The organism is Limnobacter olei (genome assembly GCF_029087225.1).
In the GTDB taxonomy this organism is placed as follows: domain Bacteria; phylum Pseudomonadota; class Gammaproteobacteria; order Burkholderiales; family Burkholderiaceae_B; genus Limnobacter; species Limnobacter olei.
The window spans coordinates 57,672-108,671 of sequence record NZ_JARFJD010000020.1 but is presented as its reverse complement, the minus strand read 5'-3'; the positions used below and the strand labels follow the sequence as shown (position 1 = coordinate 108,671).

At 52.2% G+C, this 51,000-nt stretch carries 48 protein-coding genes (1 of these 48 cut by a window edge); 20 read left to right on the top strand and 28 right to left on the bottom strand.

Annotated features, from left to right (window positions below; all coding sequences use genetic code 11):
* The 3 genes from PY990_RS12945 to PY990_RS12935 all read right to left on the bottom strand — a co-directional run.
* Nucleotides 1–634 (bottom strand): hypothetical protein (locus tag PY990_RS12945; protein WP_275271944.1); only part of this gene is annotated, 634 nt, incomplete at its 3' end.
* 230 nt (nucleotides 635–864) lie between these two features.
* Nucleotides 865–1,206, bottom strand: coding sequence for a type II toxin-antitoxin system RelE/ParE family toxin (locus PY990_RS12940; protein ID WP_275271943.1), 342 nt, complete (start codon nucleotides 1,204–1,206; stop codon nucleotides 865–867).
* Nucleotides 1,206–1,481: a type II toxin-antitoxin system Phd/YefM family antitoxin gene (locus PY990_RS12935; protein WP_275271942.1), complete on the bottom strand. Its 276-nt coding sequence runs from the start codon at nucleotides 1,479–1,481 to the stop codon at nucleotides 1,206–1,208. The genes PY990_RS12940 and PY990_RS12935 overlap by 1 nt, the downstream gene beginning before the upstream one ends.
* 83 nt (nucleotides 1,482–1,564) lie before the next feature.
* Between PY990_RS12935 and PY990_RS12930 the strand changes: the two genes are divergently transcribed.
* A complete protein-coding gene (locus tag PY990_RS12930) occupies nucleotides 1,565–1,717 on the top strand; it encodes a hypothetical protein (protein WP_275271941.1) in 153 nt (50 codons plus the stop codon).
* A 161-nt stretch (nucleotides 1,718–1,878) separates the two neighbouring features.
* On the opposite strand, the gene PY990_RS12925 is transcribed toward PY990_RS12930, so the two are convergent.
* From PY990_RS12925 to PY990_RS12900, 6 genes are all read right to left on the bottom strand, one after another.
* Nucleotides 1,879–2,712, bottom strand: coding sequence for a hypothetical protein (locus PY990_RS12925; protein ID WP_275271940.1), 834 nt, complete (start codon nucleotides 2,710–2,712; stop codon nucleotides 1,879–1,881).
* A gap of 2 nt (nucleotides 2,713–2,714) precedes the next feature.
* The gene (locus tag PY990_RS12920) at nucleotides 2,715–4,352 is read right to left on the bottom strand and encodes an AAA family ATPase (RefSeq protein WP_275271939.1); all 1,638 of its coding nucleotides are present in this window, start codon (nucleotides 4,350–4,352) and stop codon (nucleotides 2,715–2,717) included.
* A 337-nt stretch (nucleotides 4,353–4,689) separates the two neighbouring features.
* Complete coding sequence (locus PY990_RS12915) at nucleotides 4,690–6,828, bottom strand: hypothetical protein (protein ID WP_275271938.1); 2,139 nt, start codon at nucleotides 6,826–6,828, stop codon at nucleotides 4,690–4,692.
* A gap of 360 nt (nucleotides 6,829–7,188) precedes the next feature.
* Entirely contained in the window at nucleotides 7,189–8,949 is a 1,761-nt protein-coding gene (locus PY990_RS12910; protein ID WP_275271937.1) for an ATP-binding protein, read from the bottom strand.
* Nucleotides 8,946–10,262: an SIR2 family protein gene (locus tag PY990_RS12905; RefSeq protein WP_275271936.1), complete on the bottom strand. Its 1,317-nt coding sequence runs from the start codon at nucleotides 10,260–10,262 to the stop codon at nucleotides 8,946–8,948. Before PY990_RS12905 ends, PY990_RS12910 begins: the two co-directional genes overlap by 4 nt.
* Nucleotides 10,263–10,527: 265 nt before the next feature.
* The gene (locus PY990_RS12900) at nucleotides 10,528–12,906 is read right to left on the bottom strand and encodes a DNA/RNA helicase domain-containing protein (protein WP_275271935.1); all 2,379 of its coding nucleotides are present in this window, start codon (nucleotides 12,904–12,906) and stop codon (nucleotides 10,528–10,530) included.
* 204 nt (nucleotides 12,907–13,110) lie between these two features.
* Between PY990_RS12900 and PY990_RS12895 the strand changes: the two genes are divergently transcribed.
* Nucleotides 13,111–13,509 carry a type II toxin-antitoxin system RelE/ParE family toxin gene (locus PY990_RS12895; RefSeq protein WP_275271934.1) on the top strand — a complete coding sequence of 133 codons (399 nt, stop codon included), beginning with the start codon at nucleotides 13,111–13,113 and terminating at the stop codon, nucleotides 13,507–13,509.
* Nucleotides 13,510–13,517: 8 nt separating this feature from the next.
* Complete coding sequence (locus PY990_RS12890) at nucleotides 13,518–13,808, top strand: helix-turn-helix domain-containing protein (protein ID WP_413789536.1); 291 nt, start codon at nucleotides 13,518–13,520, stop codon at nucleotides 13,806–13,808.
* On the opposite strand, the gene PY990_RS12885 is transcribed toward PY990_RS12890, so the two are convergent.
* The 4 genes from PY990_RS12885 to PY990_RS12870 all read right to left on the bottom strand — a co-directional run bounded on the left by PY990_RS12885 (nucleotide 13,805) and on the right by PY990_RS12870 (nucleotide 17,485).
* On the bottom strand, nucleotides 13,805–15,427 hold the full coding sequence (locus PY990_RS12885) for an NAD(P)/FAD-dependent oxidoreductase (protein ID WP_275271933.1): 1,623 nt from the start codon (nucleotides 15,425–15,427) through the stop codon (nucleotides 13,805–13,807). The two genes, PY990_RS12890 and PY990_RS12885, sit on opposite strands and share 4 nt — an antisense overlap.
* A gap of 94 nt (nucleotides 15,428–15,521) precedes the next feature.
* Nucleotides 15,522–16,097 (bottom strand): hypothetical protein, encoded by a 576-nt coding sequence (locus PY990_RS12880; RefSeq protein WP_275271932.1) that lies wholly within the window; start codon nucleotides 16,095–16,097, stop codon nucleotides 15,522–15,524.
* Complete coding sequence (locus PY990_RS12875) at nucleotides 16,048–16,941, bottom strand: PAAR domain-containing protein (RefSeq protein ID WP_275271931.1); 894 nt, start codon at nucleotides 16,939–16,941, stop codon at nucleotides 16,048–16,050. Before PY990_RS12875 ends, PY990_RS12880 begins: the two co-directional genes overlap by 50 nt.
* A gap of 88 nt (nucleotides 16,942–17,029) precedes the next feature.
* The gene (locus PY990_RS12870; RefSeq protein ID WP_275271930.1) at nucleotides 17,030–17,485 is read right to left on the bottom strand and encodes a hypothetical protein; all 456 of its coding nucleotides are present in this window, start codon (nucleotides 17,483–17,485) and stop codon (nucleotides 17,030–17,032) included.
* Nucleotides 17,486–17,608: 123 nt separating this feature from the next.
* Here PY990_RS12870 and PY990_RS12865 point away from each other — a divergent pair, with 123 nt between their 5' ends.
* The gene (locus tag PY990_RS12865) at nucleotides 17,609–18,382 is read left to right on the top strand and encodes a helix-turn-helix domain-containing protein (RefSeq protein WP_275271929.1); all 774 of its coding nucleotides are present in this window, start codon (nucleotides 17,609–17,611) and stop codon (nucleotides 18,380–18,382) included.
* Complete coding sequence (locus PY990_RS12860) at nucleotides 18,382–19,218, top strand: Lnb N-terminal periplasmic domain-containing protein (RefSeq protein ID WP_275271928.1); 837 nt, start codon at nucleotides 18,382–18,384, stop codon at nucleotides 19,216–19,218. Before PY990_RS12865 ends, PY990_RS12860 begins: the two co-directional genes overlap by 1 nt.
* Here PY990_RS12860 and PY990_RS12855 read toward each other — a convergent pair whose 3' ends face one another.
* The gene (locus tag PY990_RS12855; RefSeq protein ID WP_275271927.1) at nucleotides 19,219–20,430 is read right to left on the bottom strand and encodes an MBL fold metallo-hydrolase; all 1,212 of its coding nucleotides are present in this window, start codon (nucleotides 20,428–20,430) and stop codon (nucleotides 19,219–19,221) included.
* A 65-nt stretch (nucleotides 20,431–20,495) separates the two neighbouring features.
* On the bottom strand, nucleotides 20,496–21,395 hold the full coding sequence (locus PY990_RS12850; RefSeq protein ID WP_275271926.1) for an alpha/beta hydrolase: 900 nt from the start codon (nucleotides 21,393–21,395) through the stop codon (nucleotides 20,496–20,498).
* 180 nt (nucleotides 21,396–21,575) lie between these two features.
* Here PY990_RS12850 and PY990_RS12845 point away from each other — a divergent pair, with 180 nt between their 5' ends.
* The gene (locus PY990_RS12845) at nucleotides 21,576–23,084 is read left to right on the top strand and encodes a flavin-containing monooxygenase (RefSeq protein WP_275271925.1); all 1,509 of its coding nucleotides are present in this window, start codon (nucleotides 21,576–21,578) and stop codon (nucleotides 23,082–23,084) included.
* A 2-nt stretch (nucleotides 23,085–23,086) separates the two neighbouring features.
* Here the strand turns inward: PY990_RS12845 and PY990_RS12840 are convergent, their stop codons facing one another.
* Entirely contained in the window at nucleotides 23,087–23,335 is a 249-nt protein-coding gene (locus PY990_RS12840; RefSeq protein WP_105027237.1) for a DUF1653 domain-containing protein, read from the bottom strand.
* A 99-nt stretch (nucleotides 23,336–23,434) separates the two neighbouring features.
* Between PY990_RS12840 and PY990_RS12835 the strand changes: the two genes are divergently transcribed.
* Nucleotides 23,435–23,740 carry a hypothetical protein gene (locus tag PY990_RS12835; protein ID WP_105027236.1) on the top strand — a complete coding sequence of 102 codons (306 nt, stop codon included), beginning with the start codon at nucleotides 23,435–23,437 and terminating at the stop codon, nucleotides 23,738–23,740.
* A gap of 18 nt (nucleotides 23,741–23,758) precedes the next feature.
* Complete coding sequence (locus tag PY990_RS12830) at nucleotides 23,759–24,328, top strand: YggT family protein (protein ID WP_105027235.1); 570 nt, start codon at nucleotides 23,759–23,761, stop codon at nucleotides 24,326–24,328.
* 75 nt (nucleotides 24,329–24,403) lie between these two features.
* Here the strand turns inward: PY990_RS12830 and PY990_RS12825 are convergent, their stop codons facing one another.
* From PY990_RS12825 to PY990_RS12785, 8 genes are all read right to left on the bottom strand, one after another.
* A complete protein-coding gene (locus PY990_RS12825) occupies nucleotides 24,404–24,883 on the bottom strand; it encodes an outer membrane lipoprotein (protein WP_105027234.1) in 480 nt (159 codons plus the stop codon).
* A 20-nt stretch (nucleotides 24,884–24,903) separates the two neighbouring features.
* Nucleotides 24,904–25,860, bottom strand: coding sequence for a carbohydrate kinase family protein (locus PY990_RS12820; protein WP_275271924.1), 957 nt, complete (start codon nucleotides 25,858–25,860; stop codon nucleotides 24,904–24,906).
* A 37-nt stretch (nucleotides 25,861–25,897) separates the two neighbouring features.
* Nucleotides 25,898–26,698: a zinc-ribbon and DUF3426 domain-containing protein gene (locus tag PY990_RS12815; RefSeq protein WP_413789535.1), complete on the bottom strand. Its 801-nt coding sequence runs from the start codon at nucleotides 26,696–26,698 to the stop codon at nucleotides 25,898–25,900.
* Nucleotides 26,699–26,759: 61 nt separating this feature from the next.
* The gene (gene prmA, locus PY990_RS12805; protein WP_275271923.1) at nucleotides 26,760–27,674 is read right to left on the bottom strand and encodes a 50S ribosomal protein L11 methyltransferase; all 915 of its coding nucleotides are present in this window, start codon (nucleotides 27,672–27,674) and stop codon (nucleotides 26,760–26,762) included.
* On the bottom strand, nucleotides 27,675–29,024 hold the full coding sequence (gene accC, locus PY990_RS12800; RefSeq protein ID WP_008250526.1) for an acetyl-CoA carboxylase biotin carboxylase subunit: 1,350 nt from the start codon (nucleotides 29,022–29,024) through the stop codon (nucleotides 27,675–27,677).
* Between the two features lie 16 nt (nucleotides 29,025–29,040).
* Nucleotides 29,041–29,508 (bottom strand): acetyl-CoA carboxylase biotin carboxyl carrier protein, encoded by a 468-nt coding sequence (accB, locus tag PY990_RS12795; protein WP_275271922.1) that lies wholly within the window; start codon nucleotides 29,506–29,508, stop codon nucleotides 29,041–29,043.
* A 179-nt stretch (nucleotides 29,509–29,687) separates the two neighbouring features.
* Nucleotides 29,688–30,185, bottom strand: a complete 498-nt coding sequence (locus tag PY990_RS12790) for a TlpA disulfide reductase family protein (protein WP_275271921.1) — start codon at nucleotides 30,183–30,185, stop codon at nucleotides 29,688–29,690.
* Complete coding sequence (locus PY990_RS12785) at nucleotides 30,182–30,793, bottom strand: UDP-N-acetylmuramate--alanine ligase (protein WP_105027229.1); 612 nt, start codon at nucleotides 30,791–30,793, stop codon at nucleotides 30,182–30,184. Before PY990_RS12785 ends, PY990_RS12790 begins: the two co-directional genes overlap by 4 nt.
* Before the next feature lie 62 nt (nucleotides 30,794–30,855).
* On the opposite strand from PY990_RS12785, the gene mpl reads away from it, so the two are divergent.
* The 7 genes from mpl to mtgA are packed head-to-tail and all read left to right on the top strand — an operon-like array spanning nucleotide 30,856 to nucleotide 37,963.
* On the top strand, nucleotides 30,856–32,247 hold the full coding sequence (gene mpl / locus PY990_RS12780) for a UDP-N-acetylmuramate:L-alanyl-gamma-D-glutamyl-meso-diaminopimelate ligase (RefSeq protein ID WP_275271920.1): 1,392 nt from the start codon (nucleotides 30,856–30,858) through the stop codon (nucleotides 32,245–32,247).
* Entirely contained in the window at nucleotides 32,244–32,888 is a 645-nt protein-coding gene (locus PY990_RS12775) for a YqiA/YcfP family alpha/beta fold hydrolase (protein ID WP_275271919.1), read from the top strand. Before mpl ends, PY990_RS12775 begins: the two co-directional genes overlap by 4 nt.
* The gene (locus PY990_RS12770) at nucleotides 32,885–33,448 is read left to right on the top strand and encodes a chorismate--pyruvate lyase family protein (protein ID WP_275271918.1); all 564 of its coding nucleotides are present in this window, start codon (nucleotides 32,885–32,887) and stop codon (nucleotides 33,446–33,448) included. Before PY990_RS12775 ends, PY990_RS12770 begins: the two co-directional genes overlap by 4 nt.
* Nucleotides 33,449–33,456: 8 nt before the next feature.
* Nucleotides 33,457–35,472 (top strand): ribonuclease catalytic domain-containing protein, encoded by a 2,016-nt coding sequence (locus PY990_RS12765; protein ID WP_275271917.1) that lies wholly within the window; start codon nucleotides 33,457–33,459, stop codon nucleotides 35,470–35,472.
* Entirely contained in the window at nucleotides 35,469–36,302 is an 834-nt protein-coding gene (locus PY990_RS12760; RefSeq protein WP_275271916.1) for an energy transducer TonB, read from the top strand. The genes PY990_RS12765 and PY990_RS12760 overlap by 4 nt, the downstream gene beginning before the upstream one ends.
* Nucleotides 36,303–36,320: 18 nt before the next feature.
* Complete coding sequence (aroE, locus tag PY990_RS12755; protein WP_275271915.1) at nucleotides 36,321–37,217, top strand: shikimate dehydrogenase; 897 nt, start codon at nucleotides 36,321–36,323, stop codon at nucleotides 37,215–37,217.
* Entirely contained in the window at nucleotides 37,214–37,963 is a 750-nt protein-coding gene (mtgA, locus tag PY990_RS12750; protein WP_275271914.1) for a monofunctional biosynthetic peptidoglycan transglycosylase, read from the top strand. Before aroE ends, mtgA begins: the two co-directional genes overlap by 4 nt.
* A 25-nt stretch (nucleotides 37,964–37,988) precedes the next feature.
* Here the strand turns inward: mtgA and glnE are convergent, their stop codons facing one another.
* The gene (gene glnE / locus PY990_RS12745; protein ID WP_275271913.1) at nucleotides 37,989–40,703 is read right to left on the bottom strand and encodes a bifunctional [glutamate--ammonia ligase]-adenylyl-L-tyrosine phosphorylase/[glutamate--ammonia-ligase] adenylyltransferase; all 2,715 of its coding nucleotides are present in this window, start codon (nucleotides 40,701–40,703) and stop codon (nucleotides 37,989–37,991) included.
* Nucleotides 40,704–40,778: 75 nt separating this feature from the next.
* Between glnE and PY990_RS12740 the strand changes: the two genes are divergently transcribed.
* Genes PY990_RS12740 through tldD form a run of 3 tightly spaced genes read left to right on the top strand, consistent with a single transcriptional unit; the run spans nucleotide 40,779 to nucleotide 47,113 of the window.
* Complete coding sequence (locus PY990_RS12740) at nucleotides 40,779–44,825, top strand: YhdP family protein (protein ID WP_275271912.1); 4,047 nt, start codon at nucleotides 40,779–40,781, stop codon at nucleotides 44,823–44,825.
* 1 nt (nucleotide 44,826) lies between these two features.
* The gene (locus PY990_RS12735; RefSeq protein WP_275271911.1) at nucleotides 44,827–45,633 is read left to right on the top strand and encodes a carbon-nitrogen hydrolase family protein; all 807 of its coding nucleotides are present in this window, start codon (nucleotides 44,827–44,829) and stop codon (nucleotides 45,631–45,633) included.
* 10 nt (nucleotides 45,634–45,643) lie between these two features.
* A complete protein-coding gene (gene tldD / locus PY990_RS12730) occupies nucleotides 45,644–47,113 on the top strand; it encodes a metalloprotease TldD (RefSeq protein WP_275271910.1) in 1,470 nt (489 codons plus the stop codon).
* Nucleotide 47,114: 1 nt separating this feature from the next.
* Here the strand turns inward: tldD and PY990_RS12725 are convergent, their stop codons facing one another.
* The gene (locus tag PY990_RS12725; RefSeq protein WP_275271909.1) at nucleotides 47,115–47,702 is read right to left on the bottom strand and encodes a hypothetical protein; all 588 of its coding nucleotides are present in this window, start codon (nucleotides 47,700–47,702) and stop codon (nucleotides 47,115–47,117) included.
* A 56-nt stretch (nucleotides 47,703–47,758) separates the two neighbouring features.
* Nucleotides 47,759–48,034: a hypothetical protein gene (locus tag PY990_RS12720; RefSeq protein ID WP_146106550.1), complete on the bottom strand. Its 276-nt coding sequence runs from the start codon at nucleotides 48,032–48,034 to the stop codon at nucleotides 47,759–47,761.
* Nucleotides 48,035–48,063: 29 nt separating this feature from the next.
* On the opposite strand from PY990_RS12720, the gene aroG reads away from it, so the two are divergent.
* The gene (aroG, locus tag PY990_RS12715) at nucleotides 48,064–49,128 is read left to right on the top strand and encodes a 3-deoxy-7-phosphoheptulonate synthase AroG (RefSeq protein WP_105027215.1); all 1,065 of its coding nucleotides are present in this window, start codon (nucleotides 48,064–48,066) and stop codon (nucleotides 49,126–49,128) included.
* A gap of 174 nt (nucleotides 49,129–49,302) precedes the next feature.
* Nucleotides 49,303–49,854 carry a hypothetical protein gene (locus PY990_RS12710; protein ID WP_105027214.1) on the top strand — a complete coding sequence of 184 codons (552 nt, stop codon included), beginning with the start codon at nucleotides 49,303–49,305 and terminating at the stop codon, nucleotides 49,852–49,854.
* A 170-nt stretch (nucleotides 49,855–50,024) separates the two neighbouring features.
* On the opposite strand, the gene PY990_RS12705 is transcribed toward PY990_RS12710, so the two are convergent.
* Nucleotides 50,025–51,000: the 3' portion of a M48 family metallopeptidase gene (locus tag PY990_RS12705; RefSeq protein ID WP_275271908.1), read on the bottom strand. 38 nt of this gene lie beyond the right edge of the window; only the last 976 of its 1,014 coding nucleotides appear in the window; the start codon falls outside the window, past its right edge; its stop codon occupies nucleotides 50,025–50,027.

Here is a 51,000-nt window from a genome sequence, read left to right as displayed (position 1 = left end):
TGTCATGTTTGAATGCAGCGGGCCCCAAGGATTTGGTGCTCATGTTCTTGCTGATTTGTTGAAATTGATTTTTCTCTAGCAAGGTAATTTGTTTGGCGTTGGTTTGACGAACCCGGATAAGCACGTCGGCGTGTTTGCCAAACTGGTTGGGGCCTTTAAGGCCCAAGGCTTTCAGTTCCATACCGTTGCCAAGTTTCACCGTGCGCGGTTTACCGCTGGCCAGTGTGGCTCGCAATTCAGTTTTCATTTTTGAAGTAAAGCGCGCTTTGGCTGCAGCCTCGATCAAATTGGCGAGGTTGCCTGGCAGGTTGCTGGGTCCAAATATCTGAGTCAGCAAATCGGCACCGAATGTGCCATTTTCAAATGCTGCGATCAAGGCGTTAGTTAGCTGTGTATTCAGTTGAGCAGTCATCAACATGATGCCTGCTATGAGGTCTTGCTGCATCACCTCGGGCACCATGACCAGACTTACTTGAGCGTCGGGCTCGAAGTGACCTAAAAAATCCATTTCCTGATGCAGGTAAAGAGGCGCTGAACCGTCGTGACTATTCAGCGCACGGGTGTAGGCCAGTTGCAGCGACTGCGCTTTGCGCTTTAAGTGATCTTCGTGAAATGTTCGGGCTTGGGTGTTCATGAGGTTACGTGCGGGGTAAACAAGTCAAGCCGCAGTATGGGGGAAAGGCCCTGAGGGGGAGAAATCAAGACGTCTTTCTGCTCGACGAGGGGGATAAGCCGCGTCCGGCTGAATTCAGCGAAACGATGGCCGTGATGTGAGAACTGAACGTCTCTATGGGTGCAAATATCTTCCGGCAGTGTAGTGTGATTAGGAATGTTTGAGGGGCTGGGTTCGCAGCGTGCTTTGAACTAAGTACCCAGTAGGCGACGCGCAAGCACGGATTGCATATCGCGGCGGCCATCTGCAATCAGGTAAATAACAACTTTGCTGCCAATGACACGGTAGATCACGCGGTAAGGTTTGAAAAAAGTTTGACGGTATTCTTTAATCCCGAGGTTGACCAGTTCCCTGGGATAGCTGCCGCGCTCGGGGAATATTGACAGATTGTTCACGATGTCCATCAACCCATCCAGCACATGGTTTGCGTTGGTCATGCAGTCGAATTCAGCGATGTGGTTGTGAATCGCCTCCAAATCTTGTTCGGCACCCTCGGTTAGGAAAACTTCGAATTTGGCAGATTTACCAGCCATTAATTTGATGCCTTCTTGGCGCGCAGACGGGCGACAACATCAGCTACGGGCTTGATCTTTCCTGCAGCGACATCCTGATTGCCCAATGCAAGTATCTTTAGCAAAGCCAGCGTTTCCTGGGTTTCCTCGAAAGAGGCAATGTCTTGCAGAACGGCTTTCGCTTCCCCGTTTTGAGTAATGATCAGGGGTTCACGCTGGTCTGAAAGATGCGAAAGAACCTCCGCAGCGTTGGCTTTAAGATAGCTAATCGGCTTTACTTGTGAAGAGTAACGCATGGCTGTGGCCCTGATCATAAAAGACTGAATATAGTCTTTTAATGGTCTTTTTGCAAGATTCTTGAACTTGTTGGGTATTGAAGATGGAACTGAATTCAAAAGCTGCTGAATTTGAAGCGGAGGCAATAGCCCGACTAGCCCGAATAAGGTCAGGAGTGAAAACATTGAAACCGGGTGTGGTGAAAAAACTGGTGCGTGAAAAAGTGAGATACAAAGAGGCAGCTATTTCTAAATAATTTGTGTGTTTTGTTCAGGTGAGATGAAGGGCGGCTTGTCGGCCAAAACCGTCATTGATTGGCTAACATCGGTTGGTCTGCGTTGCGTCGGTTACCTGTCACAAACGGGTGGAGTCTGAGAGGCTACCAAGAAATTACATCTGCTGGCTGACCACGGCCGTCTAGGACTTCTGACCTAGTGCCTTCTTGAATCCGCCATTGCAGAACCCATCGCAGAGCGCTAGGCCGCGGAACAGTGCAGTACGCCAATCGTTAACTCCAAAGTTCTTTGCATGTGCATTCGCTGTCCCATTTAGGTATGCACGGAGCATAATCTCACCGTTCTGGTAAGCCATCTCCATTCCAAACTGATGCTCACTAAGATGAATATTGACTTGCTTAGCGTATTTTTTATGAAGGTCGAACTCCGTAAGATGATTGGTCAGTCGAAGATAAAGCTCCGCTGACATCCCAACACATTTCTCAACGAGATATACGACTTCAAGTGCCCCAGTACCCGGATGCAAAGTAACAGTTGCGCGAAGAAAGTCATAGTTTGCAACGGACTCAAGATAGGTATGAAGTTGATGCTCTGCTGGCTTGTCGGAAGGAGACCTTCTCTTTCCGGTATTGCAAGGACTACAGCAAGGAATCAAGTTCAAGGCAAATATGCTCAAAAGTTTGAAACGATTATGTTGAAGGTGATGATCAAGATCAGAAATTGGAGCGAATCCACAGTACGGACAATAGTCGGCAAGGAGCTTAAGTTCGGCACGGAGCTTTTTGAGTTTGCGATTATCTTGAACCAGACCATATGCGTCATGAATAAGGTTATATAGCTCAGGACGTTGCCCTTGAGCCTGCATAGAAAACGATGGCCTTCCAAGGGTTGTCTTATATTGCTCATATAAGTTCATCAAAAACTTCTTCTCTATTTCGGTAACTTCTCCGTTTGCAAATGCGATGTCCAGGTGTTCTCTAGCATTTAAATTACTGAGTGGTGTCAAATTCCACATAGTCACTGCGCGTTGCCCTCCGCGAGCCTTGACATGACATAGGCCCTGGCCTGATTGCTCATTACTCCGTCCATGAACAGCTTCTCAATTTCCTCCAGAGACTTATGTTTCTTTATTAATCTTTCAAGCACTTCGTGAAAGTCTGTAGCATTGCTTTCCATACCGAAGACCTGAGCCGTTATCAATCCAATACTTTCTCCAAACGTCTCAGCAGTGACAGGTCGTATCGCAACATTCTCACCCTCACGGCGAACCACATGAACGTGTCTTGCAAGGCACTCTTGAACCACTACGGGTGAATGGGTTGCTACCAATGCGGATGACTCAAACTCTTTCAGCACAAGCCGGAGCGCATGCATCATGGCCGATAGAAGGGGAGGATGAAGGTGCGACTCGGGCTCGTCGATAAGAACGAGCGATCGGTGCTCAAGCTGCGCTACTAACCCGAATATAATAAGGATTGCAATCTTGTAGCCAGTACTGCATTGGCGAAACCAATCCGACGCACGCTCTGCGCTTCCAGAGTTGGGATCATTAAGCCACTCATCTGTCATCAAGCCAACCTTGAGTTTATCTAGTGCTCGCTGAAGAATAAGTTGGCGCGAAGGCACATTATTTATTTTTGAACGATAGCTGTCGAAGTCATCAACCAATTCCGCCATTGTCTTCAACCGCGTCTGGTTAACTCGATCAGCATTTGGTGAGGTTTGACCACGTACGGAATTCGGCAGTTCTGAAATAGAGACAGTTGCCTCAGCCGCGAAGTCGCGAAGTCCGATGAAAACGAATCGCCCAACGCCCCGCTGCATATCTTTTGCAATTTGAGCCATATTTCGCGCATCGGTGCCCGGTAGTTTGAAGTTATCAAATGGGCTAAAGGCGATGGTAATAACTCTCGGGAATCCAACTCCTGCTGGGAGCATTGTTCCAAGATTACTTAATGGCTGAGCCACTCGCTCAGTGGTAGACGCGAAAGCAACGCGAGCTAATCTTGACAGTAACGTACTTTTTCCTGAGCCGTTTCGTCCTACAAGGACGTTCACACGTTCGGGAAGTATCGATTTGCGGAAGAAATCATCTGTCTCAGACTTCGTGTCGATATTTACAGCACTCAACCAGCCTGGCATTTGGAAACTGAACGGTTGCTGATCAATCGGTTCTGCAGAATAATGGCCCTGAACAATTCCATCGGCAAGGTATCGAAAGTTTGAGCCTGCATCTTGTTGATCTCGAAAGAGCGACTTACCCCAACCGGTCTCATCCTTAAAGTCCTGAACCAATTCTGGCGACTGAACGACATCACGAAGCAGTCTTAAAATCTCCTCGCCTAGGGCACCAAGCGCGCTTAGTCTTTCATAGTAGTCCAGCGAATCACCCACGGAACAAAACTCATCTCCAAGACGATCGAAATCGTTATGAATGCTGATACCGTCGCCTTTTTTTTGTCCCCGTTTGAGAATCTTCACGGGACCGATTAGAGTCTCTTCACGCTTACCGTCCTTGCACTCAAAGTAGGATAAGTGGTAGAGCGTCCGGAATGAATAGTCGTTCCAATCGTCTTGAGCCAAGATGAAATCAGGTGCAGTTGTCGCGTCAATCCGAGTGCGCGGCTTCACCACATGAAACATTATAGGTTTCAATTACTCCTCCGATTGCTATTGCTGAAGTTCGGTCTTTATTTCTTCGCTTGCTAAAGAAGCATATGCGCACACTTTCTTTGTACCGATAGTCACCCCTTGCACCTCACTGAATGTCAGGCTAGCCGCTTTGGCGAAACATTTGCAAGTTTAGGCGGCATGAGACTGGATTCTGTCAAAGCTGACCTACCCCTCCAGCTAAAATTGAGCGTCAAAGTGACACTCACCCGTCTTTGGCTGCAAATGATCACAATCTTCACCCCTGTCATCCTGGACGGCCACAGCGTGCTGATAAGTATTGATCTCGGGTGAGATGCTTGCCTGAAATTGACGACAAACTTCATTTAAGATCCAATTTGATTTTATTTTGATAGATGCTGATTCGCCTTTTTGCGCGCCCGATCACGTCATCAAAATAGAGTATCTCGAAATAGGTCTCTCCCAACGTCTGTCGAGTAAATGGATCGACTAGCGGGGTAGACTGAAACCACCCTTCTCCCAATGAAAATTTATTCCAACCGGCCAGGCGTAAAGGGTTAACGGTGTCGCCTATCAGATAGCCGTAGAACTTCCTAAGCTTTCCGCCCGACTTTGCCGCAAGAAGTTGGACATATTCGCTGAGGTCTCCAATGTGTTCGTCTAGTGAAACTCCCGGAGCTTTAAATTCGATGATGACTGCTGAACCCTCCTTGTTGAAGAGAGCAACATCAGGACGCTTTGCCTTGTTATCGTCCACTCGCTTTGAAAGTAGCTTTTGAAACTCGACGTCAATATCGCTTTCGAACACCTTGTCGCCGTTGTCCCAAGCGATGTGGGCTAGTGGCACATCCGAGGCGATATAGTCGTAATAGTGATACTCCTCGCTCAAAAGCCACATGTCATGGTCAGTGACTTCCGTACTATCCTTTCGCATCGGGAAAAAGACGCTGTGGATAATGCGCTCATCTTTGCGGCGTAACCCTTCAGCAACTGCCTGCATAGTAAGCTTCTTATCGCACGCGAGCTCAAGAATTTCGACAATTGCAGCACGTCGGACGATCAACTGCGATAAGTTGGCCATATCAATACTTTTCAGCGACGATGTGTACTTCCAAGCCAGCTCATTAATTTTTGACCGGAATTCCTCCGTATCGGGTTCCATCTGCTTGATTTCTTCCTTGAGATTGAAGATCACGCTCGTCTCGTTTATCACCTGCTCCTGATACTTCTTCAGAACTCGTTCGGCTACGACTTGGGCCGACTCGCCATAGCGAATCCGCGTCGATGTATCCTGAAGCATGGCCTCGCTAATGCCAAATTGATCGACGGCTTCCTGAAGAACGACGACTCTGTTCCAGTCTGAAGGCGCAACCATGTCAACGATTACGGGGTCGATCGCTTCATGGATTGCTGCGTAGGAGATCGTTTCCGTAGAGAAAAAGTCCCCTGTAGGAATTTCCTCGGGAATCCCTTCGAAATCATCGCGCTGTTCGTTGACATGAATATCCAGATAGTCGCTTTCAATCAAAACAAAATGAAAGAAGCCTGCTGCTGGATTGTTCTGCTCTGCTCTCGTCCGAAAATATCGCGACGTAACATCTTTAACAGGAGATGACTTGGCGCAGAACGCCACTGCATTTTTCGGAAGACTGTATTGTTTGGCGTCAAGCCGATAGTGGGAAAGATTGAAATGTTGATGCGTTCCCAATCCATCACCTGTGATGGGATCGCACTCCTCAACAGAGATCTTTTTTTCCGTTGTTACAGTTGGCAGGTCCGAACGTTTTAAAGAGTCGTTTTGTTCTGAGAATTTGACCAGATCTCCGCCCTTCAAGTGGCGCGAAACGAAATTGATCTCGAAGTCACCAACTTGGTCACCAAGTCCGACAAGTCTTTGCAGGAATGTCAGAAGCATCTGGCGCTTGAGCACCGAGGCGGAGTACAAGCTACTTGGTAAAGTTTTTCTGAGAACGCGATCACGAATCGGCGTCCGAAGGTTCTGAAGGATAATGCTCGTTCCAAGATTATCCGCACTGCCCGGGGTAGACGAGAAATCCTGGGAGTCGATTTGCTTTTTGGGTTCGGAATAGCTCATCTGCCGACGGATAAAAGTATTTCCGGTACGGTATGTGCTGTCTATTGCGACCACAGAGAAATGATGAAAAAACTGGATGCGACCTGCGCCCATGCATTTGCCAATTCCGGGGATAGGCAGATCATCTTTGTAAGACGTATCTTTCGTGAGAAACGCATCGAGCTGCTCGTTTCCCAATCCGCAGCCGTTATCCTTGCAGGAGATCGATACATCTTCCATTTCGTCGATCAAATTAGCAGCGAAGAAACCGACTGCAATATCGATTTGCAGATTTCTTGCGGTATCGTCAGCATTTTTTCGTATCAGAAAAGAATCAATAGCGTTGGAAATCAACTCCTCAAATACGACATAAGGATTTCTGCTGAGCTTGGTGCCTTTTAAGCTGCCTCTGATGTCGAGTGTCATATTCTTTCTTCTATTTAATTCAAGCTACAGATGATGGGCGGAAGGTAGCCCTTGGGGAAATTCTACCTTGACTGGAGAAAGGCAGGTGTACTCGGAAAAAGAATCGCAGTCCTTTCGGCAGTAGAACAAATCCATGGTGACACTGATTCATCAACGTCCGGTTGCTAAACGAAAGCGGCCTCATTAGATCCCTCACTGGGACGACCACTCCAGCCGAGATTCGGCCAAAGTGGGCATATGTGTTTAAATTCCGAACGACTCAAAAGCAACCTCAAGCCGACTTTGTGTAAGGTCAAAAATAAACGGTGCTGTGACCGTCCGGCTGATCGCCCTATTGGACGGCGTATTTATTGGGAACCTTCATGACGCAGGAGGCTCAAGCCGCCAACATTTCTGATAATTCGGCCCGTCTGATTTTGGTTGTGCCTCAGGAGGAAAAATCTTAATTGTTAGAGGTATCGGGAAATCTGTTCCAATTATCGCAGCTTCGCCCGGCCTCAGATTTGGAAGGAAGGATGAGGCTGAACGGTCAATTTCCCCGCATGCTCGTTCGACCACTTCACGGTCACGGTCATTGGTCAGGCGGTGAACGACGAGCGCTCCCATCTGACTCAAGACTCCTTCGGTGATGTCGCGTGGTCGCTGTGTGGTTAGGCAAATGTTCAAGCCAAACTTCCGGCCTTCTTTGGCAATCAGCTCGAACGCATCAAGCCGAGCCACCGCATCCTCTCCGCCAATCTGTCTCCCAAGGAAATTGTGGGCCTCATCGACAATAACTACGACTGGCGAGGCTGCGAATCCGCCTGCTCGCGCCATGTTCAGAAGGTGCCTACCGATGACATTTGCAACGATCTCTCGTGCTTTGAACTCGTAAGCGACACCGCTCAGACAGATTCGCAGAAGCCTTTTTTCGTTGGTAACAAAGTCGTCGATTTCGGTCGTGACTGCAGGGTTAGGGGAATTGAAGACGCAACCAAACGACGGGGAAGTCAGAACTGCACTGATTCGGGACATGAGCGACAAACAGTATGAAACTTCGCCAGAATCACCACCCCATTTATTTGGGTCCTTGGAGCCACGAGAGGTTCCAAATCCATCTGGGTAAACGCACTCTTGCTCGATTTGTGCGTTGAGCTTGCTCACGTCGAACTCCTGCCGCGGATCATCAAGTTTCGCCGTGACGCCAAGTTGCTGTTCCGCGGCAATCACCGGAATTTTCGACTGGTCAATTTTTTTGATGACCCCGTTTGTTGCGACTCCGGGTACCAACTTGGCTAAACGCAGACTGCGCATGGCAGCGCGCATTTTGGGCCCCTGAACTTTCCCTGCAGGCTCGAAGAGAGCAATAAAGTCGGACTCAACAAAGCAAGTCGGCGGAAGTGACCGTGCCAGAGACCCAGTAGCCGTGTTCACAGGACTACCGAGGTGAGAGTGGGTTACAAATGGCCCGGAGAAGCCTCGATACTCGCCAGTTGCGTCCAAGAGGATGATCTTGGCTTTGTGTTTTATGCATTCCTCGATGATGCGCGCAGTCGTCCAGCTCTTGCCTCCGCCAGTTGTCCCAAGAATCGCGCAGTGCCGTCCGAACAATTTCTCCGGTCGGATCGAGACGGCACTTTCCAAAGCAACATCAATAGATCCTAGCCGCAACAACACGTTGCTCTCGGGGCCGTCTTCAGGCTCCATCAAGCTCGGCAGGTTTGCGACGAAGTTGTGGGGCGCCGCATAAACGCGGTCGCCTAGTCGAGGGTAAGATTCGACGCCGGCAGTGACGCGCAGTGAATCCATCGCGACTGACCCCAGCAGTTGGATTGTACCGACAGCGTCGAGGCCAATCACTTTTGCATGCGATGCATCGACAGAGCGCCGTTCCGATTCAGGAAGGTGGATTTCAACCACCCTTCCGAGCAATAGATTTATCTGGCCTTCAATCAGCACGAATTCGCCGACCTCGCCCTTACCATAACGCCCCCCAAGGAAATGTGCGCCGCTGGGTGAGCCTGCATCATTCAAATTGAAGCGAACCGCCTGAGCGGACACGGATGACAATACCCCGATAAACAATTCCGGGCGCAGCAGTCCTCTGGGAAACGCTTCCTCGATATTAGATGGCATGCTCATTTCGCTCCCGTCATAAGCTTTATGTCACGAGTGAGTCTCTGGGCAGGAGTCAGCGACTTTAGGTCAGGAATCATTTCAGCAAATTCGCCGAAATTGGCGTTAATCAGGCAAACGTCCTCTCCCTGTTTCGCCAAGGTGAAGAGCGTTTCCCAATACTTGTTCTTTTCTTTCGGACGAGCAGTGAGGTCATCGGCTGATGGATTTACGATTATTAAGCGTAAGTGCGGGTTTGTTCTAACCGCTGCGAGAATCGGTTCAGACAAATGGTCATCGTTGAATCCGAAGCCTGTAACAATGAGACAGGTGTTGGGCTCGCGCAGGGCTGAGAAATACTGTGAAACCAACTCAAGATGCGGCTGAACGTATGACTGCTGATATTTTCCTTTTGCCGGGTAAATCAAACAGGCCGAATCCGGCGTCGGTTTCTGTTCTACCTCTATTTCATGTTCGGCTTTACGGGACCAGTTGACCGAGCCGTGGAGCTTGTAGAGGTGAAAAACACCTTCTAGTGGTGTTCCAACTTCCTCGCCAGTGGTCGGTCTTCGGACAATATCGTACAAAAAGAAGCGAGGGTCGAAATGTCGCGGCTGCGTAAACGAAAACCCGTCGAGCAAGACCAAGCCTTGCCGCCCTGCCGCAGTTTCAAAACAGAGATCATAATTCGTCGTGAAAAGTTTCAGACGGGAGTCACGGACGCGACGACGGGAAAGTCGGTGGAGGAAAGTGCGATGAGCAGCAAGTTGGTTCGCATCTGTCGGGTCGATAAACTCAGAGCACTTTTCCAGAATCACCTTCTTTGACGCCGTAATGAAGGTGGCCACATCCGCACTCGTTTTCACCTGTAGATAAGCTTCGCAACGGGATAATAACGCCTCAATGTTCTCCTTTTCTGCGGCGGTATCGTATCCAATTTCGGCGATGACCGTTGCCGCTGCTGGCGAAACCGTTCGTTTGCTGTTTCCAGTGCCAGGGTTGTCATTCACACAGTAATCCCACAGCGTCCACATGGAAGGCCCTTTAGTGATCGGGCCGAGAGACGTTCCGCTACCAGCGAGAACAACGACGTGTTGCATTTGAAGAGACGAAAGCAGGAAGTTCTTCAGTTCCTCTTTAGCAGCCTTCGCCTCAGCTAGGATTTTTTGCTCTTCGGCTGGGTCGGTGCCTGTCGGAACATCCGGCTCCAAATGCTTCCATTCCGCTGCGTCGGGTCCAAAAAACATCAGCTTACCCGACGTTGAAACCGAAATTGGTGAGCTAGGAAGTGGAGGAGGAGGAGGTGGTGGTGGTGGTGGTGGTGCGATTGGTTTACTCATAGCTTTGTCTCAGTTAGTTCTCGGTTGATCAGTACTTTCGACGGAATTCTAAATAGGTGCGAGTCGCTAAGCATTTCATGAACAACATAAATAATAGACCTTAGTTCTTTACCAACAGGCAATAAGCCCAACAACGGGTCCCAAGTGCCTGAATAATCATAAGACCTCTTTTAAGTTTCGAAGTCTGCTTTCGCCAATAACTCGGATATTTCGGCCGTCAGTCCTAATGTCCGCTCTGGCCGAAAACCAGCCATTCATTTCACCCTCAAACCACCGTTAAAAACTCCGCCACCACAACCATTTCTTCCGCATCCTCGGCACTCAGCACAATCGCTTCATGCTTGTCATTCGTTGATTCTGGTTTCAACACAATCGCGCTATTCACAACGCCATCTTCACCAAAATGCTTTTCGCTTTTATAGCGTTTAATAGTGTATTGCCCACCCAGTTCTGGGTCTGAAATTCGGCGGTGTTGTACCACCACAATTTTTCCGTTGCGTGTGCCTTGTGGGTTGAAGTGAAACAGGCACCATGCGCCGGGTGGTATGCGTTTGTTCATGGAATCGCCCTCAACACGCGCCACAAAGTAGCCTTCGCTGGCTCGCAGGTGGGCGGGCAGTACAACATGGTCAAACGTGTCAGCCTGTTGGTAGTCGCTAAACTGCCCAGCGGCAAACTTCAAATCAAAAATGGGCACGCTGTTGGCGGCCTCTTGGCCAGCTTGCACAATCGGTAGGTCCAGCCCTTCGTATTTGTTCAACATGGGTGCCACCTCCACGTATTCAAAACCATTCACCAGTGTTTGAAAGTGTGTGCGTGTTTCGTCGTCGGTAAAGTAAACGTAACACCCTTTCATGCCGCGAGTCATCAGGGTTTTGTAGGTGTTCTTGATCACCGCATCGGCCATGGCCAGGTTGTTGGCTCGGTCTGTTTTCAGCCCGCCCTTAAACCCTTTAATGCTTTGGTCCATATTGCTGCGCTTGAATGCGTCAGTAAGCACTTCGCCATTTCGCACCACAAAGTCTGGGCCAACAATAACACCCACGTAATCCAGCTCCAACCCTTGGCAGGTGTGAATGCAACCCACTTGCTCCACGCTATTGGGCTTGATAATCCATGTGCTGCCATCGTCATCAAGGTTCCATTGGGCCTTGTAGTCGTGTTCTGGAAACTCGATGTCGAAAGCTTGCGGGTTCTTTTTGCTTTTCCAGTCCCAACAGTAGCCAGCCACCACACGGGCTTTGTTGTTCACTTCGTTCTTCTGGCGAATTGCGTTGTGCAGCGCCGTGGGTGAATCGAACACTTTGAAATCGAAATCCAATCCGTCCAGGTTCAAGTTGGCGGTGGGTTTAATTTGTAGGTGGTGGTTTAGCCAGGCAATGTAGCCGTCGCTGCCGTTGCAGCGAAATTGGGAGCGCAATTCTTGCTCAACCACTTCCGCGCCAAGGGCAAGTGCCCATTTGCTAATTTCCGCTTTGCTGCCAATGTCTTTGAAGGTAACGCGTTGGTCTTCATCCACGAAGAAAATGCACAGCTTGCTGGCGTGGATCAATTCTTTAATTTGGTTTTCGCCCAAGTTGCCGTACAGGCCACTTTTTTCATTCAAGCGGTGGGCTTCGTCCACCAGTAACACATCAAACTGATTGGCCTGGTTGTCCACATATCCGCCAGACCCACGGAATAAATTTGCGATGCGTGTTTTTTTGAATGTACCTGTCAGTTTGGCTTCGAACACCGCGCGGGGCGCTGCATTTTTCGAGACGTATTGGCAAACCATGCCGCGCTGTGTGAATTCGCTGAGCAGGTTGATGGCCACCACCGATTTGCCTGTACCCGGGCCACCTTCCACGATCAGCACACGCTTGCTTGAATCATTGCGCGCATGTGCCAAATCAAGCGCCATTTCATACACCAGCTTTTGGTCGTCGATCATCAAAAACTCGCGATTGCCCAGCAGCATATTGCTCAGGCTGTCGGCAAGGTTTTTGGAGGGGCGAATTTTTCCGTGCTCAATGCGGTACATCAGGTCGCTCTGGTCGCCGTACTTCACATGCTTTTTTAAAAACTCAGAAAGCTTGCGAGCGTCTTTTGAAATGAATACGGGTGCGCGGTCGGTGTGTGCTTTGTAAAAAGGGTCGTTGATAACCTGGGCACTGTCCAAGTTGTGCAAATACGCGCAGGCATTGAGGCGCACCTGTTCGTTTTGCACCACTTCGGAATAATCTTCGATGAGTGCAGCATACGTCCATGCTTGGTAAGAAGGGTGGGGCGTGTTGATATTGCCTTTGCCCAGCCAAGTATTCACCACCGCGTCTTGTTGGGTGGCTTGTACGTCGCTCCATTGCTTCAATTCAATGATGACAGCGCATTCCTCCAGCTGGGCATTGCGCCCTGTCAAAATAAAGTCGATTCGTTTGCCGGTCAGCGGAATGTTGTACTCGATGGATACCAGCGAGTCGCCGGGAATGTCGGGGTCGTTCAACACCTGGCGCATTTCTTTCATTGAGTTGCGCCAAGAATTGACTTCTGAGTCGCCTGCTCTGCGGAATAGCTTGCGCTGAAATTCCCGGTGAATGGCTTCGTGAATTTGATCGTCCAACACGTCGTCGAGGAACTTCGATTTGCAGGCGGTGTAAACGATCATTGCGGGTGTGGTTTGTTCTTGTGCTTTTAATGTATCAGGAAACCTTCGCTTAATGAACTATTTCAGGTGGGGCAATTGGGGGCTACAAATGGGTGGGGAGGTTAAACAAAGCAATAGAACTGAATGCCGGTAATTGTTACAGAAGAAGCTCGGCGTTCTTGAAATGGGTGGTTGTTGGTGGTTCGTAACATACGTGCAGACAGCTTGACGAATGTACCAAAAAAGGTACAATCAGATAAAGGTGATGTTTTCATTAAGCAATTCAAATTGAATTGCGTTTTTTATCGCCAAGCATCTGGTGATGAGCCAGTTAGAGCGTGGTTAAAAGCCTTGAAACCCGAGTCAGATAAAAAAATTGTTGGGGCGGATATTCTTGCTGTTCAATTGGGTTGGCCTCTAGGGTTGCCATTGGTTGATCATTTGGGTGGGGGACTATGGGAGATTCGATCAAAACTAGAGAATCGAATTGCCAGAGTTTTGTTCGCTTTGGAAAAGGGCGAAATGGTTTTACTTCACGGCTTCATTAAGAAGACTCAGAAAACACCGCAGCATGAATTAGAAGTTGCGAAGGATAGATTAAGTAAATTAAGGGGCTCCAAATGAATAAACACGTGGGTTCGAATTTTGAAGATTTCTTGAAAGAAGAGGGCATTCAAGAAGAGGCAGAGGCTTTGGCCATCAAAAAAGTGATTGCCTGCATGATCGAGCAAGAGATGATTTCAAGATCAATACCTAAAACTGAAATGGCACGAAAAATTGGAACCAGTCGAAGTCAGTTGGATCGATTGCTGGATCCCGAAAACACCTCGGTTACTTTGGCAACACTTGTCAAATCGACAGCCGCAATCGGAAAAAAAATGATCATTACCTTTGAAGATTGTCCACAAACAGTTGTTGCTTAAACCCCCACCAAATTCCTCGCCACTGCTTCGGCCACTTCAATGCCATCTACACCGGCTGACAAAATACCACCCGCGTAGCTGGCACCTTCGCCGGCAGGGTAAAGGCCTTTGACATTCAGGCTTTGGAAATCGTCGCCTCGCGTTATTTTCAGGGGCGACGAGGTTCGCGTTTCCACACCGGTCAGTACCGCGTCGTGCATGTCGAAACCTTTGATTTTTTTGCCGAATGCCGGCAAGGCTTCACGCATGGCCGTGATTGCGTACTCTGGCAATGCGTCGGCCAGGTCAGTCATCTTGACGCCGGGTTTGTACGATGGTTCTACGCTGCCAAGTTCAGTCGATGCTTTGCCCGCAATAAAGTCGCCCACCAATTGGCCGGGTGCCTCGTAGTTACTGCCGCCCATCACAAAGGCATTGGATTCAAGCTTGCGTTGAAAGGCGATGCCTGCCAGTGGGCCACCGGGATAATCGGCGGGGCTAATGCCTACCACAATGCCGGCGTTGGCGTTGCGTTCGTTGCGGGAATATTGGCTCATGCCGTTGGTGACCACGCGGTGTTCTTCTGACGTGGCGGCCACCACGGTGCCGCCGGGGCACATGCAAAAGCTGTACACCGATCGGCCATTGGCAGCATGGTGCACCAGCTTGTAGTCGGCTGCGCCCAGTAGGGGGTGGCCGGCGTGTTGCCCCAGGCGGGCACGGTCGATCAGCCCTTGCGGGTGTTCTATGCGAAAGCCCACTGAAAATGGCTTGGCTTCCATGTACACGCCGCGCTCGTGTAGCTTGGCAAAGGTGTCGCGGGAACTGTGGCCCAGCGCCAGCACCACATGGTCTGCGCGCAGTTCGTAAGTGCCACCGTCTTTCAGGTTCTCAATGGTTAGGCCGCGAATGTGGCCGTCTTCAATGTGAAAGTCGCATACGCGCTGTTGGAAGCGAATTTCACCGCCCATGGCGATGATTTGTTCGCGCATGTTTTCTACCACTTTCACCAGGCGGAAGGTGCCAATGTGTGGTTTGCTGACCAGCAAAATTTCTTCGGGTGCACCAGCCTTTACAAACTCGGTCATCACTTTTCGGCCAAGAAAACGCGGGTCTTTGATTTGGCTGTACAGTTTGCCGTCTGAAAATGTACCGGCGCCGCCTTCGCCAAACTGCACGTTCGATTCGGTGTGCAATACGCGTTTGCGCCACAGGCCCCAGGTGTCTTTGGTGCGTTCGCGTACCTGTTTGCCACGCTCAATCACAATGGGTTTGAAGCCCATTTGCGCCAGCATCATCGCTGCAAAAATACCGCAGGGGCCAAAGCCAATTACCACCGGGCGAATGGCTGGGGCTTCGTTCAGTTTCACTGGCAACTGGTAGACCATGTCGGGCGCAGGCCGAATGTGCGAGTTGGTGGTGAATTTCGACAACAACTGCGCTTCAAGCCGAGCGTTGTCCAGTTCCACATCCACGATGTACACCAACAGCAGTTTTTGTTTGCGCGCGTCGTAGCTGCGCTTGTAAATACGGAAGCTTTTGAGCTGGTGGGCTGAAATTTTCAGTGTGCTGCAAATTAATGCGGGCAGGGCGTCTTCAGGATGGTCGAGTGGAAGCTTCAGCTCGGACAAGCGGATCATGGCGGGTGTACCTTGTGGATCTGTTTTTCGGATCAAGGCCGTATTTTATGCTTTTACCCGCCAAAGTGCACTTATTTGATTTCGATTCCAAGCTTTAGCGATTTGGCTCAAACACCAAATATCCAAGGCAGTCAGGTCTCTTTTCTTGAAAACCAAAACTGATTTTTCCCCAAGTGGTTACATCAGTGAAGGTGGTTGCTTCCAGAAGCGAGTCGCCACGTGGCATACCAGTTATGTTCAGGTTGGGAAATACTTTGTTGACCTGTTCAACTGTGATGCATTCTCCGTCTATATCTATCACCAACAACCCAGTGGCATCGTGAGATGGTTGAGGCAATCTAAGGTCAATTTTCCAAATCTTAGAGTGACCAGCAAGCAACACGGGTTGACCAGAATAGAACCTGAAATAATTATTCGATTGCTGGGTTTGTTCCACAAGTGTTTGGTTGAGTATTTCTTCAATACCCGACAATGACAATGGGGCAGTTTGCATGTCCTCGATTAATTGCCAGACTGAGAGGTTGAGTTGAATCATGGTGTTGTCCTTTGATGCATAGGAGGAAGATTGGCATGCAGTTGCGAGCAGCGCCAAGAGCAGGATGAGTGTTTTAAGCACTCGCTCATTTAGTTCCGCAATATTTTTTACACCATGGTACATATTGGTTGTCATACCATTTTCCATGCATGTCTTCATAAGTTTCCTTTGTGGTCGATGTGTATTCTCCCTTGCGGAATGTGTCTCCGATTTTTCTAATTGCTGACTTATAGTCGCCGTCTTTAAGCGATTGATCGTAAGCCCTCTCGTAGATCGGAGTATTCACCGGTTGACCAGCGATGCCGATATCAATTTTGCTAGATTTGAGAATTTCCCGCTGCACTGTGATGTTCTTCATGACGGCGGCGCCTTCGTCGTCCAGGGCATCATTTAAATAAGTCGCTTTGCTACCGTAGTCGGGTTCGAAGGGGTGACGCGCATGCCCCACTTCATGAGATAGAACCTTGACAAGGTTTTTTTTATCACCCTTCAAGGTGGGGTCGAGGGTGATTAATTTTTTATCGCGGTTGGCCGAAGACCCCCCGCCAGTCTCTCCAAATTTAATAATCCATTTTTCTTTGCTGAGTGTTTCCAGGTCTTTGCTCAGCGTTGGCGATTTGCCTATTAATTCATTGAGGTCTTGTCCAAGCTCCTTTTCGAATGGGTTACTTGTTGAACCTGGCGCGGGAGTGTCTGGAGTTTCTGGCTTAATGGCTGACGCTATCAAGGTGGCACCACACGCAATTTTGTGACCGTGCAGGGCCACTGCCATGTAGTTGTCGGTGAATGTGCTGAGTCCCTCGACAATCGGGAACACATGGGGTTTGCACAAAGGGCAGGTGACCATGTCGCCGACCCTGGCGATGGGTCGGCCTTCAACCGATGTGGTGGGGCTGCCTGAGATGACCACACCACCGTGGCTGGTGGTGTCGCCGATCAGGATTTGTGCGCGACCTTGTATAAGAGGCCTTGAGGACATGCGATCAAAAGTAAGTGGTGTAGCTCCTTGAGTAATTAATCCGTGGCGGTGGTTCCCTTGAATTTCATGGCTTGTTGATGAAAATGCCTTACCTGTAATACTTGCGCAAAGCCAGCAAGGGCACCGCATACAACACAGCAAACCCGGAATTCAGAACCGCGTTTTGCCAGAAGCCGCTGTACAGCGAAAATGCGGTGTCGGGTACATACCAAAGCAGCACGGATATCGTAATCATGCGGCAGGTCTGTTTGGCGTCCTCAATGTTCAGCTTGCGCACCAGCATGAAAATAAGCGCGCCCCAGCCCACCATGACGGAACCCATCACTGCGTGCGCAAGCTCGATGTACGCTGCAGCTTGCGAGTCAAATGCAGAAAATTGTGCGGCATCCTGGAAGACCAACAATCCAAATGCCTGCTGGGTCCAGCCCGGTGCAAGCACCATGAACAACCCAAACAGCACGGTGAATTCTGCAGTGTAGGTTAGCCAGTTGATCCAAAGGGTTGGAGTGCTTGCTGGTGTATTTTGTACAGTGTTGGCTTGCATGGCAGGTCTCCTAGCGTGGTTGAAATTGATTCAGCTCAACGCCATTTTGCTAAGGACAGGGTCATTGCCGCAATAACCTGCGAGGTCATAGATTTCAGAAATTTTCCGTGGCAGTATGAGCACATGCATACACAAGCCCCCACCCAACATGCCGGAATTCGCCTGCGCGATTTGCGCACAAGGCAAAAGGTCAGCCAGCTTGATTTGGCCTTGCGCGTTGGCGTGTCACAGCGACATCTGAGTTGCATTGAAACCGGCAAAGCCAGCGCCAGCAAGGAGATGTTGCTGGCGTTATTGGAAGGACTGGATGCTCCGTTAAGCGAGCGCAACGAGGCATTGGTGGCAGGTGGTTATGCACCGGTATTTGGCAGTCGGCCGATTGACCACCGTGAAATGGACACCATCAATGAAGTGATCGATTTGATGTTGACTGCGCAGCATGCGGCCCCGGCCATGGTGTTGGACAGTGAATGGAATTTGCTGAAATTCAACCCCAGCTTTGTGCGTTTGTTGCAATTGCTGGAATTTGACTTGGCCGCATTGCAAGCCACCCCCAATGTTTTGTTGGCGCTGACAGCACCTGGAGGCTTGGCCACACGTTTGCAGAATCCTGCTGAGGTGCTGGGGGACGTGTTGAAAAGGGCGCAGCACGAGGCCTTGCATGTACCCGCATTGCAGGCCATGTTGAAGCAAATTCCGCAATCGATGTTTGATACCAAACAGCCCAAAAATTTCAATAACCCCACCTTGGTAACCCGGTTTAAAAGCACAGTGGGTGAGCTTCGGTTTGTGTCAACTTTCACCAGTTTCGGGGCGCCTTTGGACATCACTGCGGCATCGTTAAGAATTGAACATTTGTTCCCTGCTGACGAAGCCACTCGAAAGGCCTTTGCCTGATGCGTACGCTGTTGTTGTTTTTGCTGATTGCCTTGGGTGCATTTGCCACATGGTGGTTTCTTCAAAAACCCAGCCACAACCGACAATGGGCTGACGATGTGGCCCACATGCTGCATGCCGATGTGATGGGTAATCGAGTGGTGTTGCAGAATGTGCGCAACTTTGAGTGGCGCACAGAAACCGATTACACCCCACGTTGGGAAACACGTGAATACGACTTAAGCCAGTTGCAAACTGCCGACTTGGTGCTCTCGTACTGGATGGGGCCAAAAATTGCACACACGCTGGTTTCATTCGGTTTTGCCGATGGCCAGTACCTTACTTTTTCACTCGAAATTCGAAAAGAGCAAGGGGAAAAGTTTTCTGCATGGAAGGGGTTTTTCAGGCAGTACGAGGCGATTTTGGTGGCGGCCGATGAGGCGGACATTATTCGCACTCGAAGCAATGCACGTGGTGAAGATGTGTACATGTTTCGCTTGGCCATTCCGCCCGAACAATTAAAAACCTTGTTTTTGGCTTATGTGGAGCGAGCGAGCAAACTGGAAAAAACCCCCGAGTTTTACAACACGCTGACCAGCAATTGCACCACCGTGGTGTTTGATATCGCCAAGCAAATTGTGCCCGATTTACCGTTGGATTACCGCTTGCTGCTCAGTGGGTACTTCGCGGAGTACGCGCATGCGCAGGGTGGTTTGGTCGAGGGCTTCAGTTATGCCGAACTTCAAGAAAAAGGCTATATAGTGCCGCGTGCCAAGGCCATGCAGGCCGGCGAAAACTTTTCCGAAGTTATCCGCCGGGGAGTACCTGGCATGCAGCCAGGCAAGCCCGCCAAATAATCAGCAGCCACCCGCCCAGCGTGGGTCATTGATGTTGTAGCTGCGCGGTTTCATGTAGTCCACCGGGTCGCGCAGGTAATCCACTTCGGGTGGGTTGGGCAGCTTGCCAACCGCCTCTAGCCAACTGGTTTCATAGGCTGAAGCGCCGCCACCAATGCCTGGTGTCCATGCATCATGGTGATTGGGCAAGGCCACTTTGGGTTTGGTCAGGGCCACATAGGCCAGGGCGTCGCGGTAGGCACTGGTCACCAAACCAAAACCCACAATTGCATTCAGTTGCACATCCACGCATTCGGGCAAATTGACCAAGGCGTTGGCCACGGCTTCACTTCCTGCATTGCCTGCTTTCATTACCCCGGTGGAATTGTGCCAAAACCAGGCAAAGTCGCCTGCCCGGAAGTGATAGGCCCAGGTGCCTCCTGCGGGTTGGCCTACACCACCGTCGTCGCGAAGTGTGCCCACAAACCGAAGTGCCTCGGCCAGACTGGTGTTCAGGTAAGTAGGGTAGGTCAGCACGTCTGGAATGTACACAAGCGGCATGCCACCGCTAAGCAGGTCGGTGGGTTCAGCGGCGGAGTGAGTGTGCTGTACAACATGCACGGGCTCGACATCTTCCCAAATTTGAATGGCGCGTGTGCTTCCAGCACCCGGGTTGGTTTGGTCTCCCAGGTTCAAGCACGGAAAGCTGTCGGGTATGCCCTCACTGGCGGCGCGTTCGCGGGCGATGTCGCACACATTGCTGCCTGCAACCAGCAGGGCATTGCTCAAGCCGGCCACATAACCGGCATCCGCAGCGTGGTCAAAGTGGCCGTGGCCAATGAAGATTGCCTCGGGTTGAATGGCGGCCAGTTCTTCGCGGCCGATGGGTACATAGTTGGCGTGCGCGCCCACAATTTCCCAAGCGTCCATCAAGAACAAATGGCCCTTCATGCTCACAATGAAGCTGGACACACCCACCCACCAGAATTTTACTTGTTCAGGGTCCATGGCGTTGGGGCCCAAAATGCGTTCACGCGTGGCTTGAAGTTCGGCACTCGCTGTGCCCGCTGCAGGCAGGGGTGCGAAGTTTGCGGGTGCAAACACATTGGGGCGTGTTTCGTTAGAACTGGTTCTTGCCGTGCTGGCGCTGCCTGTGTCGGAATCGCCAGCCAGGCAGGCGGATAACAGGGGTGCGCAAAGGAGGGCACAGGCTGCAAGGCCTGTGCGGGACATGAAAGAAGTCATTGTTGTTGGTGTTGAATGTGTCTCCAACACCTTGTACTGCCACCAATGCGGTTTTAGATGCCCTTCACCAACGGCGAGAAAAAGCGAATGATTTTGACGAGGTCTTCTTTGGCTTCCGGCAAAGCGATGTTCATCGTCGGCCAAATATGCGGCATGCCGGGGCGGGTAAGCAAAGTAATTTGTCCCCCCACTTTCTCCACGGCATCACGTAGCAACACGGAATCGTCCAGCAAGCACTCGTCTTCACTGGCTGTCACCATGAGTGGTGGCAGGCCTTTCAACTTGCCTAGCAAGGGCGATGCACGTTCATCGGCGGGGTCATGGCCGCACATGTACAAGTTGGCGGCATGTTCAATCATGTGGGAGGACAACATGCTGTCGGTTTTGTCATTGCCTTCAATCGAAGGTGACAGGCGGCGCATGTCGGTGGCTGGCGAAATCAGCAGACCGCCGTGCGCGGGCAACTTTTTCTTCAATGCATGTTGCAGCACTGCCAATCCCAAATTGCCGCCAGCGGAATCGCCTGCCACGAAAATTGGCTCGCCAGTGGGTGTGTCGGCCACCAGCGCTTCAAAGGCAGCAATGCAGTCGTCCAATGGCGCTGGAAACGGGTTTTCTGGCGCAAGGCGATAATCAGGCATGAACACTCGAAATCCAAGCGCATTGGCCAAGGCACCGCAAAAAGGGCGGTACATCGGTGGGTGACCCGCCACAAATCCTCCGCCGTGAATGTAAAGCAGAGCACCCTTGGGATTGACGGGAATCAGCCACTCGCCAGGTACGCCGCCCAAAGCGCCTTTGATGTGTTTCAAGCCTTTGGGAACTGGCGCCAGAAGGTTGGATGCGGCTGTCACCATGCGGAACCTGCGCACAAAACCGGCACCGTTGCCCCGGTAGCTTTTCAGGGCGATGCTCGCAATTTTGTTCATCACTTTGGCTTGAATGGACGGCATGGTGTTCCTCTTGGAAAGTGGGATGGGGTATTTATAGCACTGCCAGTGCTGGCCAGTTTACCCTGAGTTTTCAATGCACTTGATAAATTCGGACAAATCTGGAGGGGATTCGCAAACGCTGTTTTCAGGTCTGAAAAAATCGGCACAATAAAAAAAAGAGCACAACCACACGGAGACACCATGGCGATATTCGACGAAGACATTTTGATCATTGGCGCAGGTTTGTCAGGCATTAGTGCTGCATGCCATTTGAAAAAGGAATGCCCCAACCGAAAGTTCACCATCCTCGAGCGCCGCACCACCATAGGTGGCACTTGGGATCTGTTCCGTTATCCCGGCATCCGATCCGATTCCGACATGTTCAGTTTCGGCTTTAAATTCAAACCCTGGAAAAATGCACATTTCTTTTCTCAGGGCAATGACATTCGCAGCTATGTGCACGAGGCAGCCACCGAAAACAAGGTGTTCGACCACATTCGCTTTCAGCGAAAGGTAAGCGATGCCAATTGGGACAGCGAGGCTCAGCGTTGGGTGATCAATGCGGTGAATGAAGCGACTGGCGAACCCGAACAATACCGCGCCAAATTCATGATGGCCTGTGCGGGTTACTACAATTACGACCAAGGCTACCGCCCTGATTTTCCGGGTGAGAAAAACTTCAAAGGCTTGATTGTTCATCCACAGCATTGGCCAGAAAACCTGGACTACACCGGCAAGAAAGTGGTGGTGATTGGTAGCGGTGCAACTGCAGTTACGCTCATCCCCAGCATGGCCGACAAGGTTGAGCACATCACCATGTTGCAGCGTTCGCCATCGTATATTTTTTCATTGCCCTCCGTGGATGCGCTCACCAAAGTGCTTCAGAAAACCCTGCCTTCCAAGCTGGCCTACAAGTTGAACCGCACGCGTACCATTGGTTTGGCGCACTTCATGTTCAAGGCCAGCAAAAGCAAGCCGGAAGTGGTGCGGCGGTTTTTGATTGCCATGATGCGCAGGCAGTTGAAGGGTTCGAATGTGGATATCAAGCACTTCACACCCAACTACATGCCATGGGATCAGCGTTTGTGTTTGGTGCCTGATGGCGATTTTTTCAAAGCCCTGCGCAGTGGTAAAGCCAGCGTGGCCACGGACACCATCAAGCAGTTTGTGGCCAATGGCATTGAGTTGAACTCAGGTGAGGTTCTTGAGGCCGACATTATCGTGACTGCCACTGGTTTGAACGTACAAATGGTGGGCGGCATGAAAATTTCTCTGGATGACAAGGCTGTCAACCTGAGTGAAAAAATGTTCTACAAAAGCGCCATGCTTCAAGACCTGCCGAACGCCGCAGTAGTTCTAGGCTACACGCATGCTTCATGGACTTTGAAATCAGATTTGGTGAGCGGTTTTGTGTGCCGATTGCTGAACTACATGGACAAGAAGGGCCACGCCGTGGCGGTGGCCAAAACGGCCGATGTTCAACCAGTGGAAGGCTTTACAGTATTGGGCGGCTTGAATTCAGGCTACTTGAAACGTGTGGCTGACCAGTTGCCCCGCCAGGGCGAGACCCACCCCTGGCACAACCGGCAAGATTACTACCACGACACCAAAACCTTGCTGGAAGACCCGGTGGATGAGCCCGGTTTGGTGTTTGAGCCAGCAAAGGCTGGTGGGAACAGGGCCAAACCGAAGTTGAAAGCAGTGGCTTGAATTTAACTGTCGCTGTCAACGAGGGTGAAGCGCCGGGTCATGCGTTCACCCACCTGTACCATTTCAAAAAATACATTCATAGGCCGAGTCCAGGCGGTGTGTGTGTCGCCACTCAGGGGGCGGTACACCACCACGGGGCTCAAATCGCTTTCTTGAATGGCCTGGCAGATAATTTCATACAGGCCACCTTTGTAGTGTCGGTAACGTTCGCCTGCTTTTACGCTGTGTAGTTGTTCCGGTACGTGGCTCATGGGTGTCTCCTGTGTTGTTCAAAGTCATATTTCTTGAATATTCAAGGTCATATCGTTAAACTGTACGGCTGTCCTTGAAGAATTGAAAGGAGTTCCTGAATGCCTGCAACCAAGCGAGCAACCGAGGAAACCAGCAAACCAGCAACAAAGCCTTTGACCAAGTCGGCTGTAAAGCCAGCCACAAAGGCGACTGATGCCAAAGCAGAAACGCCTGAAAGCAAGGCGCGCCCGGTGGCTACAACCCGCAAACCTTCCAAAACAGCGCTTTCTCCTTCTGAGGTAACGCCGCTGGCCCTGCTAACGCCCAACAAGCCCGCGCGTCGCCGCAGGTCGGGTGCCGCAAAGCCCAGAAAATTGAAGGGGGCTACAACTACCTGGCCATTTCCAACCGGCTCAAGGCCTTAACCTGCTGAACGCTTCACTATGCTTCTAATCGATATTCTGCGCTTACTGCTGGAAACAGCCGCCAGCCTGCTCGCTTTTTGTCTGTTGCTGCGTGCGTTGATGCAGTGGGTGCGTATACACCCCAGCAACCCCCTGTCACCTTTTATTTTTTCCATGACAGACTGGCTGGTGAAGCCGCTGCGCAAGGGCGTGCCCGGCTATGGGGGCATTGATTGGGCCTCCATTTTTGGTGCTTTTGTGGTGTCTTTTGTGCTTCACATTGTGTTGGTGTTGCTTACGGTAGGGCTTTCCAGCGGCGGGCCCGGTGTGGGCGCGCTGATTACCCTGACCATACCCATTGCCATTTTCTGGGTGCTGCGCAATGTGGCCTATCTGCTCATGGGTATTGTGTTGATTCAGGTGGTTTTGAGTTGGGTGAATCCGTTCTCGCCAATCGCGTCCATTTTGAATGAATTGTCGCGCCCTTTTCTAGAGCCGCTGCGCAGGGTATTGCCCACCATTGGCAATGTAGATTTATCGCCCCTGGTATTTTTCTTGATTTTGCAAATTGTGATGATGGTGTTGCAAAGCCTGATGCCAGGTTTTTGATTCTATTGAATCAAGATAAAAAAAGAGCACTTGTGAAAGTGCTCTTTTTCATTTGGCTTAAAACCTAATGGCTTCTTAGCGTGTAACGCGTGAAGTACCACCGCCACTTACAATCCGAACGCGGTCGCCGGGACGGAAGTCTTCACCCGCTGCATCTTGAACATAGGCGCGCAGGGTGCCGTTGTCCATGCGAACGGTGATTTCAAGACCCTGGCGAGTCGATGCGTTGCGCTCAATGGCTTGACCGGCCACACCGCCAGCCACTGCACCCACGATTGCACCCACTGCGCGACCACTACCGCCGCCTACATTGCTGCCAGCAATGCCGCCGATAATACCGCCAGCAGCGGTGCCCACGCCGTTCGTGTCGCCTTGAATGGTGACTGTACGAACACTTTCAACTGTGCCCTGCTCGATAATTTGCGCTCGGCGGGTTTCACCTTCGCGGTACACTTGGCCCGAGCTGCTTTGCGTGGCACAACCTGCAAGCGCGGAGAGCGCGATCAGGGCCACTGCGCCGGTGCTTCTAAAACTGAACTGAATTGACTTGGCCATGATTTGATTTTCCTTTCAAGTTACCAGGGTTGTTGACCAAAAGCGGCGGTAAACCTGGACGCAATTTCTTCCCGGCTGTACTGGTAGGTTTGGGGGCCTTTCACTTCAATTTTCAGTGAACCCATCAAACTAGCCAGCCTGGCCGCATTCACAATGCCCATGCCTTCTGTGAGGCCGTAGAGCAAGCCGCCGCGGTACGCATCGCCACAGCCGGTGGGGTCGGCAATACGTTCAGCTTTAACGCACGGTATGTCGTGCCGTTGACCCTGTGTATACACCCAGCTGCCTTCCGCACCGCGTGTAACCACAAGCGCTTCCAGCTTGTCTGCAATTTGCTCCAAGGTCAGGCATGTGCGGTCACACAACATTTTGGCTTCATAGTCATTGACAGCAGCGTAGGTGGCAAGTTCCAAAAACCGGTCAAGTTCGGGTTTGCCGAACATGGGCAGGCCTTGGCCCGGATCAAATACAAATGGAATGCCCGCTGCCGCAAACTGCTCGGCGTGTTGCATCATGCCGTCCCGGCCATCGGGGGCGATTATTCCCAAGGCAATGTCGCCTGCATCGCTCACTTTGTTCAGGTGTGAGTGGCTCATCGCACCTGGGTGAAAAGCGGTAATCTGGTTGTCGTCAAGGTCGGTGGTGATGAAAGCCTGCGCGGTGAACTCCTCGCCAATTTGTTTCAAGCAGCTGGTTTCAATACCCAAGGTTTGCAGGCGCTGAAAGTATCCACCGGCATCATGTCCAATCGTGGCCATGGGTACTGGTTTGCCGCCCAGCATGTTCAGGCTGTAGGCAATGTTGCCTGCGCAGCCACCCCAGTCTTTGCGAAGGCTTGGAACCAGAAATGCAACGTTCAGGATGTGTACCTGGTCGGGCAAGATTTGGTCTTTGAAGCGACCTTCAAACACCATGATGGTGTCGAATGCGATAGAGCCGCAAATTAAAACGCGTTTGGTGTTGGTTGGGGAATTCATTGTGAAACAGTCCAGTATTTAAAAATTGGCTCGGCGTTTATTGTTCGCTTGGGCCTTGGTCGAATAATTCAAGCCGAAAGCCAGTCGCGGCGCTTTCGGGTAGTTGTGTGTTCAGGGTGCTCAAGTTTAAGTATGCCAGTACTTCCACTGTTTTTTTGCCAGTTATCAACGGTGCCAGGCTGGCTGCATTCTCGTCACGCAGTTGGTAGTCGCCGGGGCTCAGTGATTTGCTGGCCAGCACCAGGCCTTGCGGGTCGAGCAATTCCACTTTCAGGTGGGGCCATCGGGCGGGCAGGGGAAGTGGGTTGTGCAAGGTCAGGTCAACCCGCAAATTGTGCTCATCCAGCGCTTGCAGGCCGCTGCCTTCAACGCGCAAAGCTTGGGTGGCAGGGCTAGCAAACAGCCGTTGAATGGCGGGCCCTGCATTGTTGATGTGCCTGGCGATTTCTGGCGTTTCTTGCAACAGGTGTATGCGCTGCCACCACAGTGCCTGCATACCGAGCGCTAGCAGCAGTGCAATACAGGCGGTTTTCAGGGCAGGGTTACCTTGGCTGAAATTCAGCAGAGGTTTCGTGGGTGCTGTGTTGGCAAACAAGACCTCAGAGCCAGTCCCGTCTCCGCCTGACAAGTTGTGGTCGCTGGTGCGGTTGTCGTCGCTTTGCCTGGGGCTTAGGTCCAGCTTTTGCCAGGCTTCGGTGTCGGCTGACGTAAGGTGTTCAATGCCAGAAAATACGGTTTGGCAATGCCCGCAGCGCACCTTGCCCTCGTGCATTTGCAGTTGGCCAGAGGTCACTTTGAACAAGGTATTGCAGTTGGGGCAGCGGGTGGCAAGGCTCATGGCAATAGTTTAACCTTGCTTGTCAATGGCAGGATTATCAGTTGGCAACTTGGTTGACAACTTAGTCAGCGGCTTTTTGGCCATGCAGGCATACCCAGCCATCGCGCTCTGCCCACACGGCCAGCTTGATCCATTGGCGGTAATGCGCAATCACTTCTTCAGCCTGTCGGGCCAACACGCCGGAAAGCACCAACTGCCCGCCCGCTTCAACATGGTTGCACAATGACGGCGCCAACACTTTCAGTGGGTTCGACAAAATATTGGCCACCACTATTGGAAACTGACGTTTGGCCAGTGGAAAGTCGGGCAAACCACAGGGCATTTCAACGCCATTGTTGCCCGCATTGTAGGCGGTGCTGTCGACCGCTTGGGGATCAATATCCACGCCGATGGCCTCAGACGCTCCCAATTTAAGTGCAGCAATACCCAAAATTCCCGAGCCGCAGCCGTAATCCAGCACACTTTGCCCTTTCAACGGAAATTCGCTGAGCCAGCGAAGGCAAAGCGCGGTGGTGGGGTGTGAACCGGTGCCAAAGGCCAAGCCGGGATCGAGCACCAGGTTGATTCGGTCGTCGATGTCTTGAGGTTCGTGCCAGGAGGGCACAATCCACAAGCGAGCTGAAATTGGAATGGGGTCGAATTGGGATTGGGTTAAACGAACCCAGTCTTCCTGGGGTACTTCGGTGTAATCAATTTCAGCATCTCCCAGCAATTCAGCTGGAATTTCACCGAAAATTTGCTCACCTTCGGCCTTGTTGCGAAACAGGGCCACCACATGGTTTAAATTCCACGCCGCTGATTCCGGCTCCATGCCAGGCTCGCCGAACAAGGGTTGTTCGTCTTCGCTGTCTGCATTGGCATCTTCCAGGCTGACCGCCAAGGCCCCCAGCTCCATGAGCAGGTCGGAAACTTCATCGGCTTGCTCAAAGGGCAGGGTAAGTTTGGCTTGTATCAGCGGTGTGGCCTGTGGGTTCATTTACTTGAAACGTGCTTCCAGTTTGTGCTCAAGGTAGTGAATGCTGGTGCCGCCTTCCACAAAGCGGGCGTCTTCCATCAATTCACGGTGCAAGGCTGTGTTGGTTTTGATGCCGTCGACTACCAGTTCGGCAAGTGCTTGGCGCATGCGGGCCATGGCCTGCTTGCGGTCTTCGCCGTAAGTAATCACTTTGGCAATCATGGAATCGTAGTGAGGAGGCACGTTGTAACCGCTGTACACATGGGAATCCACGCGCACTCCGGGGCCGCCCGGTGCATGCCAGTTTTTGATTGGGCCGGGTGAGGGCACAAACTTGAATGGGTCTTCCGCGTTGATTCGGCATTCCATGGCGTGGCCACGGAATTCAATGTCACGTTGGCGGAAACGCAGTTTCTGCCCTGCGGCAATGCGAATTTGTTCCTGCACAATGTCCACGCCGGTGATCATCTCTGTAACTGGGTGTTCAACCTGTACACGGGTATTCATTTCAATAAAGTAAAATTCGCCGTTTTCGTACAGGAATTCGAACGTGCCCGCACCGCGGTAACCAATTTTGCGGCAAGCTTCAGCGCAGCGTTCACCAATGCGCTCAATCAGGCGGCGTGGAATGTTCGGCGCCGGTGCTTCTTCAATTACCTTTTGGTGGCGGCGCTGCATGGAGCAATCGCGTTCGCCAAGCCACACGGCATTTTTGTGTTCGTCGGCCAGAATCTGAATTTCAATGTGACGCGGGTTTTCAAGGAATTTTTCCATGTAAACCGCGGGGTTGTTGAAAGCCGAGCCCGCCTCGGTTTTGGTCATGGTGACCGCATTCAGCAATGCAGCTTCGGTGTGCACCACACGCATGCCGCGCCCGCCACCACCGCCTGCGGCTTTGATAATGACCGGGTAGCCCACCTGGCGTGCAATTTTCACGATTTCACGTGGATCGTCGGGTAATTCACCTTCTGAGCCGGGTACACAAGGCACACCGGCTGCGATCATGGCCCGCTTGGCAGACACTTTGTCTCCCATCAGCAGAATCGATTCTGCACGGGGGCCAATGAACACGAAACCGCTTTTTTCAACGCGATCAGCAAAGCTGGCATTCTCGGACAGAAAACCGTAGCCGGGGTGAATCGCTTCAGAATCGGTTACTTCCGCGGCGCTGATAATGGCTGGAATGTTCAGGTAACTTTCTTTGGAGCTGGGGGGGCCAATACACACCGATTCGTCGGCCAGCTTTACATACTTGGCGTCTACGTCTGCGGTGGAATACACCGCCACGGTTTTAATGCCCATTTCTTTGCAGGCGCGCAGAATGCGCAGGGCTATTTCGCCGCGGTTGGCGATCAATATTTTTCCAAACATGGTGGCTGCTCCTGTTCTATTCAATGACGAATAGAGCTTGACCAAACTCCACGGGTTGACCGTTTTCGACCAAAATGGCCTTCACAACACCTGACTTGTCGCACTCAATTTCGTTGAGCAATTTCATGGCTTCAATAATGCAGATGGTTTGGCCTTCCTTCACAGTGCTGCCAATTTCAACGAAATTGGAGGCGCCGGGGCTGGGTGCGCGGTAAAACGTGCCCACCATGGGTGAAGTTACTTTGTGGCCGGCATCGGCTGGTGCCGCTGCCGGTGCCTCTGTGGCTGCAGGCGTTGCGGCGGCAACAGTGGGTGCAGCCATGGCTGCTGGTGCTTGCTGCATCATTTGCTGAGGCATGGCCATGGTGTATTGAGGCTGGCTTTTGACGATGCGTACCTTGCCTTCGCCCTCGGTCACTTCCAGTTCGGAAATGTCAGATTCGGCGACCAGGTCGATCAATGTTTTTAGCTTTCTGAGGTCCATTTACTTGCTCCATCTAGGGAGGTTGGTTTTGTATGGCAGTACACAACCAAGCGCGAGGTGAATTGAGCCTAACTTCGTTTAGTGTGCACTGAAAATCAATTATTTTCCACCTTGGAGGGCATTGGTGAACCTTGCTTCGCGGTTCGCCCAAATCAGGCGTTGCGTGAGCATACCCGATTTTAACGTTGCAGTGCGTTAGTGATAGTACTCATCTGTATTCTGCCGGCTTCTCTCAGCAATTCATTACCATTTTCGTCCAAAATGACTGTAAATGGTAATCCGCCCTGTTGGTTGCCGAGCGCTTTTCCAAGTTCTGTACCTGTCATGCCAGCAAGCACGATCGGGTAATTTACAGGTGTTTTCTGTAGAAATTGATCGACGTTGGAAGGTGAATCAATTGCGATGCCGATCAGTTCGACATTTTGGGCCTGCAATTGAGGGTAAAGCTCGTCCAGCTCAGGCATTTCTTCCACGCAGGGTGGGCACCAAGTGGCCCAGAAGTTAAGAACAACGACCTTTCCTTCTAATGCGCCAAGGTCGAGAGATCCGCCTTGGGGCGTGTCAAAGGTGTAACCACTTAATGGGTAATCAGGGCCACTTTGTGGTTTCAGCCCAAAATAAAGGCCAATTGCCAAGGCAAGAACCGCGGTCACGATGGGTATGAGTTTGTTTTTCATGGTGCTTCTATTTGGCTTATCAAACGGGTCAAGCCCGCTGTATCAGTTTGAAAAAGGGTTCCGTCAGGTGCTTGCCTGTTAAGCAGGCCACGGCGTTGTACCGGGCTGGCCACGCCCAGCTGAAACCAACGCTGTTTCCAGCGAAAGGCCACGGCGGGGAATGATTTGCCAGCCAGCAAGGCGTCTTCGCAGGCGTCGAAATTGATATTTTGGTTCAACAACCAGTAATCCACTTCTTTTTCGTCGTCGGCAAAGGCAATGATGTGAACATCTGAATGCGCGCTACCTGTGCCATTCACGGCTGCACCATACACAATGGGTTCGAATTGCTGAATTCCTTGCATGAATTGGAGTGCAACTTCGCGCAATTCGTTCAATTCACCGGGCTGGCTGTCGGCTTGAAACAGGGCTTGATAGGCGCGCAGTTCGTCTTGAATGTCTTGATCTGAAGGGAGCCGTTCACGGGGCACACGCTGTTTTCCAAGGAGGGCTTTCACGGCCTGATTGCGTGCAGTGGCGTAGTCCAAGCCTTCCTCGGCGATCAATCGGGCGGCGGTCATCGCAATTTCTATGCGAAGTTCGTCTTGCGGGGCGAAGAATTCTTCCATACCGGCAGTGTATCCAAATTCACAGGCACTACAATATGGGCTTGTTCTGAAAGGAAGAAAGAATGCACATCCACATTCTCGGGATTTGTGGCACCTTCATGGGCGGTGTCGCTCAGTTGGCCAAGTCCCTAGGCCACACCGTGACCGGTTGCGACGCCAATGTTTATCCACCGATGAGCACCCAGTTAACCCAAGCCGGTATTGAATTGACCGAGGGTTTTGGTGTGGAACAGCTGGCGATCAAGCCTGACCTGTGGGTAGTTGGCAATGTGGTTTCACGCGGTAATCCGCTGATGGAAGCCATTTTGAACCAGGGGCTGGCTTACACCAGTGGCCCCCAGTGGGTGGGCGAACACATTTTGCGGGGCCGCAAGGTGTTGGCCGTGGCGGGTACGCATGGCAAAACCAGTACCAGTTCCATGTTGGCTTGGGTGTTGCAGCAGGCGGGTTTGAATCCCGGCTTTTTGATTGGCGGTGTGCCGGGTGGCTTTGGTGTGTCGGCCACCCTGGGGCAGGGCGACTGCTTTGTGATTGAAGCCGACGAATACGACACGGCGTTTTTCGACAAACGCTCGAAGTTTGTGCATTACCGCCCCGTGGTGGCGGTGTTGAACAACTTGGAATACGATCACGCGGATATTTTTCCTGATCTTGCCGCAATTGAAACCCAGTTCCACCACTTGGTTCGGACCGTGCCATCTGAGGGCAGAGTAGTTTGCCCAGCCAATACTGAGTCATTGGAGCGGGTACTGAAACGCGGTTGCTGGACACCGGTTGAGCGTTTTTCCGCCAATGGCGACGAAGCACCCTGGCAGGCCCGCGTGTTGGGCGCATCCCGATTTGAGGTGTTGAAAAATGGTGAAGTGAAAGGCCAGGTGGAATGGGACTGGTCGGGTTTGCACAATGTGAACAACGCCCTGGCTGTGATTGCGGCTGCGAATGCTATGGGTGTGAAGGTAACGGATGCATGCAAGGCCTTGAGCGAATTTCCCGGTGTAAAGCGCCGCATGGAATTGCGCGGCGAGGCTGCTGGCGTGAAGGTGTATGACGATTTTGCCCACCACCCCACCGCCATTGCTACCACCCTGGAAGGCGCCAAAGCGCGCATGGCTGAAATTGCAGCTGGGGCGGGCAAACCCACCGGAAGGCTGATTGCCCTGTTTGAGCCCCGTTCTAACACCATGAAAATGGGAACTCTTGCGCAAGCCCTGCCGGCCTCTTTTGATGAAGCGCAAGCCGTGGTGTGTTACACCGCAGGTATTCAATGGAATGTGCGCGACACCTTGGGCAGCTTGGGCGAAAGGCTGTTCACCAGCGATGATTTGAACGAAGTGATCGACCATGTTGTTTCCCTGGCGCAGCCCGGTGACTGGGTGGTGGCCATGAGCAATGGTTCGTTCGGCGGCATTCACCAAAAGCTGATTGACGCCCTGGCCGCACGGGTGCGGGCTTGACGCCATTTGCCCTCAATAGCCCAGGCGGCTTTGCGCGCACTTCAGGCGTAGCCGATTTGGTGGTGTATCTGCATGGTTTTCGTTCGTCGTCCAGGTCTGTCAAGGCTCAGAAAATGATCGACTCTTTTGACCAAGCTGGTTTAAGCAGCCACTTGTGGGTGCCCGATTTGCCGGCCTCGCCTGCGCGGGCCATGGCCATGATCGAGCAGCACCTGGATGCGCGTTTGCAAAGCCAGCCCGAGTTGTCATTAACGTTTATTGGCAGTTCTCTTGGCGGTTATTACGCCACGGTGTTGGGCGAGTTGCATGCTCAGGCTTCGATTGTGTTGTTGAACCCGGCCATCAAGCCTTATGACGATTTGGAAGATCAAATCGGCAAAAAGAAAGTGTATTTTTCTGACGAGGAAATTGAGTTTGTTCCCGCTTACCTCGGTGATCTAAAGGCCATGGAACAAACCAGCTTGACCGATCCATCTCGCTATTTTTTGGTGGCCGCTCGGGACGATGAAGTACTGAACTGTGACACCATGCTGGCGCGTTATCGCGGTGCGCATCAACTTCAGCTGTTGGGTTCTGACCATGCCTTGAGCGATTTCGATGAAATATTGCCCTTCGTGAAACTGGCCGTGGGTTTGCCATGAGCGGTGGTGTCGCATGGAGCAGGCATTGCCCGCCAAGCTGGCCTGTGTGGGCCCGAAACTGGGTGAGTACCCCCGGTTCGCTCACCCAGCGTTTGGTGCGCCTGAACCAAGGGTTTAAAGTAGAGCCTGTTGTGCAAGCCAAGGTGTTGATCAAACACGGGCCTGGCGCCAGGGGGCAAAGTGTAACGGGGCAAATGATGCGGCAGCGACTGGTGCGTTTGCATGTGAACAACGCGCCTGTGGTGCTGGCCCAAACTCTGGTTGAAATGGATGGCCCAGTGAATGATTGGCATTTTTGGCGGGGTTTGGGCACCCGCTCATTGGGCACGGTGTTGTTTTCCGACCCGCAGGTAAAGCGGGGCAAAACTTATTTTGCACGTTTGCCTTTGCAGCAGCCTTGGGTGCAACGTTTGTTGCCCCCGGCGATGAAAGCCGAGATGAACAGACAGGGTAACGGCCGTGTGTGGTACGCCCGTTGTGCGCGCTTTTCGCGCAAGCCCAACAGGACACCGTTGTGGGTGATGGAAGTCTTCCTGCCCCAACTTGAACACTATCTTTAGGACAGTTGATGAATTTGTATTACGAAGAGGCCGGAGCCTTCAAAGTGGGCCGAGTGCTTCAAGAGCAGGGCAATGCCTATCAGGTGGAAACCTTGCATGGCAAGCGCACCAAGGTGAAATCCAACAGTGTGATGCTGAAGTTTGATGCGTTGGAATGTGCTGAGTTCCACGCGCAGGTTGAGGCATTGGCCAAAGAAGTGGATACCGAGTTTTTGTGGGAATGTTCGCCTGAAGGCGAGTTTGATTTCACCGCCATGGCCCATGAATATTTCGGTGAAAAGCCCACCGTGGTGCAGCAGGCAGCTACCCTTGCGGCTTTGCATGCTGCGCCCATTCATTTCCATCGCAAAGGCAAGGGCATGTACCGTGCAGCCCCACCTGAGATTTTGCAGGCTGCATTGGCGGGTCTGGAGAAAAAGCGCTTGGCGGCTGAGCAGCAACAAGCCTGGGCTGATGCACTGGTGCGTCGCGAACTGCCTGATGGATTTGCCAAACAGGCTGCCACCCTGTTGGTGCGACCTGACAAAAACAGCGCGGAATACAAAGCCCTGATGCTCGCCTGCACGGAGGCGGGTCGATCGCCCGACGTGTTGTTGATTGAATGTGGTGCTTTTAAATCTGTGCATGAAATGATGCGTGCGCGCTTCGCAGCCGTGTATTTTCCAAAGGGCCCCGAGATTGATTTGCCGGCCCCCGATGTGCCCGCGGAACTGGCCGAATTGCCCGTGGCCAATGTGCGTGCTTTCTCGATTGATGACATTTCAACCACAGAAATTGATGATGCATTCAGCGTTGTGTGGCTGGATGAAAAACGCGCGCGCATTGGCGTGCACATTGCAGCGCCTGCGCTCTTGATTTCGCGCGGCAGTCCCTATGACCGCGTGGCCCGCGAGCGCCTGTCCACTGTGTATGCGCCCGGTGACAAAATCACCATGCTGCCCGATCAGGTGGTTGAACTGGCCACCTTGGCTGAAGGGCGTACCGTACCATCGGTCAGTATTTACGTTGAAGTAAGTACTGAAACTGGTGAACTGATCAGCGAGCCCTACAGCGCCATTGAGCAAGTGCCCATGGCCGCAAACCTGCGCCACAATCACCTGGATGCGGCTTTGTCCAAAGAGGTGCTGGAAGACCCCAATTTAAATGAGCTTGAGGTGGTGGGCGAGTTTTTTCCTGCATTGAAAATGCTGTGGAAAAGTTCGTGCGTGTTGCGAATGGAGCGAGAAATTGTACGCGGGCAGCCCGAGAAGCACACGCGCATTGATTTCAATTTCTATGTGAACGATGACGGAACCGTTGAAATTCAACCACGCCGCCGCGATGCACCGCTGGATTTGCTGGTGGCCGAGTGGATGATTTACGTGAACCGTGAATGGGGTGGCATGCTGGACGAATGCAAGGTCACCGGCATTTATCGTGTGCAGCCGCCCATGGGTCGCGTGCGAATGTCGACCCATGCTGCGCCCCACGTGGGTTTGGGCGTGCCGCAATACGCATGGAGTACGTCGCCATTGCGCCGCTATGTTGATTTGGTGAATCAGCAGCAATTGATTTCGTTGCTTCGCCAGGAGCCACCGGTGTACACCGCAACCGATGCGGAATTGCTTTCCGCGGTGAATAGTTTTGATGTGACCTACAAAGCGTATGCCGAATTCCAACAAAGCATGGAGCGGTACTGGTGCCTGCGCTGGATTCAGCAAAAGGGCCGCAAGCAGTTTGACGGTGTGGTGGTGAAAGACGAACTGGTGCGCCTGGACGACATTCCCTTGTTTGTTCGCCTGGTAGGAGTTACTTCGCCAGGCCGCGGCGTGCAGGTGGAGGTTGAGCTGGATCAGGTGGATGAACTCACCTTGACTGTTTCCTGCAAATTGATTGCTTTGAAGAAAGGAACGCCCACACGTTTGCTCGATGATGATGAGGAAGAGGAAATTGAACTTCCGCAGGCACCAGTGGCTGTGATTGAAGCAGGTGAGTCAGAGGGGCTGAGTCCGCCTGACGATTCCATGGGAGGTTCAGCGGCTTGAATTCGCTGCGTGCACCAGTTGGCGAGATAAACCTGAAAAAGGCACTGGTATTGTCGGTGTTTCTTCACGCCTTGTTGTTGCTGGTGCATTTCTCAAAACCGAAAGCAGACACTGTTTTTAGCCGTCCGCTTGAGGTGATTTTGGTGAATGCGCAATCGCAAAAAACACCCACAGATGCCAAGGTGCTTGCACAGGTTGCGCTGGATGGTGGCGGGCAAGCCGACAAGGGTCGAGCGACCACCTTGCCTGGGCAAGCCGACGACAAGGTCAACCAGCGCGAACTGATTGCCAGCCAGGAGCGGCTCAAGGAACTGGAAGCCTTGCAGCGAAATTTGGCGGGTGCGGAATTGCGCACCACACCGCAAAACGAAGTGTTGGACACTCGCCCAGGCAATGATCCGAAAAGCCAGCGTGCGCTTGAAATAAAACGGTTGCAGGCTCAAATTGCCGACAACATCAAAAGCTACAACGAGCGCCCACGCAAGCATTTCTTCTCGCCGCGCACCTCGCCCTATGCCTTTGCAATTTACGAGGAGGCCTGGCGTGCCAAAGTAGAACAAGTGGGCAATGCCAATTACCCCGATGAACTGAAGGGTCGTATTTACGGCAAATTGAGGTTGACTGCTTACGTGCGTGCAGATGGCACGCTGGAAGACGTGGAGGTAGACCGTTCCTCGGGCTCAGCCGTGCTGGATCGGGCCGCATTGAGAATTTTAAGAATGTCGACACCCTTTCCGCCTTTCCCTTCAGAGATGAGACAGAAGGCCGATATTTTGGCGATTACCCGAACTTGGGTGTTCAGCCGTGACACCATCAGCACAGAGTACTAAGGGTATGGAGATTTATTGTTGAATGCATTAATTCGTCAGGTAAGTCGCTACGTCGTGATTGGCAATCCTATCTCACACAGTATGTCGCCTTTCATTCATTCCAATTTTGCAGCGCAGCTTGGTTTGCCCCTGCAATATGAACGCGTGCTGGCGCCTTTGGACGGCTTTGCGCAAACAGTGGCTGCGCTGCAAGCGGCCGGTGTGAAGGGGGCCAACGTGACCGTGCCCTTCAAGCTGGACGCTTTTGCAATGGCCAGTGCCCCACCCAATTCTCTGACACCCGCGGCTGAATTTGCGCAGGCAGCCAACACTCTGAAATTCAATGCCGATGGCACGGTGCTGGCGGATAACACCGATGGCGGCGGCTTGTGCCGCGATTTGAACCGGCAGTTAAATGCTCTGGGTTTGCACCTGGAGCAATGCCAGATATTGATGATTGGTGCTGGTGGTGCAGCCAGTGGTTGCGTTGCGGCTTTTCAGCAAGCGGGTGTTCAGCACCTTACGGTACTTAACCGAACTGTGGACAAAGCGCGCCAGCTGGCGCAGCGTGCGGAGGCCATTGACCTTCCGGCGGCGGGTGGTGGGCTGGATACACCGCCATCACATTTTGATTTGCCTGGTGCGCCTGTCGTGATCGTCAATGCCTCCTCGAGCAGTTTGAAAGGGGATGTACCCGCACTTCACCCGGATTGGTACGAGCGTGCCGTGCTGGTGTACGACATGATGTATGCCGCCGAGCCCACAGCGTTCATTCGATCTCTCAGCAAGCTGGATTTACCATGCAGCGACGGTTTGGGCATGTTGGTGTTTCAAGCCCAACTCGCTTTTGAGGTGTGGACTGGGCAGTCACCCAATGCACTTGAAACTTTAACCAAAGTTCGGCAAGCCTTGCTTGCCAAAGCAAAACAACAATGACCATGGCTCGCAGAAAATCCTCTCCTGGCGGCAGCAAGCGTAAATTCAGTCTGAATCCATTGGTTTGGCTGTGGCGAATTTTCTTTTGGGGGTTTTGTGCTGTCGTGTTGTTGCAGCTTTGGTATCTGGCACAAATTGCGGTGTGGACGCATGTGAACCCCAGCAGCACCAGTTTCATGCAAACCCGTTTGGCTGAAATTCGCAAGACCGAACCTGGTTTTCAGCTTAAACATGAGTGGGTGCCTTACGACAAAATTTCCCTGAATTTAAAGCGTGCCGTAATCGCCGCCGAAGACAGTGGCTTCATGACCCACAAAGGTGTGGAAATGGAAGCGATCCAACTGGCCATCAAGCGCAATGAGAGACGCGGCAGGGTGACACACGGTGGTTCTACCATTACCCAGCAATTGGCCAAGAACCTGTTCTTGACCAGCAAGCGAAGCTATGTTCGCAAAGGTCAGGAATTGGTCATCGCCTTGATGATTGAGGCGCTATGGGACAAACGCCGTATTCTGGAGGTGTACCTGAATGTGGTGGAGTGGGGCAATGGCGTGTATGGGGCGCAGGCTGGTGCGAAACACCACTATGGTGTCAGTGCCGCACAATTAAGCAGTTACCAAGCGGCGCGCATGGCGGGCATGTTGCCCGCGCCTCGCTATTTTGACAAACGCAAAAACTCGCCCTTCCTTGCTCGAAAAACCGGCACCCTGCAAAGGCGTATGTATCAGGTTACTGTGCCTGGGTAAACTCGCGGCGCTGAAGACTTGCGCATCAGCCCAGCAGGGTTTCCCAAAGTTTCCGAATGGGTTTTCGCATCACCATTAATGCTGGGTCGCTGGTGCGTGATTTGTCATGTCCTGCCAGCCGCAAGGCGTGTTGCTTGGCCCGCAGTTGTCGGTAGGCATCAGCCACATAATTGGCAAGCTCAGCCGGCACTAGCCCCAGTTCCCCTGCTTTCTTCAACAGGGCAATGTTGCCTTTGTTCTTGGTCAGTTCAGGGTACTTGTTGGCAAAGCCCAATACCAAGGCTTGCACCATAAACTCCACATCGACCATGCCTCCCAAATCGTGTTTTACATCAAACAGCTCGGTGTGGTTGGGGTGTCCATCCAGCATTTTCTGGCGCATGGTAATCACTTCTTTTTTGACGTCATTCCAGTCGCGGGGCAGTTGCAAAATTTCTTCGCGAAGCGTTTCGAATTTTTTACCAATCTCAATATCACCCACGCAGAAACGGGCACGGGTCAGTGCCTGGTGTTCCCAAAACCAGGCGCCCACACCGCCTTCGCGGCGTTGATAGTCTTCAAACGATTCCACACTGCTCACCAGCAAGCCTGCCTCGCCGTTGGGGCGCAAGCGAAAGTCAGTTTCGAACAAGGTACCCGCCGCGGTCTGTGTAGTCAGCCAGCGGTTCATGCGCTTGGCCAGCTGGGCATACAAATCGGGCGCGCGCTCATCCTCATCCTCAAACAGAAAGATCAGGTCCAGGTCGGAGGAGTAGCCCAACTCTTTGCCGCCGTGTTTGCCATATGCCACCACTGCAAATCGCGGTTGTGCGCGGTGCCGTTTTGGCAACTGCTCCCATGCACGTTCCAGAATAATTTCAAGCGTGCAATCGGCCAGTTCGGACAGCAAATCGGATACATGCTCAACAGTCAGCAGATTTTCAAGGTCCTGGGTCAGCACCCTGAACAGTTGTGCATGGTGCTGCTCCCGAATCAGATCCATTTGCCGTTCAAGGTCGGGCTGCCCGTCGGGCAGTTTGGCTTGGTCCAGCAGGTCTCTCAGCTGTTGCTTCCATTGTTTGAAGTCGGGTGGTGTCAGTAAGGTTCGGCTGTCCAGTAACTCATCAAGCAAAAGCGGGTGTTTGATCAAAAAGTTGGCAGCCCAGGGGCTGGCCGCAAGCATTCGGCTGACCCGCATGCGGGCAATGGGGTATTCATCCAGCAAACTCAGGTAGGCCCCGCGCCGCGACACGGTTTCAATCAGGTCGCAGCAGTAACGCCAGCAGGAGTCTGGCGCTGAGGAAGCGCCTGCTGCCGCCAGCAAAGTGGGCATCAAGCGGTCAACCCGTTCCCGATGTGCACTGGGTAAAGCCTGGTACCGGCTCGATTCAATCAAGTGTTGGTAACGGTCTTGTGCGGCTTTGGGGTTGGTGAATCCCTGTGTCAGGGTGTAGGCCCAAGGCAATTCAAGGCTGGGGGTTTCTTCGTCTTCCTGTTTGTCGCCAAACACCACATCAAAGTGGCTGGCCACGTAATCCATGTGGCGGTTCAAGGCCTTCATGAAGTTGCCCGGGTCTTGAAATCCCATGGATCGTGCAATGCGCAGCACCTCGGTCGGGCTGGCAGGAAGGCGGTGGGTTTGGGCATCGTCCACGTATTGCAGGCGGTGTTCAAGGTTGCGAAGAAAACGGTAAGCAGCCACCATCTTGTCGTGGTCGTCTTTGGTGATCAGCCCCAATTCCACGCACACTTCCAACACATCGACCGTACGCCGCAATTGCAGCTTGGGTTCGCGCCCGCCACGAATCAGCTGAAAAGCCTGTGCCGTGAATTCAATTTCACGAATGCCACCGCGCCCCAGTTTGACATGCACCGAGCCTGGGTGCTGGCTTTCCCGCTTGTTCACCTCATTGCGAATTTGCACATGCAAGGCCCGCAAGGCGCGAATGGAGCCAAAATCCAGGTATTTGCGAAATACAAAGGGCCGAACAATGTTGTTCAGGTTGTCCAGGCTTTGTTGAAAAGCGGCATCTTGTCCAGGGTCTACAGCCCAATTCACCACGCGGGCCTTGATCCAGGCGTAGCGCTCCCATTCGCGGCCCTGCACCACGAAGTATTCCTCCAGCATGTCCAGGCTCACCACCAGTGGGCCCGAATCTCCATTGGGACGAAGGCGCATGTCGACCCGGAATACAAAACCTTCGTCAGTCACTTCCGAAATAATTTTGATAACCCGTTTGCCTACCTGCGTGAAAAATTCTGCATGGGATTGGGTTTTACCGGTGGGGCCTCCAAGGGTTTCTCCATCCTGGTTGTATAAGAAAATCAGGTCAATGTCGCTGGATGCATTCAACTCAAACCCGCCCAGCTTGCCCATGCCAACCACCATCATGCAGTCGCCATCGGCGGGCTCGCCAAAACGCTCAGCCTGTATTTTGTGGCTGAATTTCAGTGCAGTTTGGACTGCCGCATCGGCCAGAAAGGACAAAGCCTCAGTTACTTCGAACAAATCAACCTTGCCTTGCAGGTCGCGGCGCATGATTTCAATCATGCTGCGTTGCCGAACCAGGCGAAGTTCGGCCATCAGGGCTTTTTCGTCGTTTAACTCTCGCGCTTTCTCCAGCCAGGTTTCAATACAGTTCAACAGGTGGTCTTCATCATGCTCAGTGCTGTCCCATTGTGGAAAACGGTGAAGCCAGCGTTTGGCATATTCCGAGTGGTTGGGCCAAACCTGATGATAGAAATCCAGTGGGTCGTTCATGCGTGTCGTTATAAAGGGGAGCTTGGTTCTACAATAGCGTACTACAGGTGTTGACGATTATTCGGGCGGTATTTCTTGCAGGAAGGAACAAACCAGGCACTGGTGCAACAAGTCAAAAGCAACCCCACGCTTCGGCGTGCAGGGGCGGTGCTGTTTTGGGTGTTGATTGCGGTGTACACCCCCTTGTGCATGGCCTTGCTGGCCATCAAGTGGTTGGTATTGCCTGAAATTGATCGCTACCGTCCCGAAATTCAGCAGTACTTGCAAACACAAACAGGCACTGCACTTGAAATTGGCGAGATTCAGGCCAGCTGGCGCGGCTTTGGTCCCGTGCTGGTGGTGCAAAACATTCGCTTGCCCCAAGCCAATGGTGAGCCGGGCTTCACCGCTGATCGGGTTCACTTAACCTGGTCTTTGCCCAGCATTCTTGCCTTCAATCCACGTCTGAAAAACCTGGAAGTGCAATCGCCAGCGCTCAGCGTAGTGCGTAATTTGCAAGGCGTAATTGAAGTTGCCGGCATACCTTGGGTAGACGACGGCAGCCAGGGCAACCCCGGGTTGGACTGGTTGTTGGCGCAGCAACGCGTGTTGCTGAAAAATGGCGTGTTGAACTGGCAAGATGCCATGGGGCAATTTCCAGGTGCCCAAGCCATTGAAACCGAGCTTTTGCTGGAAAATGGATTAAGCCGTCACGAGGCGGGCCTGACTTTCAAATTGCCGGTGCTGGCTCAAACGCCGGTGAATGCGCGCTTGAACTTCAAAACACCGTTGCTGGAGCGCAAGTTGGGCGATGTGTCCAAATGGAAGGGTAGTTTTTATCTCAGTGCTTTGGTGGATCAAACGGAACCGCTTGAGTCGGTGTTCAAAACCTTCGGTCTGGATGTGGATCTTACCCAGCCACAGGGAAAACTGTGGATCGATTTTGAAGACGGTTTGGTGCAGCGTTCCCTGCTGGATGCCCGAATTGGAAAGTTGCGTTTTGCCAACCCCGAGGTTGAGGCCACCCCTTTTGACATGACCAACACCAGTGCCTTGATCGAGGTGCAAGGTCAGCACGCTTTGTTTGAACCGAATGCCATTTCGATCCGTCAACTCAAAGGCCAGATTGCCGGGCAAAAACAGTTTGGCCCGACCGATTTGTCCCTAAAGAAAGAAGCAGGTGCTAAGGGGGTGGATTGGGGCGTGCAGATTCAACAATTGGACGCAGCTCAGGCCCAGGCAGTGGTGCTGGAATTGGGACCACACTTGGGGCAGCTTCAGCGGCTTGAAGCCTTGAAGTCTTTCGATGTGGCCGGGCGAATCAACCGTGTGGCGCTGGATTGGCGGACCTCAGGTAACAAGCCCTTTGAGGAATCAGTTTCGTTCAAATCCGATGTGGATTTCAGCAAGCTCACCGTGTTGTATCGTGACCCGTCGCCAAAATCCAACGGACGAATTACCGGGTTCAAGAACCTTAGTGGCACGTTTAAAGGCAGCGATTCCAAAGGCGAATGGACCTTGGTTGGCCGCAATTCTGAAATTTCTCTGCCAGAAATATTTGCAGCTGAAACCCTGGCCTTTGATTCCATCGAAGGCCGGGGCGGTTGGCGAGATGTTTTCACGGCCAATCAGCCAGCAGAATTTTCTGTGGAGCAACTGAAGGTCGGCAACACAGACCTTCAGGCCCAGGTTGCGGGCAGTTACCAGTTTCGCCGGGATGAATCGGATGTCATCGACATCAAGGGCTCTCTACCGTTGGCCAATATCGCGCGCGTGGCCAATTACCTGCCACTGGTGGTTGGGGCCAGTGCGCGTGAGTGGCTGACTGAGAACTTGAAAGCGGGCATGGCAAAAAACGGTCAATTTGAATTGTCTGGCCGCTTGAGCGACTTTCCCTTTGCGGATCCAAAACACCCAGGTGTGTTTAAAATCGATGTGCCGTTTGAAAACGGTGAACTGACCTATGCCCCCGGCTGGCCAGGCATTCAGAAAGTGAATGGCAAGGCCTTGTTTATTGGCAAACGCATGTTGATTGAAGCGGAGCAAGCTGAAACTTCCGGGGTAGGCCTGAAAGGCGTGCAAGCGACTATTGACAACCTGGACGCTTGGGAACCACTGCTTGAAATTAAAGGGCAAGGCCAAGGCGATTTGGGCAAAATGGTGGCCTTTGTGAATCAAAGCCCGGTGCGGGAAATATTGAACGAGGCACTTGTTAATGCACAGGTGGAAGGCAATGCCAACCTCGATTTGCGTCTGAATATTCCGATTGCTGATCCTGAAAAAACACAGGTCAAAGGCGATCTGAAATTGAAAGGCAATTCCATCCGAGTGGTGCGGGGCATGCCGGTGGTCAGCAATGTGGATGGCGTCATCCAGTTTTCCAACAAAGGTTTGTTTATTGACCAGCTTCAAGGCCAAGCCCTGGGCGGGCCAGTGGTGGTGAAAGGCACCACAGATGCCAATGGACGTATGGAAATTCGGGCCAATGGCACTGCGCGTGCCAAGGGCTTGGCCCAGTATTTGAACCCCCTGAGTGAGCCTTACCTGGCTGGCAGCACACCGTATTCGGTGCTCGTGGCCACTCGTGAGAATGGCGTGGCAGTGGATGTGAACAGTCAGTTGCAAGGCTTGGAGGTGAAATTGCCCGCGCCTTTCGCCAAAAAAGCAGATGCCAGATTGCCCTTCAAATTGAACCAAAGCGCCACAGCCCAGGGTGAACGTTGGCAAGTGGATTTGGGCCCAGATGCGAAACCGCTGGCACAACTTCGTGCGATTGTTCTGGAACAGGCGGGTCAAGCGGGTATTGATTCCATGCAGTTCGCCATCGGTGCGCCCCTGGCGGCCCCCACAGCAGGAATACAAGGCGACATTCGGGTGCCCGCGATTGATTTGGACACTTGGCGCTCTATTTTCAATGACATCACCTCGGCCCCGGGCAACAAGGGCTTGATGGGCGAGTTGATGGGTGACCCCACCGCTGACACCGACATCAAGTTAAAGGTGGGTGTTCGTACCGAACGCCTGAATGTGGGCAGCAAATCATTTGAAGGCGTGTCGGTAGCGGCCCGCACGGTCGAAAAACGTTGGCAGTTTGATGTGAAAGCCAAGGGGGTTGATGGTTATCTGTCTTGGATTTCTGACAAACAACGGCCCGATGGCGCTGTGTTGGCGCGTTTTAAAACGCTGGTCATTCCCAAAACGCTCGACAGTGACCTACGTGATTTGGTGGAGGAGCCCGCCTCCAGCATTCCAGCGTTGGATGTGCAGGTAGACAATTTCACCTTGAATGATTTGGCGCTGGGCAGCCTGAAATTAATCGCGGTGAACCAAACCCGTGAAGAACAGGCGCGCGCCGCTCTGGGTCAACGCCCGAAAGAATGGAAACTGGAAGAACTCCGCATTGAAAACCCGGAGTCGATCACCCGGGCCAAAGGAGTTTGGCAGTACGGTGAAAACCTGAAAAATCAGCGCACCGACATTGAAGTGGACCAAACCGTGAAGAATGCGGGTGGCTTGTTAACCCGACTCGGTATGGCCGGGGTGTTTCAGGGTGGTGAAGGTACGCTGCTTGGGCGATTGCGCTGGAATGATGCGCCCACGAATATTGACTACGGCAGCTTGAGCGGGCAATTCAAGCTGAAAAGCAGCAAGGGGCAGTTTTTGAAAGCAGACCCTGGCGTGGCTAAATTGCTGGGCGTACTTTCCTTGCAAAGTATTCCGCGTCGATTCACGCTCGATTTCAAGGATGTGTTTTCCGAGGGCTTTGCCTACGACACCATGGAGGCCGATGTGGCCATGAAAGAGGGCATTGCCAGCACTCAGAACTTCAAAATGACCGGACCTAGCGCCACCGTGTTGATGGATGGAAAACTGGACCTGGAAAGCGAAACCCAAAACCTGAATGTGGTTGTGTTGCCTGACCTGAACCCCGCCGGCGGTTCACTGATCTACTCTGTGATTGCAGCCAACCCGGCGGTGGGTATTGCATCATTGATTGCCGATTTTGTGCTGAAAGATCCGCTTTCGAAAATCTTCTCCTTCCAGTACAAGGTGAGCGGCCCGTGGGTGGCCCCGGTTATTGAGCGTGTGCGCAGGGGCGATCCGGTCACCCCGCCCACCAACGACCCCAACACAAGGAATTAGCATGAGCAAGTCCATGACCGTTGCAAGCCTGCAAATGATTGCCGCCCCCGACCTTGAACGGAATCTGGACATCGCACAGCGTTTGATTGGGCATGCAGCAAAGCAAGGCGCACGCATGGTGTTGCTGCCTGAATATTTTTGCTTGATGGGCCACAAAGACACCGACAAGCTGGCGATTGCAGAGCCTATCGGCAATGGTCCGATCCAGCAATTTCTGGCCGATCAGGCCGTGGTACGTAACTTACACATTGTGGCGGGTACCCTGCCAATTGCCAGCGACGTGGACGGCCGTGTGTACAACACCACGCTGGTATTCAATCCGCAAGGCGAATGCACAGCCCGCTACGACAAAATTCACCTGTTTTGTTTCACCAAGGGGCAGGAAAGCTACGACGAAGCGCGTGTACTTCTGCCTGGGGACACGCCAGTGGTGGCCGATGTGGAGGGCTTCAAAATCGGCTTGTCCGTGTGCTACGACTTGCGTTTTCCAGAACTTTACCGTGCCATGGGGCCTGTTGATTTGATCGTGATGCCCGCTGCATTCACTTATACTACCGGCCGCGCTCACTGGGAGGTGTTGATGCGTGCCCGCGCCATTGAAAACCAGTGTTATGTGCTGGCTTGCGGTCAGGGCGGTGTGCACGAGAATGGGCGCCGCACCTGGGGCCATTCCATGCTGGTCAACCCGTGGGGCGAGGTCGAGAATGTGTTGGAAGAAGGCGAGGGTGTGGTGCTGGGCCAGCTTGACCCTGCTAAGATAGTCGATGTGCGAAACAGCTTGCCCGCGCTTACGCACCGCGTGCTTTAAAGGATTCAACATGAAAGTAGTAGACCCCGCCATCGCCAACCTGGCCACCGCCCAAAGCCTGTTGTGGACCCCCTACGGTATCGACGAAGGCCACATTCAAAAGGCGTTTGGTGAAATTTTTTCCCACAAGGTGGATTTTGCTGATCTGTACTTTCAGTACGGTTGCATTGAAGGTTGGTCGCTGGATGAAGGCATTGTGAAATCGGGCAGCTACAACATTGAGCAGGGCGTGGGTGTGCGCGCTGTCAGCGGTGATAAAACTGCTTTTGCCTATTCCGACGACATCGCCTTCAAACCCATCTTGGCAGCGGCGAAATCGGTGCGTGAAATTGCAAGCTTGGGCAAAACCGCTAATCGCAACCTGAAAACAGGCAAGGGCTTTGCTGGTGCCGAAAGCCGGGCACTCTACAGCCCCCTGAACCCGATCCCCACGCTGACATCGACTGAAAAAGTAGATCTGCTTAAGCGTCTTGAGCAATTCGCACGCAAGCGCGACAAACGCGTAAAGCAAGTGATGGCCAATATTGTGGGCGCCTATGATGTGGTACTGGTGGCTCGCAGTGACGGTGTACTCGCCGCTGATGTGCGCCCCTTGGTGCGTGTCAACGTCAGCGTGGTGGTAGAACAAAAAGGCCGTCGTGAAACTGGTTCATCGGGGGCTGGTGGCCGTTACGACTTTGCACAGTTTACAGATGCGTTTTTGATGCACCATGCCCACACTGCAGTAGACCAAGCCTTGATCAATCTGGAAGCCCGCCCAGCACCGGCAGGCTTGCAGACCGTGGTGCTGGGTTCTGGCTGGCCCGGTATTTTGTTGCATGAAGCGATTGGCCACGGTCTGGAAGGTGACTTCAACCGCAAAGGCAGTAGCGCATTTTCAGGCATGATTGGCCAGCGCGTGGCCGCCAAGGGGGTCACGATTGTTGATGATGGTACTTTGGCCTGCCGCCGGGGTTCGTTGAACATTGACGACGAAGGCAACAAAACCGAATGCACCACCTTGATTGAAGACGGTATTTTGAAGGGCTACATTCAAGACATTACGAACGCAAGGCTCATGAAAATGCCGGTCACCGGCAACGGTCGTCGCGAGAGCTTTGCGCATTTGCCCATGCCCCGCATGACCAACACTTACATGTTGAACGGCGACAAAACGCCTGAGGAAATTATCGCCAGTGTGAAAGACGGTGTGTACGCCGTGAACTTTGGCGGAGGTCAAGTCGATATTACCAGTGGCAAGTTTGTATTTTCAGCTTCGCTGGCCTACAAAATTGAAAACGGCAAAATCACTTACCCACTCAAGGGTGCAACCTTGATCGGTAACGGCCCAGAGTCGCTCACGAAAATTTCAATGGTGGGCAACGACATGGCGCTTGACGATGGCGTGGGCACTTGCGGCAAGGAAGGTCAAAGCGTACCTGTTGGTGTGGGCCAGCCCACCCTGCGCATCGATGGGCTGGTGATGGGCGGTACGCAGTAATTCAGCGCGGCATGCCGTAAGGGTCGATCGCATCGTCTTGCGCCCATTCTGCATGCAAGGCAGCCAGGTTGCCTTGGTCCCCGGGCTGTGGGCCCTGCAGCAGGTCTATGTCTCCTGTAAGCCGGTAGAGCAAATTGGTGTCAATAGCCTGCTTTGACAAAGACCAAGGCCCCAACGGTGTTGTCACCAGCAAGTTGCTCGGACCTTGCTCAAGCAAATGGCTTGCGATTTCGAGCGCCTCGAAGCAGCTGTTGTCCAATGAAATGGCCAAACGAGTAACTTCTCTGGCATTGTGTCGCACTTCATCAGTACAGTTCTCCAGTTTACGAAGAAAATCCGCATGACCCTCATCGGGTTCCAGGAACGTACTTTTGAGTTGTTGTGTGGCTGAAACGGCGACAGCCTGCGCTTGCGGCAACACCATCCATGCCATGTAGAAATTGTTGACTAGCGGAATTAATGTCGCAGTCTGCCCCCTGATTTGTGTGGCCAGAGCCCTTACTGCTTCCACGGTGGGGCGTTGTTGGGCCTGGGGAGGTGCTGGGGCAAAATTCAATGGGTTCACTTGAATTGGGTTGATTCCGTTCATGCTCATGATTCGTCGGTGGTGTATTGAAATTGAACGCCTGAGTGGACTCAAAGCTGTCAAAGTTCCTTGTTTTTCAGTGGGATGCCAACCACACCCACCCGTGACTTGTTAGAATTTGGTTTAGCGCGCTTGCACAGCGGCCATGAATTGATTACATTTAAAAGATGAACACGAATTTCGCGCACTCTTTTTATGCTTTTTTTGGCTTCTTTGCCTGGTTTGGGCAAGCGGCGGAAGAGGGTTGTGCGTAAAAACACATAGTTCGAACAGATCCCAAAACCGCCAGGCCTGAACCTCCTGGCGGTTTTTTTTTGAACCGACACTTTGAACAAAAAGCGCGCCAGCATTCAGGAGAATTGGCATGAACACGGTAACAGACGACTTGAGAATCAAAGAAATTAAAGAACTGATCACCCCTGCGGCCTTGATCGCAGACGTGCCCATTACCCCCGCAATTGCTGACACAGTCGCAGGTTGCCGTACCGCTTTGCACAAAATTCTGCATGGTGGCGACGACCGTTTGATCGTGGTGATGGGGCCTTGCTCCATTCACGACGTGAAAGCGGCCATGGAGTACGCCAACAAGCTGAAGGTGTACCGCGAAAAATACGCGGAAGACCTGGAAATTGTGATGCGTGTTTATTTTGAGAAGCCCCGCACCACCGTGGGTTGGAAGGGTTTGATCAATGACCCTAATCTGGACGGCAGTTTCGAGATTAACAAAGGCCTGCGCATGGCGCGTGAAGTGCTGCTGAACATCAACGGCCTTGGTTTGCCCGCTGGCACTGAATTTCTCGACATGATCACCCCACAGTACATTGCTGATTTGGTCAGCTGGGGCGCCATTGGTGCCCGCACCACTGAAAGCCAGATTCACCGTGAGTTGTCATCGGGCCTAAGCTGCCCGGTCGGTTTCAAGAATGGCACAGACGGCAACGTGAAAATTGCCGTGGATGCCATCAAAGCTGCTCAGCACCCGCACCACTTTTTAAGTGTGACCAAGGAAGGGCGTAGCGCCATTGTGAGCACCTCGGGCAACGAAGATTGCCACATTATTTTGCGTGGCGGGAAAGGCCCGAACTACGATGCAGCGTCTGTTGAGGCAGCTGCGGCTGATATTGGCAAGGCGGGTCTCGCCGCCCGAATCATGATTGATGCAAGCCATGGCAACAGCAGCAAGGTGCCGAAGAACCAGGTAGGCGTGTGCGAAAACATTGCTGAACAACTGGCTGCCGGTGACGCCCGTATTATGGGCGTGATGGTTGAAAGCCATTTGGTGGAAGGTCGCCAGGACCTTGAACCCGGCAAGCCTTTGACTTACGGCCAAAGCATCACCGATGGTTGCGTGGGCTGGGACGACAGCCTGCAAGTACTGGAAACCTTGGCACAAGGTGTGCGCAAACGCAGGTTGGCTCAGGTTGTCTGATATCTGGTTTTAATCGCCGCCAACTGTTGGTGTAGTTCAGAAAATCCCGCCGGGTTCAAACCCCCGAGCGGGATTTTTGTTGTGCAGAACGGATTGAGTTTTGTTGATAAATCGAACTTCTTTTTTGGTTGGTTAACAGACTTATCCTTTTCACAAATTTGAGGACTATTCAAGATGTATTCAAGTTCTGTTGCTACCAGCAACCCGGTTGTTGAGCAATTCAATATCAACAAACAAAACTTAAGTAACCTGAAACGAGATATCTCTCCCTTGGTCAATGCAGCATCTGAGTTGGCGCAAACTGCGCGAGATATGAGAGCACATGTGGTGGCGACCACAGGTAGCTCCAAAGCCCTGATATTTTCTCCCCAAGGGGATTCAATTCAATCCAAACAATTAATCAAATTATTGGATGGAGCGAAAGATACACTCAAAAGTTTTGCGTCAAAAGCAAAAAGCCTCGACCAGGAAGTAGATTTCTTTTCGAATCATCAAGATGGTTTGTTCCAAGGCAATGTCGCGGCGATTCCTCAAGCTCACAAGGTAAATTGGTGCACAGGTCAAGTGGAAAAGATATTGAAACGAGCAAGCAAGCTTGGTGCAGACCAGGGGCCCAAGGTAACTACAGCCGTCAACAACCTGAGAATCGCTGCGCAATATACTCGCCAAAATATCCAATCGGATTTGGATACAAACGTTGTGGCTTTGAACAGGAATATTCATTAATTTTCCGATGAGAAATAACATGCCAATTGAACAAATAGCGAATTGTTGGGGTGTTAGTTCAAGGGAATTGATTGTGCCCAGGCCATTTATGCAACGATGTGCGAAAAAGTGCTTGGCGGATAATTCGTGATAGTCGTACCGCGAAAGCTTGCTTAGCGGGCTTTCGTGTTTTATTGATTTTCTCGAATTAATTGAATTCGTTCTTCAGCACCTGGGTGACTGTCCAGATAGGACGAGTCGGTAGAACCCGAACCATCCAGGCTGCCGAGCTTTTCATGTAGCAATTCAAGTGCGGCAAGGTCGCGCCCTTGTTTAACAAACAGTTCAATTGCAAACAAATCAGCTTCCCGTTCAAATTCTCTGCTGTAGTGCTGCGCAATCAATTGCGTGCCCAAGGTGCTGATCAGGACTGAAACATCACCTGAAAAAATGGCAATTGCGGTTCCAGCCAGAGCGTTTTGCAGCAATCGGCGGAACATGTGCCGAAGTTGAATATGCCCCAACTCATGCGCCAAAACACCAGGAATGGTCTTCGCCGGTAGGAAGTTCAAAAGTTCGTCGGTTAAAACAATGGTGCCGTCGGGTAAGGCAAAGGCGTTGGGACCAATTTTACTGCTGCGAAACGCAAGCTTGACATGGGACAACTCTGCGCGGCCTGCGATGAGTGAGTTCAGTTGCTGCTGGTAGGTAGATTTCGCCTGATCGTCTAGATTGCTGGGTTGAAAAATAACATCATCCAGCTCAATCAACACGTTTCCCATTAATTCCGACAGCTTGGCTGGTGGTGTGGCAAACGCGATCCATTTGCTGATCAAAGGCAAGCCTTGGCCGTAAAGGCCAATTGCAAACGCGATAGACGCGATGCCAATAAGTAGCCATTGAGTGGGGTGGTATTGAACTTTTTCAAACCAGCTTAAGGAAAGTACTTCCCAGGATTGCAGGGTGCTTGAGCAGCTTTCCCTATCAAATTCGAGTGTGCCCCCGTTGGGCAAATCAAGCACAATTGGCGCATTGCCGAAGCTTTCCGGGCGCTTGATATTGCGCAAAGCAAAGGCATGTTTTGTATCGTTGACCAAAAACACCAATTGCCCAGCATCGTTGTAGACATTCACGGGGGTACCTTTCAGTACCTCCCCGTTAAAGTAA

What these genes read in the sequence shown, in the direction of transcription:
- PY990_RS12940 (WP_275271943.1), bottom strand. Translation starts at nt 1,206, where the DNA reads ATGGCTGGTAAATCTGCCAAATTCGAAGTTTTCCTAACCGAGGGTGCC.
- PY990_RS12935 (WP_275271942.1), bottom strand. Translation starts at nt 1,481, where the DNA reads ATGCGTTACTCTTCACAAGTAAAGCCGATTAGCTATCTTAAAGCCAAC.
- PY990_RS12930 (WP_275271941.1), top strand. Translation starts at nt 1,565, where the DNA reads ATGGAACTGAATTCAAAAGCTGCTGAATTTGAAGCGGAGGCAATAGCC.
- PY990_RS12925 (WP_275271940.1), bottom strand. Translation starts at nt 2,712, where the DNA reads ATGTGGAATTTGACACCACTCAGTAATTTAAATGCTAGAGAACACCTG.
- PY990_RS12915 (WP_275271938.1), bottom strand. Translation starts at nt 6,828, where the DNA reads ATGACACTCGACATCAGAGGCAGCTTAAAAGGCACCAAGCTCAGCAGA.
- PY990_RS12910 (WP_275271937.1), bottom strand. Translation starts at nt 8,949, where the DNA reads ATGAGCATGCCATCTAATATCGAGGAAGCGTTTCCCAGAGGACTGCTG.
- PY990_RS12905 (WP_275271936.1), bottom strand. Translation starts at nt 10,262, where the DNA reads ATGAGTAAACCAATCGCACCACCACCACCACCACCACCTCCTCCTCCT.
- PY990_RS12900 (WP_275271935.1), bottom strand. Translation starts at nt 12,906, where the DNA reads ATGATCGTTTACACCGCCTGCAAATCGAAGTTCCTCGACGACGTGTTG.
- PY990_RS12885 (WP_275271933.1), bottom strand. Translation starts at nt 15,427, where the DNA reads ATGATCCGCTTGTCCGAGCTGAAGCTTCCACTCGACCATCCTGAAGAC.
- PY990_RS12880 (WP_275271932.1), bottom strand. Translation starts at nt 16,097, where the DNA reads ATGACAACCAATATGTACCATGGTGTAAAAAATATTGCGGAACTAAAT.
- PY990_RS12875 (WP_275271931.1), bottom strand. Translation starts at nt 16,941, where the DNA reads ATGTCCTCAAGGCCTCTTATACAAGGTCGCGCACAAATCCTGATCGGC.
- PY990_RS12870 (WP_275271930.1), bottom strand. Translation starts at nt 17,485, where the DNA reads ATGCAAGCCAACACTGTACAAAATACACCAGCAAGCACTCCAACCCTT.
- PY990_RS12865 (WP_275271929.1), top strand. Translation starts at nt 17,609, where the DNA reads ATGCATACACAAGCCCCCACCCAACATGCCGGAATTCGCCTGCGCGAT.
- PY990_RS12860 (WP_275271928.1), top strand. Translation starts at nt 18,382, where the DNA reads ATGCGTACGCTGTTGTTGTTTTTGCTGATTGCCTTGGGTGCATTTGCC.
- PY990_RS12855 (WP_275271927.1), bottom strand. Translation starts at nt 20,430, where the DNA reads ATGTCCCGCACAGGCCTTGCAGCCTGTGCCCTCCTTTGCGCACCCCTG.
- PY990_RS12850 (WP_275271926.1), bottom strand. Translation starts at nt 21,395, where the DNA reads ATGCCGTCCATTCAAGCCAAAGTGATGAACAAAATTGCGAGCATCGCC.
- PY990_RS12845 (WP_275271925.1), top strand. Translation starts at nt 21,576, where the DNA reads ATGGCGATATTCGACGAAGACATTTTGATCATTGGCGCAGGTTTGTCA.
- PY990_RS12840 (WP_105027237.1), bottom strand. Translation starts at nt 23,335, where the DNA reads ATGAGCCACGTACCGGAACAACTACACAGCGTAAAAGCAGGCGAACGT.
- PY990_RS12835 (WP_105027236.1), top strand. Translation starts at nt 23,435, where the DNA reads ATGCCTGCAACCAAGCGAGCAACCGAGGAAACCAGCAAACCAGCAACA.
- PY990_RS12830 (WP_105027235.1), top strand. Translation starts at nt 23,759, where the DNA reads ATGCTTCTAATCGATATTCTGCGCTTACTGCTGGAAACAGCCGCCAGC.
- PY990_RS12825 (WP_105027234.1), bottom strand. Translation starts at nt 24,883, where the DNA reads ATGGCCAAGTCAATTCAGTTCAGTTTTAGAAGCACCGGCGCAGTGGCC.
- PY990_RS12820 (WP_275271924.1), bottom strand. Translation starts at nt 25,860, where the DNA reads ATGAATTCCCCAACCAACACCAAACGCGTTTTAATTTGCGGCTCTATC.
- PY990_RS12815 (WP_413789535.1), bottom strand. Translation starts at nt 26,698, where the DNA reads ATGAGCCTTGCCACCCGCTGCCCCAACTGCAATACCTTGTTCAAAGTG.
- prmA (WP_275271923.1), bottom strand. Translation starts at nt 27,674, where the DNA reads ATGAACCCACAGGCCACACCGCTGATACAAGCCAAACTTACCCTGCCC.
- accC (WP_008250526.1), bottom strand. Translation starts at nt 29,024, where the DNA reads ATGTTTGGAAAAATATTGATCGCCAACCGCGGCGAAATAGCCCTGCGC.
- accB (WP_275271922.1), bottom strand. Translation starts at nt 29,508, where the DNA reads ATGGACCTCAGAAAGCTAAAAACATTGATCGACCTGGTCGCCGAATCT.
- PY990_RS12790 (WP_275271921.1), bottom strand. Translation starts at nt 30,185, where the DNA reads ATGAAAAACAAACTCATACCCATCGTGACCGCGGTTCTTGCCTTGGCA.
- PY990_RS12785 (WP_105027229.1), bottom strand. Translation starts at nt 30,793, where the DNA reads ATGGAAGAATTCTTCGCCCCGCAAGACGAACTTCGCATAGAAATTGCG.
- mpl (WP_275271920.1), top strand. Translation starts at nt 30,856, where the DNA reads ATGCACATCCACATTCTCGGGATTTGTGGCACCTTCATGGGCGGTGTC.
- PY990_RS12770 (WP_275271918.1), top strand. Translation starts at nt 32,885, where the DNA reads ATGAGCGGTGGTGTCGCATGGAGCAGGCATTGCCCGCCAAGCTGGCCT.
- PY990_RS12765 (WP_275271917.1), top strand. Translation starts at nt 33,457, where the DNA reads ATGAATTTGTATTACGAAGAGGCCGGAGCCTTCAAAGTGGGCCGAGTG.
- mtgA (WP_275271914.1), top strand. Translation starts at nt 37,214, where the DNA reads ATGACCATGGCTCGCAGAAAATCCTCTCCTGGCGGCAGCAAGCGTAAA.
- glnE (WP_275271913.1), bottom strand. Translation starts at nt 40,703, where the DNA reads ATGAACGACCCACTGGATTTCTATCATCAGGTTTGGCCCAACCACTCG.
- PY990_RS12735 (WP_275271911.1), top strand. Translation starts at nt 44,827, where the DNA reads ATGAGCAAGTCCATGACCGTTGCAAGCCTGCAAATGATTGCCGCCCCC.
- tldD (WP_275271910.1), top strand. Translation starts at nt 45,644, where the DNA reads ATGAAAGTAGTAGACCCCGCCATCGCCAACCTGGCCACCGCCCAAAGC.
- PY990_RS12725 (WP_275271909.1), bottom strand. Translation starts at nt 47,702, where the DNA reads ATGAACGGAATCAACCCAATTCAAGTGAACCCATTGAATTTTGCCCCA.
- aroG (WP_105027215.1), top strand. Translation starts at nt 48,064, where the DNA reads ATGAACACGGTAACAGACGACTTGAGAATCAAAGAAATTAAAGAACTG.
- PY990_RS12710 (WP_105027214.1), top strand. Translation starts at nt 49,303, where the DNA reads ATGTATTCAAGTTCTGTTGCTACCAGCAACCCGGTTGTTGAGCAATTC.